Annotated in this window: 47 protein-coding genes and 2 pseudogenes (2 of these 49 running past the window's edge); 26 read left to right on the top strand and 23 right to left on the bottom strand. The window is 43.2% G+C overall.

Annotated features, from left to right (window positions below):
• Positions 1-692: the 3' portion of a Solitary outer membrane autotransporter beta-barrel domain gene (locus tag QWZ07_RS02125; RefSeq protein WP_029223372.1), read on the top strand. 319 nt of this gene lie to the left of the window's left edge; only the last 692 of its 1,011 coding nucleotides appear in the window; the start codon falls outside the window, past its left edge; the stop codon is at positions 690-692.
• 171 nt (positions 693-863) lie between these two features.
• Here QWZ07_RS02125 and QWZ07_RS02120 read toward each other — a convergent pair whose 3' ends face one another.
• Positions 864-2,105 (bottom strand): GGDEF domain-containing protein, encoded by a 1,242-nt coding sequence (locus tag QWZ07_RS02120; protein WP_192854511.1) that lies wholly within the window; start codon positions 2,103-2,105, stop codon positions 864-866.
• Between the two features lie 339 nt (positions 2,106-2,444).
• Between QWZ07_RS02120 and QWZ07_RS02115 the strand changes: the two genes are divergently transcribed.
• The 9 genes from QWZ07_RS02115 to QWZ07_RS02075 all read left to right on the top strand — a co-directional run bounded on the left by QWZ07_RS02115 (position 2,445) and on the right by QWZ07_RS02075 (position 11,114).
• Positions 2,445-2,813 (top strand): late competence development ComFB family protein, encoded by a 369-nt coding sequence (locus QWZ07_RS02115; RefSeq protein ID WP_065105775.1) that lies wholly within the window; start codon positions 2,445-2,447, stop codon positions 2,811-2,813.
• Between the two features lie 39 nt (positions 2,814-2,852).
• Complete coding sequence (locus QWZ07_RS02110; RefSeq protein WP_017107026.1) at positions 2,853-3,134, top strand: HlyU family transcriptional regulator; 282 nt, start codon at positions 2,853-2,855, stop codon at positions 3,132-3,134.
• Between the two features lie 299 nt (positions 3,135-3,433).
• On the top strand, positions 3,434-4,981 hold the full coding sequence (pntA, locus tag QWZ07_RS02105) for a Re/Si-specific NAD(P)(+) transhydrogenase subunit alpha (RefSeq protein WP_017107025.1): 1,548 nt from the start codon (positions 3,434-3,436) through the stop codon (positions 4,979-4,981).
• 10 nt (positions 4,982-4,991) lie between these two features.
• Positions 4,992-6,371, top strand: coding sequence for a Re/Si-specific NAD(P)(+) transhydrogenase subunit beta (gene pntB, locus QWZ07_RS02100; RefSeq protein WP_065105774.1), 1,380 nt, complete (start codon positions 4,992-4,994; stop codon positions 6,369-6,371).
• 377 nt (positions 6,372-6,748) lie between these two features.
• A complete protein-coding gene (vxrA, locus tag QWZ07_RS02095; RefSeq protein WP_029223373.1) occupies positions 6,749-8,200 on the top strand; it encodes a sensor histidine kinase VxrA in 1,452 nt (483 codons plus the stop codon).
• Positions 8,175-8,834, top strand: coding sequence for a response regulator transcription factor VxrB (vxrB, locus tag QWZ07_RS02090; RefSeq protein ID WP_017107022.1), 660 nt, complete (start codon positions 8,175-8,177; stop codon positions 8,832-8,834). Before vxrA ends, vxrB begins: the two co-directional genes overlap by 26 nt.
• Positions 8,834-9,721, top strand: coding sequence for a DUF2861 family protein (locus QWZ07_RS02085; RefSeq protein ID WP_017109617.1), 888 nt, complete (start codon positions 8,834-8,836; stop codon positions 9,719-9,721). The genes vxrB and QWZ07_RS02085 overlap by 1 nt, the downstream gene beginning before the upstream one ends.
• Before the next feature lie 50 nt (positions 9,722-9,771).
• Complete coding sequence (locus QWZ07_RS02080; RefSeq protein ID WP_102291791.1) at positions 9,772-10,920, top strand: conjugal transfer protein TraF; 1,149 nt, start codon at positions 9,772-9,774, stop codon at positions 10,918-10,920.
• A 41-nt stretch (positions 10,921-10,961) separates the two neighbouring features.
• A complete protein-coding gene (locus tag QWZ07_RS02075; protein WP_004731009.1) occupies positions 10,962-11,114 on the top strand; it encodes a YoaH family protein in 153 nt (50 codons plus the stop codon).
• Positions 11,115-11,901: 787 nt separating this feature from the next.
• On the opposite strand, the gene QWZ07_RS02070 is transcribed toward QWZ07_RS02075, so the two are convergent.
• Positions 11,902-13,209, bottom strand: a complete 1,308-nt coding sequence (locus QWZ07_RS02070; RefSeq protein ID WP_192854509.1) for a GGDEF domain-containing protein — start codon at positions 13,207-13,209, stop codon at positions 11,902-11,904.
• Positions 13,210-13,600: 391 nt separating this feature from the next.
• Here QWZ07_RS02070 and QWZ07_RS02065 point away from each other — a divergent pair.
• The 3 genes and pseudogenes from QWZ07_RS02065 to QWZ07_RS02055 all read left to right on the top strand — a co-directional run.
• Positions 13,601-13,792 (top strand): annotated as a pseudogene (locus QWZ07_RS02065) (hypothetical protein); the annotation flags it as partial.
• The gene (locus tag QWZ07_RS02060; RefSeq protein ID WP_171349888.1) at positions 13,792-13,986 is read left to right on the top strand and encodes a hypothetical protein; all 195 of its coding nucleotides are present in this window, start codon (positions 13,792-13,794) and stop codon (positions 13,984-13,986) included. The pseudogene QWZ07_RS02065 and the gene QWZ07_RS02060, both read left to right, overlap by 1 nt.
• 304 nt (positions 13,987-14,290) lie before the next feature.
• Positions 14,291-15,028: an HNH endonuclease signature motif containing protein gene (locus QWZ07_RS02055; protein WP_192854506.1), complete on the top strand. Its 738-nt coding sequence runs from the start codon at positions 14,291-14,293 to the stop codon at positions 15,026-15,028.
• A 398-nt stretch (positions 15,029-15,426) separates the two neighbouring features.
• On the opposite strand, the gene QWZ07_RS02045 is transcribed toward QWZ07_RS02055, so the two are convergent.
• Complete coding sequence (locus QWZ07_RS02045) at positions 15,427-16,452, bottom strand: IS110 family RNA-guided transposase (protein ID WP_102353495.1); 1,026 nt, start codon at positions 16,450-16,452, stop codon at positions 15,427-15,429.
• A 130-nt stretch (positions 16,453-16,582) separates the two neighbouring features.
• Here QWZ07_RS02045 and QWZ07_RS02040 point away from each other — a divergent pair, with 130 nt between their 5' ends.
• Positions 16,583-17,335 carry an SEL1-like repeat protein gene (locus QWZ07_RS02040; protein ID WP_192854762.1) on the top strand — a complete coding sequence of 251 codons (753 nt, stop codon included), beginning with the start codon at positions 16,583-16,585 and terminating at the stop codon, positions 17,333-17,335.
• 22 nt (positions 17,336-17,357) lie between these two features.
• Here the strand turns inward: QWZ07_RS02040 and QWZ07_RS02035 are convergent, their stop codons facing one another.
• The 3 genes from QWZ07_RS02035 to QWZ07_RS02025 form a co-directional block, all read right to left on the bottom strand.
• Entirely contained in the window at positions 17,358-18,314 is a 957-nt protein-coding gene (locus tag QWZ07_RS02035; protein ID WP_192854760.1) for an IS110 family RNA-guided transposase, read from the bottom strand.
• 1,331 nt (positions 18,315-19,645) lie between these two features.
• Entirely contained in the window at positions 19,646-19,957 is a 312-nt protein-coding gene (gene yciH / locus QWZ07_RS02030; RefSeq protein ID WP_017112012.1) for a stress response translation initiation inhibitor YciH, read from the bottom strand.
• A gap of 3 nt (positions 19,958-19,960) precedes the next feature.
• Positions 19,961-20,329 carry a DUF3319 domain-containing protein gene (locus QWZ07_RS02025; RefSeq protein ID WP_017108028.1) on the bottom strand — a complete coding sequence of 123 codons (369 nt, stop codon included), beginning with the start codon at positions 20,327-20,329 and terminating at the stop codon, positions 19,961-19,963.
• A gap of 100 nt (positions 20,330-20,429) precedes the next feature.
• Between QWZ07_RS02025 and QWZ07_RS02020 the strand changes: the two genes are divergently transcribed.
• Positions 20,430-21,398 (top strand): tyrosine-type recombinase/integrase, encoded by a 969-nt coding sequence (locus QWZ07_RS02020; protein WP_192852633.1) that lies wholly within the window; start codon positions 20,430-20,432, stop codon positions 21,396-21,398.
• A gap of 149 nt (positions 21,399-21,547) precedes the next feature.
• Here the strand turns inward: QWZ07_RS02020 and QWZ07_RS02015 are convergent, their stop codons facing one another.
• Both QWZ07_RS02015 and QWZ07_RS02010 read right to left on the bottom strand, forming a co-directional pair.
• Positions 21,548-22,543 (bottom strand): D-alanine--D-alanine ligase, encoded by a 996-nt coding sequence (locus QWZ07_RS02015; RefSeq protein WP_017112010.1) that lies wholly within the window; start codon positions 22,541-22,543, stop codon positions 21,548-21,550.
• 179 nt (positions 22,544-22,722) lie between these two features.
• A complete protein-coding gene (locus QWZ07_RS02010; protein WP_017108031.1) occupies positions 22,723-23,286 on the bottom strand; it encodes an SPOR domain-containing protein in 564 nt (187 codons plus the stop codon).
• Between the two features lie 216 nt (positions 23,287-23,502).
• Between QWZ07_RS02010 and QWZ07_RS02005 the strand changes: the two genes are divergently transcribed.
• On the top strand, positions 23,503-26,187 hold the full coding sequence (locus QWZ07_RS02005) for a bifunctional acetate--CoA ligase family protein/GNAT family N-acetyltransferase (protein WP_192852632.1): 2,685 nt from the start codon (positions 23,503-23,505) through the stop codon (positions 26,185-26,187).
• Here QWZ07_RS02005 and QWZ07_RS02000 read toward each other — a convergent pair.
• Entirely contained in the window at positions 26,176-27,063 is an 888-nt protein-coding gene (locus QWZ07_RS02000; RefSeq protein ID WP_065105739.1) for a LysR family transcriptional regulator, read from the bottom strand. The genes QWZ07_RS02005 and QWZ07_RS02000 overlap by 12 nt on opposite strands.
• A gap of 225 nt (positions 27,064-27,288) precedes the next feature.
• On the opposite strand from QWZ07_RS02000, the gene QWZ07_RS01995 reads away from it, so the two are divergent.
• Positions 27,289-29,436 (top strand): TonB-dependent hemoglobin/transferrin/lactoferrin family receptor, encoded by a 2,148-nt coding sequence (locus tag QWZ07_RS01995; protein ID WP_192852631.1) that lies wholly within the window; start codon positions 27,289-27,291, stop codon positions 29,434-29,436.
• Positions 29,437-29,797: 361 nt separating this feature from the next.
• Here QWZ07_RS01995 and galE read toward each other — a convergent pair whose 3' ends face one another.
• The 4 genes and pseudogenes from galE to QWZ07_RS01975 form a co-directional block, all read right to left on the bottom strand.
• On the bottom strand, positions 29,798-30,811 hold the full coding sequence (gene galE, locus QWZ07_RS01990; protein ID WP_017112006.1) for a UDP-glucose 4-epimerase GalE: 1,014 nt from the start codon (positions 30,809-30,811) through the stop codon (positions 29,798-29,800).
• A gap of 82 nt (positions 30,812-30,893) precedes the next feature.
• Positions 30,894-32,870, bottom strand: a pseudogene (locus QWZ07_RS01985) (diguanylate cyclase domain-containing protein).
• Positions 32,870-33,406 carry a YfiR family protein gene (locus QWZ07_RS01980; RefSeq protein WP_192852630.1) on the bottom strand — a complete coding sequence of 179 codons (537 nt, stop codon included), beginning with the start codon at positions 33,404-33,406 and terminating at the stop codon, positions 32,870-32,872. The pseudogene QWZ07_RS01985 and the gene QWZ07_RS01980 overlap by 1 nt, the downstream one beginning before the upstream one ends.
• Positions 33,396-35,459, bottom strand: coding sequence for a TonB-dependent receptor plug domain-containing protein (locus QWZ07_RS01975; protein ID WP_192852629.1), 2,064 nt, complete (start codon positions 35,457-35,459; stop codon positions 33,396-33,398). Before QWZ07_RS01975 ends, QWZ07_RS01980 begins: the two co-directional genes overlap by 11 nt.
• Positions 35,460-35,629: 170 nt before the next feature.
• Between QWZ07_RS01975 and QWZ07_RS01970 the strand changes: the two genes are divergently transcribed.
• From QWZ07_RS01970 to QWZ07_RS01960, 3 genes are all read left to right on the top strand, one after another.
• Positions 35,630-36,373, top strand: coding sequence for a 5-oxoprolinase subunit PxpA (locus QWZ07_RS01970; protein ID WP_102513921.1), 744 nt, complete (start codon positions 35,630-35,632; stop codon positions 36,371-36,373).
• A gap of 167 nt (positions 36,374-36,540) precedes the next feature.
• Positions 36,541-37,311, top strand: coding sequence for a 5-oxoprolinase subunit B family protein (locus QWZ07_RS01965; protein ID WP_192852628.1), 771 nt, complete (start codon positions 36,541-36,543; stop codon positions 37,309-37,311).
• On the top strand, positions 37,304-38,242 hold the full coding sequence (locus tag QWZ07_RS01960) for a 5-oxoprolinase subunit C family protein (protein WP_192852627.1): 939 nt from the start codon (positions 37,304-37,306) through the stop codon (positions 38,240-38,242). The genes QWZ07_RS01965 and QWZ07_RS01960 overlap by 8 nt, the downstream gene beginning before the upstream one ends.
• 155 nt (positions 38,243-38,397) lie before the next feature.
• Here QWZ07_RS01960 and QWZ07_RS01955 read toward each other — a convergent pair whose 3' ends face one another.
• The 3 genes from QWZ07_RS01955 to QWZ07_RS01945 form a co-directional block, all read right to left on the bottom strand.
• Entirely contained in the window at positions 38,398-39,852 is a 1,455-nt protein-coding gene (locus QWZ07_RS01955; RefSeq protein WP_192852626.1) for an FAD-dependent oxidoreductase, read from the bottom strand.
• 554 nt (positions 39,853-40,406) lie between these two features.
• Entirely contained in the window at positions 40,407-42,845 is a 2,439-nt protein-coding gene (locus QWZ07_RS01950; protein WP_192852625.1) for an ABC transporter permease, read from the bottom strand.
• Between the two features lies 1 nt (position 42,846).
• On the bottom strand, positions 42,847-43,521 hold the full coding sequence (locus QWZ07_RS01945) for an ABC transporter ATP-binding protein (protein WP_192852624.1): 675 nt from the start codon (positions 43,519-43,521) through the stop codon (positions 42,847-42,849).
• Between QWZ07_RS01945 and QWZ07_RS01940 the strand changes: the two genes are divergently transcribed.
• From QWZ07_RS01940 to mrdA, 5 genes are all read left to right on the top strand, one after another.
• Complete coding sequence (locus QWZ07_RS01940; protein ID WP_065105729.1) at positions 43,520-44,143, top strand: arylesterase; 624 nt, start codon at positions 43,520-43,522, stop codon at positions 44,141-44,143. The genes QWZ07_RS01945 and QWZ07_RS01940 overlap by 2 nt on opposite strands.
• Before the next feature lie 81 nt (positions 44,144-44,224).
• A complete protein-coding gene (gene fabV, locus QWZ07_RS01935) occupies positions 44,225-45,424 on the top strand; it encodes an enoyl-ACP reductase FabV (protein WP_192852623.1) in 1,200 nt (399 codons plus the stop codon).
• A 179-nt stretch (positions 45,425-45,603) separates the two neighbouring features.
• Entirely contained in the window at positions 45,604-47,511 is a 1,908-nt protein-coding gene (locus QWZ07_RS01930) for a sensor domain-containing phosphodiesterase (RefSeq protein ID WP_192852622.1), read from the top strand.
• A 119-nt stretch (positions 47,512-47,630) separates the two neighbouring features.
• Positions 47,631-49,292, top strand: coding sequence for an ABC-ATPase domain-containing protein (locus QWZ07_RS01925; RefSeq protein ID WP_192852621.1), 1,662 nt, complete (start codon positions 47,631-47,633; stop codon positions 49,290-49,292).
• Between the two features lie 237 nt (positions 49,293-49,529).
• Positions 49,530-51,428 carry a penicillin-binding protein 2 gene (mrdA, locus tag QWZ07_RS01920; RefSeq protein WP_192852639.1) on the top strand — a complete coding sequence of 633 codons (1,899 nt, stop codon included), beginning with the start codon at positions 49,530-49,532 and terminating at the stop codon, positions 51,426-51,428.
• Positions 51,429-51,537: 109 nt separating this feature from the next.
• Here mrdA and QWZ07_RS01915 read toward each other — a convergent pair whose 3' ends face one another.
• Both QWZ07_RS01915 and QWZ07_RS01910 read right to left on the bottom strand, forming a co-directional pair.
• Positions 51,538-52,173, bottom strand: a complete 636-nt coding sequence (locus tag QWZ07_RS01915; protein WP_029223687.1) for a DNA-J related domain-containing protein — start codon at positions 52,171-52,173, stop codon at positions 51,538-51,540.
• A gap of 176 nt (positions 52,174-52,349) precedes the next feature.
• On the bottom strand, positions 52,350-53,189 hold the full coding sequence (locus QWZ07_RS01910; RefSeq protein ID WP_192852620.1) for an isopenicillin N synthase family dioxygenase: 840 nt from the start codon (positions 53,187-53,189) through the stop codon (positions 52,350-52,352).
• Between the two features lie 200 nt (positions 53,190-53,389).
• On the opposite strand from QWZ07_RS01910, the gene QWZ07_RS01905 reads away from it, so the two are divergent.
• On the top strand, positions 53,390-53,998 hold the full coding sequence (locus QWZ07_RS01905) for a DUF2238 domain-containing protein (protein WP_102513928.1): 609 nt from the start codon (positions 53,390-53,392) through the stop codon (positions 53,996-53,998).
• An 80-nt stretch (positions 53,999-54,078) separates the two neighbouring features.
• On the opposite strand, the gene QWZ07_RS01900 is transcribed toward QWZ07_RS01905, so the two are convergent.
• From QWZ07_RS01900 to QWZ07_RS01880, 5 genes are all read right to left on the bottom strand, one after another.
• Positions 54,079-54,330 (bottom strand): hypothetical protein, encoded by a 252-nt coding sequence (locus QWZ07_RS01900; protein WP_017067298.1) that lies wholly within the window; start codon positions 54,328-54,330, stop codon positions 54,079-54,081.
• 21 nt (positions 54,331-54,351) lie between these two features.
• Entirely contained in the window at positions 54,352-55,260 is a 909-nt protein-coding gene (locus QWZ07_RS01895; RefSeq protein ID WP_192852619.1) for a DMT family transporter, read from the bottom strand.
• 30 nt (positions 55,261-55,290) lie between these two features.
• On the bottom strand, positions 55,291-56,982 hold the full coding sequence (locus QWZ07_RS01890; protein WP_192852618.1) for an SgrR family transcriptional regulator: 1,692 nt from the start codon (positions 56,980-56,982) through the stop codon (positions 55,291-55,293).
• 163 nt (positions 56,983-57,145) lie between these two features.
• Positions 57,146-57,379 (bottom strand): DUF3389 domain-containing protein, encoded by a 234-nt coding sequence (locus tag QWZ07_RS01885; protein ID WP_076678655.1) that lies wholly within the window; start codon positions 57,377-57,379, stop codon positions 57,146-57,148.
• 89 nt (positions 57,380-57,468) lie between these two features.
• Positions 57,469-57,671, bottom strand: the 3' end of a protein-coding gene (locus QWZ07_RS01880; RefSeq protein WP_004730936.1) for a hotdog fold thioesterase. It continues 223 nt past the right edge of the window; 203 of the gene's 426 nt are visible here — the last part of the coding sequence; its start codon lies off the right edge, out of view; its stop codon occupies positions 57,469-57,471.

Here is a 57,671-nt window from a genome sequence, read left to right as displayed (position 1 = left end):
ACAATCATCAAGAGGTGACGCTGCGCTTGTCTGCATTGCGGATCGAGAACGATGTTGAGTACGCGTCAACAATCAAAAGTGATTTTCAAAAAGAGTCGGTGGTTTCTGGGTACGTGGAATTCGCGAATGTGTCCCAGTTAGACGAATATTGGAGTTTTAGCTCAGCAATTGGTAACCACATCTCTTATTACCGTAATGACTATGAGTATCGTTCTTCACTGCTAAAGCCTATTCAAGATCAATTGGATGGTGTGTATTTCAATACTGATGCTTGGGCTTATATCATTGAGCCTAAAATCAAGCTGATGTACGAAGATAAGAATGACTGGGGCAAGTATAAACTGAGTACAAGTTGGCATTACTTTAATGGTGTCGGCTGGGGAGAAGCTAATAACGGCGATATTGGTCACCCTGAGGGGTGGTATATCGCGAATGAAGCCAAGGTTTTCTATGATCTAGTGAGTTGGGATAAGAACATTACATCGATGTACTCAAGTATAAGAAGAATTGATATTGGTGGCGATACTGTGGCATCTATGGGCACTACTTCTTACTACGAGGGCAGTGTTGGCTGGTTACTTAACCCAAACCTATTTAACGACTGGGTCGATAATGTGGGGATCGGGTTTACGATCAATTACGGTAGCAGCTTGAAAGGCGGGAGCTTGGTTATCTTCTTTAACCAAGACTAAGCTTCAACCAAGGTTTAGCTTCTATTTGGATATAAGATCTCTTCTAATGACTTGTTTTTCGCTATAGCGGCTAAAGCTCCTACTAAGATACAACGCTTCTTTCAGAGGCTCGTTTGTCGCTACAGCGATTAAGTCTCTAACTATAGCTCTTAAAGCTTCTAGCTATATCGCCTAGGTGTGAACGCACAGTTTATTTCGGCCAGTTTCTTTCGCTTTGTAAAGTGCATTATCAGCAAGCTTCAACACTTCTTCGGGCTGTTTGGTGGTTGTACTGTCAGACAGGCCAATACTCACCGTGACATTAACTATTTTAGTCGGCTTGCCATTCTTGCCGCGCTTTTGCATGCCCACTTCATGATCATCAGGGCGGTCGTGAGTATTACGAATGATCATATCGTAATTCTGGATCTCAGAAATTAGAACTTGAAGATGCTCTTTTACTTGCTCAGTGTTCTTACCTTTGAAAATGATTGTGAACTCTTCACCACCATAACGATAAGCTTTCGCGCCACCTGTCGTTTCTCTTAATATACGCGCTACTAGCTTTAACACATCGTCGCCAATGTCATGGCCATAGGTATCATTGAATTTTTTGAAGTGATCGATATCGACCATGGCCATCGAATATTTACGGCCTAGGTGCTTCATATCGACTTCTAATGCATGTCTGCCAGGGATGTTAGTCAGTTGGTCATTAAATGCCATGTCGTGGCTAGCGGACATTACATAGACGATAATCAATATGCCTGACAAAGAGAACATGGTGCTTGAGATGTATTGGATATCAAAGAATATGAAGGTACTCGAAGACAACAAAATCGCGCTGTAAACAACGACATCAATAGAGCGGTTATAGACTAAAACCAAAATCGACGTTAGGCCCAGTAAACAAAGGCTATAGAGCACCAGAATAAAAGGCAGTTTAGAAAAGTCTCTAACGGTAAAGAGAACTCCTTCACTCCATGATTCAAAACCTCCGGCATGGAAGTGAGACACAATCAGTTGCGCCCAAACCATGAATAGCACCACAACCAAGGCGTAAAGGAACATGGACTTTGAGTTAACCCCGTTATCGGGGAAGGCATACACCAATAAGCAAGTAACCGGCACTAAAGCAGCCAGAAGAGACAGCTCCAATAATGTGGTTCCAGTGTTTAATGGGGTTTGTAAGCGGACTTGGATAATAAAATAGGCAACGAGCATGGTGAGAGACACCATAGCCATACGACCTTGCCTGAATGTGTGACACAGCAAAACGGCAACGCTCAATAAAATATACGGAAGGTTGCTAGCAAACCCTAAGTTTGAATCGGTCACGAGAATGACGTTGTTCATACCTACGAGTAACATTGCTAATAGAAGTAAGGGAAAGCAAAATCGAAACATGCTCGACGTTACAAAAGAAGATGCCATTTATGTGGTGAGCCTAAGTGTACTGATGATCTTATAATTTAATTTTATACGTAGGATACGGTTAAACAAGCGATTGCCAAGCTTTTTGCGTAAATCAGAGCAAAAACATAGTCATAGGTCGCTATTGGTGCAACTCTTTTTATATGTATTTGAGTTGCTATTAACCATAGAACGAACTACATAGTATATATGAGAAATTAATTAGTCGTTATAGTTAGTTAACATGCAGTTAGTAAATCTGTAGTAATGAGTAGGGTATAGTAAGGTAACAATATGTAGACCGTTGCCAAATCAGGCTAGAACACGATCTGTCGTGATAGCTACAAATGGAGGTGTAGTATGCAAATCAGTGTGGATGTACACAATTATATGGAAACGCTTGTTGGTCATGTACTGGCTACCGAGGAGTATGTGTCGAGTTATACAAGCGAGCAGCTTGCTGATCTTGCTTGTCTTGCGTTGGGCCAACTGAAACCTATCTATATCCGTTTTGATATTGATTTTCTTTCGGCATTACCGGAAGACAAATTGGTGCTCTACAAAAGAAATAGTGAGATCGCAGTCAAAAATGCTGAAAGCATGATTATTGAGGATCGAAGACGAGATCGAACGGACAATGTGCCCGTTATATTTAGTCAACACAATTTTGACGATGACGTAGAATTGCAATGGTATGAAAAGCCATTGTTGAACACTAAACAGTCGTGATAGTTTAGTGTCAGTACGGTCATTTAAGGAGTAAAAAACGTGGGATTCTTTTCTAGATTATTTGGTGGCAAAGAAAAAACCGAACAAAAAGTAGAGATTGAGCCAGTGGAATACAAAGGCTTCAATATCTATCAAGACGCCATTGCAGAATCTGGTCAGTACCGTGTGGCTGGTCGTATCGAGAAAGAAATCGACGGTGAAATTAAAACTCATCGTTTTATTCGTTCTGATGTTGTTTCAAACAAACAAGACGCCGATGAATTGATGCTTAAAAAATCGCAAATGTTCATCGACCAAATGGGCGACAGTATATTTAGCTAACCAATTAGGGTTAGAGTTGATGTTGGTCATAATTTAGAGAGCTTTCAGTGTATATGCTGAAAGCTCTTTTTAGTTATAGGGATAAAGAACAGCTAGTAGGTTGTTATTAAAAGGATTATTGGGAAGTGGTTTGACCTCTTTATTCGAGAGGCCCGTCATTTATCTAAATTAAGTGCTCAAAATCCATCCAAATCGTTATAAGTAATAACTTTTCCTGTTCTTTGAACAAAACGCTTGAAGTATTAGTTGTCGTTAGATACAAACGAATAAGTCATTGTGCCAATAGTCAAGGAATCGCTATGCAAATTGGTGTACCAAGAGAAACACTCGCAGGTGAAACGCGAGTCGCTGCATCGCCGAAATCGGTAGAACAGCTTCTAAAATTAGGATTTGAAGTTTGTGTTGAATCACAAGCAGGTGCGTTAGCAAGTTTTGATGATACAGCTTATGAACAAGCTGGAGCAAAAGTTGTAACCGCAGATGAAGCTTGGAAATCCGATATTATCTTTAAAGTTAACGCTCCCATCGTTGACGAGTCTAAAAATGAAATCGAGTTACTTAAAGATGGCGCAACACTGGTCAGCTTTATTTGGCCTGCCCAAAATCCAGAATTAATGGAACAGCTTTCTAGCCGTAATATTAATGTGATGGCAATGGACTCGGTACCGCGTATTTCTCGAGCTCAAGCTCTGGATGCATTGAGTTCTATGGCAAACATTGCGGGTTACCGTGCTGTTGTTGAAGCTGCTCATGAGTTTGGTCGTTTCTTTACAGGTCAAATTACGGCTGCAGGTAAGGTTCCGCCAGCGAAAGTATTGGTTGCCGGTGCGGGTGTTGCTGGCCTTGCGGCTATCGGCGCTGCGGGTAGCTTAGGTGCGATTGTTCGTTCTTTCGATGTTCGTCCTGAAGTAAAAGAGCAAGTCGAGTCTATGGGCGCTGAATTCTTGGAAGTCGATTTCAAGGAAGATACCAGCGCTGGTGATGGCTACGCAAAAGAGATGTCTGACGCGTTCAACAAGAAAGCAGAAGAGCTTTACGCGGCTCAAGCGAAAGACGTTGATATCATCATTACGACGGCACTGATTCCAGGGCGTCCTGCGCCTAAGCTAATCACAAAAGAAATGGTAGATAGCATGAGCGCGGGTAGCGTGATTGTGGACCTTGCAGCGGCCAATGGTGGTAACTGTGAATATACCGTTGCTGATAAAGTTATCACGACCGCTAATGGCGTAAAAGTTGTGGGTTATACGGACATGGTAGGTCGCTTGCCGACTCAGTCGTCTCAACTGTACGCGACTAACTTGGTTAACTTGCTGAAACTGCTTTGCAAAGAGAAAGACGGCAATATCGACATTGACTTTGAAGATGTTGTTATTCGTGGTGTTACCGTGGTTAAAGCGGGTGAAGTCACCTGGCCAGCTCCACCGATTCAAGTTTCAGCGCAACCTCAACAAGCGAAACCTCAAGCTGTTAAGCCACAACCAAAAGTTCAAGAACCTGTCTCTCCTGTTAAGAAAGCGGCGGGTATGGCAGTGGCGGTTGGCGCCTTTGCTTGGATAGCTTCGGTTGCTCCTGCTGCGTTCTTATCTCACTTTACCGTTTTTGTTCTCGCTTGTGTGGTGGGTTATTACGTAGTTTGGAATGTCAGCCATTCTCTGCATACACCTCTGATGTCAGTAACAAACGCAATCTCAGGGATCATTGTTGTGGGCGCGTTGTTGCAAATAGGACAAGGAAGTGGCGTTGTCACGTTCTTATCATTTATCGCCGTATTAATTGCAAGTATCAATATCTTTGGTGGCTTTACCGTGACCAAACGTATGCTTGAAATGTTCCGTAAAGACTAAGGAGTAGCAGATGTCTGAAGGATTAGTACAAGCAGCTTATATCATTGCTGCTGTATTCTTTATAATGAGCTTAGCCGGACTATCGAAACAGGAATCTGCTCGCGCAGGTAACTATTACGGTATCACTGGTATGGCAATCGCATTGATCGCAACGATCTTTGGCCCTCACTCTGCAGGTATTGTGTGGATCATCATTGCTATGGTGATCGGTGGTGGTATTGGTATCCACTACGCGAAGAAAGTAGAAATGACAGAGATGCCTGAGCTGGTGGCAATTTTGCACAGCTTCGTAGGTATGGCTGCGGTACTTGTTGGTTACAACAGCTACATTGACGCACCGGAAGCGGCAACGCACGCAGAACACGTTATCCACCTTGTTGAAGTTTTCCTTGGCGTGTTTATCGGTGCGGTTACGTTCACTGGCTCTATTGTCGCGTTTGGTAAACTTCGTGGCACGATTTCATCGTCTGCATTGAACATCCCTCATAAGCACAAGTGGAACCTAGCGGCTATCGTTGCTTCTACATTGCTAATGATTATGTTCGTTAAAGCCGATGGCAGCATGTTTGCTCTTATGCTGATGACGCTTATCGCATTTGCTTTCGGTTACCACTTGGTGGCATCGATTGGTGGTGCAGATATGCCAGTGGTTGTATCAATGCTGAACTCTTACTCTGGTTGGGCAGCAGCGGCAGCAGGTTTCATGCTTGCAAACGACCTGTTGATCGTAACCGGTGCATTGGTTGGTTCGTCAGGTGCGATTCTATCTTACATCATGTGTAAGGCAATGAACCGCTCGTTCATTAGCGTTATTGCTGGTGGATTTGGCCAAGAAGTCGTTGTGTCTGATGGTGATGAAGAGCAGGGTGAACACCGCGAAACATCAGCTGAAGATGTGGCTGACATGTTGAAGAACTCTAAGTCAGTTATCATCACACCAGGATACGGCATGGCAGTAGCTCAAGCTCAATACCCAGTGCATGAAATTACTGAAAAATTAAGAGCTCAAGGCATTAACGTTAGATTTGGTATCCACCCAGTTGCTGGTCGATTACCGGGTCACATGAACGTACTGCTTGCTGAAGCGAAAGTGCCTTATGATGTCGTTCTTGAAATGGACGAAATCAATGATGACTTCAATGAGACAGATACTGTATTGGTTATTGGTGCGAATGACACCGTGAACCCTGCGGCATTGGAAGATCCAAACAGCCCAATCGCTGGTATGCCAGTACTTGAAGTTTGGAACGCTCAAAACGTTATCGTGTTCAAACGCTCTATGAATACAGGTTATGCTGGTGTGCAAAACCCATTGTTCTTTAAAGAGAATACTCAGATGTTGTTCGGTGATGCGAAGAAAAGCTGCTTAAGCATTCTAGAACATCTATAAACCGCAAATATTCTGCAGTAAAACTAAGGAGCTCATATGAGCTCCTTTTTTTGATTCTAGTGAACTAAGCTGTTTAGAATCTTAGAATCTTAGAATCTTAGAATCTTAGAATCTTAGAATCTTAGAATCTTAGAATCTTAGAATCTTAGAATCTTAGAATCTTAGAATCTTAGAACTTATTGTGCATGTAGGTGCATTTCTTGTATTAGCAATAAGAGCAGGGCATTCACGGGTAAATTGATTAGCGAAGCTGTTGATTAAGACGCGTAATCGTTTTCTCTTTAAATACACACCACTTTTCATGCGGTTAAAAATTTATCTTTGATAACGAATGGTATATATTTGATTGATCTGTATGAATTTGCGCTTGGTTTGTGATCATCAAAAGAATATATACTCTGTTCATCGCTTCGTTTGTCGTTTCAGCAAATGCGTTTGCTGATTCTTTGCCTGAGCGTATCGATCACTTTACTAAGTTGTTTGATCATCAAACGGCCATCGAGTCTTATGATATTCGATTGCTTCAGGCGGATTATCCAACTCGCCTGATTATGCCGTCTTCAATGCTGCCACAAACAGCAGAGTACCCATTAAAAGATATTCAACGCCTTTACCAACTATCTAAGACGTGTAGCGGAAAATTACCACTTAGCCCTTTAATTACCGAGCCTTTGGTGTTTACTCGCGCAATGTGTAAAGGCACCAAGCTTTCTGACCGTTGGTTTAGTCGTAGCGGGCTTATCCACCCAGGTGGTGGTTCTTATGCCGCGCGTTACGTAGAAAAGTACCCTGATAAGTTCGACTCCTTAAAGCGCTTTATGCACATTCAAGAGCGTCCAAACGTTGAGCATGATGAACTGTTATCTCGCTTGCAGGATATGGACAGTGAAGCGATTACTGCACTATTGGCTGGTGCTAGCATGTTTGTCGAGCTTGATGAAATGTGGGTTAAACGCGGCGACAGATACTATTTATACAAAGAACCGGTTTGGTCTGAAAACGCAACACAAGCGGGTTTATCACTCAGTTTATCTTCCGAAGGTAACAGCTGTTTCGTCCAACGCGGTAACGTGTGTTGGGAGATAGAGGATCACTCGGAACTTCTACAAGTCGCGATGTTCATACTGGTGTTTGCCAATATCATGCTTGTGGTGGGTTGGGCGATATACCGTTGGAACAGCAAGAAGCAAGAGATGAAAAGTCGAATGCTTGTCCTTCAGATATTAACTCACGAACTCAGAACACCGATCGCGAGTTTATCTCTAACGGTTGAAGGCTTTAGGCGTGAATTCGAACACTTACCAGAAACGGTATATGATGAATTCCGTCGACTTTGTGAAGACACACGTCGCTTAAGGCAGTTAGCTGAAGCGAGTAAAGATTACCTACAGTCGGATAATCAACCACTCGCTACTGAGTGGGTGCCGAGTGTACAAGAATGGCTTGAATATAAAGTCGAAGAAGATTTTGCTCCGGGTATCGAACTTCGAGTAAACAAAGACATTGCTGCAAAATTGAACGTATATTGGTTAGGTACGTGTATCGATAACCTGATCAGAAACGCCGTGAAATACGGCGTGGCTCCAGTGATACTAGAACTGAATACTTCTGACAAGAAGCTGACATTCAAAGTTATAGATAATGGAGACTTGTCCCGTAAAGATTGGGGGCAACTAAGAAAGCCATTTGTAAGTAAAAGTGGTCTAGGTTTAGGTCTGACGATAGTGGAATCTATGGTCGGAAAAATGGGCGGTCACATGACGCTGATAGGCCCCCCAACAACATTTATTTTGGAGATACCTTGTGAAACAGACATTGCTTCTCGTTGAAGATGATAAGAATTTAGCTGACGGTTTATTAGTTAGCCTTGAGCAAGCTGGATATGAATGTTTGCATGCAGAGTTAATCTCTGAAGTTGAAGGCTACTGGGAGCAAGCGGATTTAGTGATTCTAGATCGCCAACTGCCAGACGGTGACTCAGTAGATTCACTACCAGCTTGGAAGAAGAAGAAAGACATTCCTGTTATTTTGCTGACGGCACTTGTGACAGTAAAAGACAAAGTCGCGGGCCTAGATTCAGGTGCAAACGACTACCTAACGAAGCCTTTCGCAGAAGCGGAACTGTTCGCTCGAATCCGTGCGCAGTTACGTCTGCCAGACGCTGAAGAGCAAGACGCATCAAAAGTGATGGCTCAGAACCTTGTTATCGACAAAGCTACTCGCGAAGTGTTTTTTAACGAGCTTGAAGTCACGCTAACACGTACTGAATTTGATCTACTCTTGTTCTTGGCAAGCAACTTGGGTCGCGTATTCACACGTGATGAATTGCTTGACCACGTATGGGGTTACAACCATTTCCCAACAACACGTACCGTAGATACGCACGTTCTTCAACTAAGACAGAAATTACCAGGTCTTGAGATCGAAACGCTTCGTGGCGTTGGTTATAAGATGAAAGCGTAATGAAAAAAGCCTTACTTCCACTATTAGCGTTAGCAAGTGTCGTTAGCCCGGCACAAGCGGCCGATTGGTTTAAGAATAGTGATACTCTGACCCAAGTGCACAAACATCTGCTGGATAACGACTTATCTCAGATGTTTGATTCATTAGTGGAAGTTTGGCAAATTAATTCTTCTCAAGTAAGAGAAGATCACCTCAATGAATTATTTGACCAAGCGTTAAATAAGGATTGTGGAAAAACCCTCACCAAAAAGACCTTGCCGGAATGGATTAATTCGCTGGTCGTCAAAAGACACACCATTCAAAGCCCTGGACGAGATACATTTAGAGTTGTTATTGAAGTTGAGTCCGAAGAGAGTATCCAAGACATCACCTTCGAGAAATGGGTTGATAAAGTTGTCTCATCAGATAGCGAACTCACGAAAGATAAAGAAGTCGTGAATAACGCTTCAGTCATTCTTTATAAACAACGCTACAACCTACCTTCTCAATTGGACTCTGGTTTATACCGTTTAAATGTGAAAACCGAAGGCGGCGTAGCTTGGAGCACTTGGATCATTCTTGGTGAAATTACGATGCGACAACAAGTACGTTGGGCATCTAAAGACACCTGGAGAATCGATAAAAAAGAGCTTCTTAACCCATATTGTCCGTTACCAAAGTTAGACGTTGGTTTGTACGATTACATCGACGAACACTATGAGCAGGTATGGGGCAAAAGCTACGAGTCAGATTATCCCATCAGTTTGAGTGCTGAAGAAGTTCCTAACGATCGCTACGTTTTGGCAGTTTCGATGATACATTCGCGCTGGCAAGGCGACATAGCGATAGAACAAGCACAAACTATCAGTAAAACTTATGATATTTCTAGCGAAGAAGAGTTAAAGTAATTTAAAATTGTGCCGTTAACTATGTAAGGGATCTAACAAAGATAAACGGCATGAAAAAAACTACTAAACTACTCGCAACGTCAATTGCATTCGCCAGTCTTCCTCTTTCAGCAGCAAACTACGCCATTGAAGCGCGTGGTGATGCGATGGGTGGTGTTGGTGTTGTTTCTGCAAACTTCTTAACCGCTCCATTCTATAACCCAGCATTGGTTGCTATTTATCGTCGTAACGATGATATGGGAATGATCACGCCAAGTTTTGGTGGTAGCTATAACGACCCTAACGACATGAAGTCGAACATCGATAGTGTCGTTGATGCATCAAACACTGCAGACTTAGACGCCGCACTGAATAAACTGGATGGAAACCAAGCCAACGTTGAATTGGGTGGTGTTGTTGCGTTCGCACTTCCTAACCAGTTTGTTGCTGCAAACCTTTTCGCGAAAGCCTACACCGAATCATTTGCGACACCTAACGTTTACACAACAGGTTCAGATGAAGACAAAGTGGAACTGTCTACCGTTGAAGCTGTTTCTATCGGAGTCGCTGAGGTTGGACTTTCTCTAGCAAAATACCAAACCTTTATGGGTCAACACATCTCATTTGGTATCACACCTAAGATCCAACGCATTTATACATATAACTACGTTGCTTCAGTTAATGATTATGACTTATCTGACGTAAGAGAAAATAGTGATGGTGAAACAGCCTTCAACATGGATGCAGGTGCACTTTGGTTCTTCGGTCCATTCCGAGTCGGTGTTGCAGCAACGAACTTGATCTCTAGAGACATCGAAACCAAAGATACGACGAGAACGCTAACCAGCAGCACAAGTAGTGCGACACACCAAGTCGGCGGTAAATACACTTACCAACTTGAGCCGGTTTACACCGTTGGTGCAGGTATCGTGTCTGACTACTTTACGTTGAGTGTCGATTACGATTTGAATGAGACTGAAAAGTTTACTTCGTTCGAAGATAACGAACAGATGATTCGTGTTGGTACCGAAGTCGATCTTCTACGTCAGCTTAAGTTAAGGGGAGGGTACTACAAGAACCTGGCTTACTCTGATTCAGAAGGAACAGTCACAGCTGGTATTGGTATTTCGCCACTCAACTTGTTCCAGTTAGATCTAAGTGCTAACTACACGAACGAAAATGCAATGGGTGCTTCAATCAATTTCCTTGCTAGTTACTAACAGTCCTTATATAGTTCTGCTCCTAAATAAAGGAGCAGAGCATGCTAAACGACTTACCAACCCTTTCTCACGAAGAACAACAGAAAGCTGTTGAACGAATTCAAGAAATGATGACTCAGGGCATCAGCACAGCACAAGCTATCAAAATCGTTGCTGAGCAAATTCGTGAAGAAATGAGTAATAAAGAAGAGTAGGGCATCAGCCCTTCTTTTTTAACACCTTAATGCACTATAACTAAATACATTACCCTCTAGTATATTATCTCGTACATACCCGCTCTTTAGTTACCCTAAATTCCGACCTAACCAAAATCCTTAAATTGAGTTTATTCAGTAAGTTACAGCGGAGTAATCTACTTTATAGGCTTTTTTCGGTTTCTATTTGTAATTAAATTACAGCAAGATCTGAAAGTAAACCAATTGCCATTTAGGTGTCAGTATTTATAGCACCATGTCTAAGTGGTTCAATATAAGGCGTTTTTTAAGGCTGGTGACGTTGTGACTTCTGTTTTTAACGGATGCGAATGCAGAATGTTCAGAAGCAGACAAATGAGGATTTCATCTAAGAACAGTGCGAGATAAGTCGTGATGGTAATGTTCAAACCGATACCGCGAGAGGCTTACCACCGCTTAGAGCAAGCTTTACTCGCCAAATATGTGCATTTTAAAACAAGTGTTTAGAAGCTAGAGGCGTAAGGAAGAGCTGTTTATTGACCGATTCAGGTACGATACGTATCAACATGAGAATGCCATTGATGACGTTATTGAAGGTGGTGTTGTTACAGGTGATGCGAACGCGCTTAGAGATGTCCGAATCGATTAGAATTCTGAGGAGACAACAAAGCTTATGAGCTTATTTAGTCAGTGGTTAAAAATCTAACGACTGCTTAGTGGAGAGACGATATCGACAGGGTATTGATTGCGTGTTGATTGAGTATCGGCAGAGTGTTGAATGTATAACTGTAGTCCAGTCTAGCGAGCCTTAATAAAATGTAGCGACTTGGTTTCGTCCGTTGTCTTTCGCTTGGTAGAGTGCTTTGTCTGCACGTTTGATGGCAGTACGTATCGATTCATGCTCCTTAAGTTGCGTTACTCCGGTCGAAGCCGTGACTTTAAGCGCTTTAGGCCAAGGGCTTTGGTCCATTGCTAGGTAAAAATTATCGATAGATTCGTTACACTGTAGCGCGGTTTGTTCTAGGCAAACGAGTAGAAACTCCTCACCACCCCAGCGATAAAGCAAGTACTGCTCACCAAGGCTCTTGTTCGCCGTTGCGACAAACTGAATAAGTACTTTGTCACCTACTTCATGGCCATGTTGATCATTGATCTGCTTAAAATGGTCTAAATCAAACAACGCGATGTGAATGGTTTTTCCTTGTTGCACCAGCCATTCGAAATCATAGAAGGTATCTAAAGCCTCGGTTCGGTTCCTACATCCGGTCAACGGATCGGTTGTGGCCTTCACCTTTAGCTCTTTAATTTCTTGGGTTAAATAGCGTTGTTGCTCTGCTGCGAGCGTCTTGCTTCGCTGTGCGATATGTAATGCACAACCTATATAATAGATGGCATACGTCACCCATAATCCAACCAAAAGCTCACCTAACAAAGCTTTACTGATGATTTTACCGTGGAAAACAATACTCGAGATCTTAAGTGAGTGATGCCCATCAAGCGTGCTGGCACCAAGCCCAAGTTCAACTGACACCGCGTTTGTAATGTCTACCGCGCTATCAGAAACAGGGCGGTTATAATGATCAATCCACCAGAAAGGGACATTGAAGTAGCCCAAATCAATGTGGCTTGCATCTGGTAACGAGAAGTCTAAGCGATTGAACTTGTTCGACATAGCATCGCCTTTCACGCTGTAATTCTTGTCGTAATTACGAATGTAGAAGCGAAACCTTGGGTCTTCTTGGCCTTGGTAATCCATATTAATGGTGACCGAATCGAACGTAGAGAGATCGAGCCCTTTACCTTGTGTCGATATAACGAATTCAATTTCACAGAAGGGCAAGCTATAGGTTCGCTCAAAGTCACACTGTAACTCAATTCCATCTTCTGCCTTATGTAATGAGCCTACGGTGCCACCATCGTGGTCTCTGTCTGTGTTAACGAGTGTAGGGTATTTGTCTGGTGTAATAACGTAGCTCTTATTCATGAGCGTATTAAATGAGATCAACGACACTAGCGTGATTGCTAGGCAAAAAATCGAAAGGAATATGTTGAGTTTTCGGAATGCTTTGTCGCTCATGATACTAACCCGTACACGTGATTCGAATGTAATGCGCAATGCCTTAGAGTTGGCGCAATCGAAGATTAGAGTATTAGCATTGATAAAATAGCTATACCTAAAACTGACCCAGAATTGACGGTTATACAGGAAAGCGCACCATTAGACCAAATTCAAGTTTAAAAATTGAACGCAGACCCTTGATTCTGAATGTTATTTACTCAATAAGTGCGGTTTTTACGGGGTTAATAATTTAACTGTATATTTATACAGTTATATTTGAAGTGGCTCGGTTTGTTGTAATCAGAGTGGTGTGTACGAGTTTTATGGCTTGCTGTGATAACGAGTCACGAGGCCACTGTTACTGTTCATCAATTAAAGTGGAGGGTAATTATGTTGCAGTGTCACTTTTTAAGCCTAATTTTATCGAAACACTTTATTGTCTATGAGAGCGTTCGTACCAGTCATCTTGTCTTTCATTCCCAATTACGCGCCATATGTAGAACAAGGCTTCAATGCACTGCAGAACATCCCTAACCCTTATTGGTTTGTAGTCGGTGCCGTTGTTGTCGATACGCTAGGCATGCGTGCCATGGTGCGATACCTACTTGAATACTACACATCACGATGGAAAACGAAGTGATTGCGTATCTCGAAGCGTTAATCATTGCACTAATTACAGGTGGAGTCTCAAGCCTTGGCACGATTGCAGCCTTGAAAACGGACATCAACTGGATAAAACGAGTGCAACAAGACCAAGAGCAACGGATACGAAAACTGGAGATACCGAATGAAAGGACACAAGTGCAAAGGCCGCCGACCAAACGGCCAACTTAAGAAAGGTTACACGCTCAAGAACGGGCGAGTGGTTAGGGCGAATACCACACGAAAAAGCTATAAGAAACGACGCTAAACCTCACCAATAAAAGAGCCACTTTCTTATGAAAGTGGCTCTTTTTGCATCTCATCTATAAGTAATTGGACGCTTAGCATTTAGTTTGACAGCTAATGATTTAAATCACTGTTATAACTAGGGTTAATGGGTATAATCTTTTCCATAAATCAGACTAGACAGAAAAATTCTGTATTTAAATGCAGAATTTTTCTGTCTAATAAGCTGTTATGCATATAAGAGGAAATCATGGCTATTTCGGATAAGAATCGGAAAATTCTTTGGGGTAAATCTGGAAACAAATGTGCAATGTACAGGCACACCTTGGTTTTCGAAAAAACTGATCATGATTCTGAGTCGGTTGTCGGGGAAGAATGCCATATTATTTCTGGCGCGAAAAATGGTCCTAGAAGTGACGTAGACTTCCCAAGAGACAAAATAGATGATGTATCAAACTTAATCTTGCTTTGTAGGCTTCATCACAAACAAATAGATGATCAGGTTGAGACATATACAGCAGAGTTATTGCGAATTATCAAAACGAACCACGAAACGTGGGTAGAAGAAAAATTAAAAGACGCTCCTAGCATTCGAAATGTCAGAGTCGTTCGTGATAAGTCTCAGATTCCAAGTAAGTTAAATGTTGTCCATACTGGCAAAGAAATGTTTGAAATCATCACTGGTTGCCAAGCATTTTATATGGATTACACAGATAACCTTTCAGATGATGAACTTGAGCTCGTTGGTAACTTTCTACAGAATGTAAAGGATTGGTCTGAAATCGCGCAAGAATTAGAACCAATTCAAAAAATTAATGCCAGTAAAGATATCGGCTTGGAGCTAGCAGCTCTTCGTGATTGTAACCTATTCGCTTTTACTGCAGTAGAAATACAGAAAATGGTCGGTGGCATAAGTGGTGAGTTACCTTTCCCTGTTTTACACCTGACCGTCAATAAGGCAAGTGATCCTAATGTGGTTTCGAGTTAGTCGGAAAAATATGCATAACAAATTGTTCAAGAGTGATTCGGCACGCGTGGCATTTGTATTATGCGTCAGTTTTAGTGGTTAAGGTGCTATGCAGAGGCTGTTGTATTGCGCGCCTCACACCTTAACAAGGCTACATGGATTCCCCCCAGGTTGTCAAACACCCGCTAAACTTATGTTGATGGGTTTTGGTCTGCCGCTCTACATTCGGCCTACTTATCGACGATTCGCATACGTCGTGGCCCTGATGACTTGCGCGACTGCGGTGCCTTATTCGTTAGATGACATCTAGTGTGTCCGCCGCATTAACAGGCTCTCCGCAAGTGGTCTTAACCTATCTCCATCATTAGCGTCTGCAATGACCCGGTGGGTTTAACTCTTTATGCTGCTTAAGGTTTTACTTAAGCAGCATAGTTTTCATATTCTGTTTGATTGTGTAAAAGCGACCATATAATTCGTGCGTTCTTCGCGGCAAGTGCCACTATTGCTCGGTTCATTCCTCTTCGTTCCAGAACGCCTCTGCACCACTGACTTAACTTATCTTGTTTGTCGCCAAGGTTGGCAATCACGGTCCTTGCGCCGTGAACTAATAGTGTTCGTAAGTATTTGTCGCCGTGTTTGGTTATCCGACCTAACCGAGGTTTTCCTCCTGTGGAATATTGCTTTGGTACTAGTCCTAGCCAAGCAGAGAAATCACGGCTTTTATCAAATTGAGAACCATTGCCTATCGAAGCAAGTATAGCAGTAGCGGTTTGCGGCCCAATACCTCGAACTTTCATCACTCGTTGAACATTAGCGCTGACCTTAGCAAAAGAGTCAAAGACTTGCTCTGTATCGGCGATACGTTGATTCAATTCACCAAGGTGGTGATAAGCATCGGCAATGACTGTTCTTGCGAGGTGTGGCAGTTCATTTTCTGCATCTTCGAGCATTAAGGGAACGTGTTTCATTAACGAAGAGCGGCCAACAGGAATGATCAACCCGAATTCAGAGAGTAGGGCACGCATGCGATTCATAAGCGCGGTGCGTTCACGAACCCAATGCTCTCTCATTCTATGTACCGATAGGATGGCTTGTTGATCGGGGGATTTTATGGGCACAAAGCGAGTAGATGGACGCTGAACAGCTTCGCAGATAGCAACAGCATCATTAAGGTCGTTCTTCCCTTTAGTTCGATAAGGAACTACGTATTTAACGGCCATAATACGGGCGTCGTGACCGAGTTTATTGAGTGTTCTTGCCCAATAATGTGCACCACCACACGCTTCAACGCCTATACGCATGAGTGGCATATTTGCTATTGTAGTCAGTAGTTTAGAGCGAGTTACCGACTTATGAAGTATGACCTTACCATTTTGGTCTACGGCATGAAGACTAAAGTGGTTTTTAGCTAGGTCGATACCGCAGAAATAAGAATAATCAGACATGGTGCCTCCGATGCATTTAAGTACCACATAAGTGTGGCAGATTCTCGGTAGGGGGAATCCATGTCATTCGTTGTGTTTTCTATTTTATTTAGTATGCTATACTGCGTGAAATTTGGCGAGCGAGTTTATAATGTTTGATCTGTTTAAAAGTGCTAGTGAGCTATATGAAAAAGCTCTAGCTTATAAAGCTAATAACGAGTCTAAGTACCTATCTTATTTAGAAAAATCTTCTGATAAAGGCTATGCCAAGGCGACCGTTGAGTTAGGTTTATATTATTCTAATCAGGATTTAGGTAAGGCTATGGCATATTTTGAAAAAGCTTCTTGTGCGGGTGTGGCTATGGGTTTTCACAATATGGGCGTAGTTCATGCTTTGAATGGCAACGTTGATGCTGCCAAACATTGCTATCAAAAATCCGCAGAACTTAACGCAGCAATATCGCATAAAGAGCTAGCTGTAATCTACGCCAATGAACAAAATGATCTATATTCTCTAGCTCATGCGATATATGCAATAGCTTACGGAAACTCAAATGACGACTGGCTTCCAGGTTTGAAGAAGTCCGTAGAAAAGATAAAAACGGCTTTTGCTCACTCAGATTTATTCTATTCTGCGCAGGGTTTAGCTATTAGGTTTGCGGCACATGAATTCAACGAGTTAATTGGTGAGTTAAGATTAGATTTACAGCAACCGGGCATGGCCGAAAAAATCATTAGTGAAGTCAGTCATCAAACTCTATTGGGTGAGTCACGATTTTCATTGAAAACGGCAGCCTTTCTAAGAAAGCAGCAGCCTATTGCATCCAGATTCGATATCAGTGTACTGGACGTATATTTTTCTTGCGCAGCGTTAACAGGCTTACTTCAAAACCCGGAAACATAACAAACGACTATGGCGTCAATAGTTAATTTTTGGCGCTGTTTTCATCCCATAGAACACCATCTCTGAGCATTGAATTTAAGATCACAACCATCTTGCGCACGCATGCAATAATAGCGACTTTCTTTGGTTTACCAGCGCCTAAAAGTCGCTGATATGTCGCTTTAAAAACAGGATTACATTGCATGGCTGACATCATTGCCATATATAACACAGTGCGTACTTGCGCTCGACCTCCTTGGATCACGCGCTTACCTTTGTAGCGCCCACTTTCGCGTGTTATTGGAGCGACACCAATCAGTGATGCCGCTTGTTTATTCGTGATGTAACCAAGTTCAGGTACGTTGCTAATTATTGATGCGGCGGCAATGTTTCCTATTCCTGGGACGCTTTGCAATATTGTGTTTTTAGCCTGGTATTCAGGACTATCTTCAATGAGTTTAACGAGCTTTTCTTCTAACTTGGTGATTTGATTTTTTATCGTGGTTAGCATTGGTTTGATAGTCGGATGGAGAGAGGCGGGAAGTATCTGGATTCGGTTCTTTTCCATTGTTTGCATGGATAACAACTGGTTTCGGCGAATGACTAAGTCACTCATTAGGCGTATGTTTCTTGGCTTTATGACAGTAAGAGCTGGTTTGATTGCTTCTCCATAGTGAGCGATCAACTCTGCATCTAAACGATCATTTTTGGCTCTGCGGCCAATAGCACCAGCGAATCGTTTTATGTGGACAGGGTTTGCTCTGACAATTGGTAATTGAGCCTCTGCACATGCAAGAACAAAAGGCATTTCTAATCGGCCTGTAGCTTCAATAACGATTCGTTCAGGACTGTGACTTTTAATCGTTTTGAGTGCTTTTTTGATGCCTTTATCATTGTTCTCTACTGAGAAAAATAGATCTAGTGGCCTGATGTGGATGTCTAATTGTGTTTTGCCAGTATCAACTCCAACGTTGATGCTTTGATTGATTTTGGTATTCATAATAAGCTAACTCATGCTTGCGTAATGCGGGTTCGAGACCCAGTCGACTATTCGAGGTTTATGCTTGAAGTCCTATGTAGCGTTCATGTTTGTTATCGGTCTCTCGATAGAGGAGCCAGCATTTAAACGAACTGCTACATAGAAAGCTTTAGTTGCAGCTAAAGCCTGGGTCTCACATTACCCGATTGGAGTGCTTATTATCCATACAAACTATTTAAGAGTGAATCACAATAATGCCAGCGTATAAAAGTGGGATAGGAGAGTCATACCTTTTTCTCGGTACCTTACAATAGGAGTTCATTACCGTGATTTGGCATTTTAGGTTCTTATTATGCGGATGGTAATTCCCTAAGGTTTGCGTGAAGTGTTACTTGAATTTGATGGGCACCCAAGGCTTCGCCGGCATACGACGACCGCCACGAAATGGTAACGGATGCTCTTTAGGTGGGTAAAACTTTGGGGAATCAATTCGACCGTGGCGTTCGACGAGCTGACGATGTTCGTCGCACCAATACGCAAAACTGAGCAATTCTTTCGGATTAAACTAGCGTAATTCTGGCGTGACCAAGGTAGCACGGTCAAAGTGTATCTAAATCCATTCCAACGATGATCTAAGGCCAAGTAACCGCGAGCGTGGATGTTTGTGAGTTCAGTAAAGTGACTTAACCCATGTGAACATGGCTGTTCGTGACATTACGTAGATCTGAGGAACACACGTAGTAATCCAAAACTTAGAGCGAGCTGTAAGTTGGGTTTAAAAACTCAGCATAAAAACTTACAGACGAGCTCGTGCGAGAAAACTTAACTGGTTTAGTGGATAACACAAAATAGAATTCAACGCGTAGCCAACAAGAAACACGGTGGCGTGTGTGAAATCTGAAAAAGAAACGACAGCCAATGCCCACAAGGTTTACACACAGCGCGGTGAATCATTAGTACAAGAAGATGTAAGTCAGACAGACGGACGGAACAAATGTTCTCGTTAATCGACTTTGTGTAAACGAATCGCTGAATATCTTTTTCACTCATAGTAATAAGCATCCGGATAACTCCTAAGCAGACCAATATAGGTAAGCTTAGGAGGACATTTTAAAATGGCTCAAACCGGACATTACTAAATTGCTCTAACAATCCCACTGCGTATTATGTACGTTATGTTAAATTGGTTTTGGTGTTTATAAGGCAGGTATCTTTGTGTGATGCCCTGCCTTTATTCGGTGTCGATATTCTCTGATTTATACTGTGTATTTAACCATATTGGCTATTTACCATAAAATACCTAATATCCAGTGATAATAATCTTCGATTTTAACCCTGGTATTAGTTAGAGATTAACCGCCAGAGAATTTAACTTTGTAGCCTTTCTTTTCAAGGTGCGCTTTGATCTTGTCACGCGCGTCGCCTTGAATCTCGATGTTGCCATCTTTTACTGAGCCGCCACAGCCGCACACTTTTTTAAGTTCTGCCGCCATTAGTTTTAATGGAGCGTCATCTAGGTCTAAGCCAGTTACGACAGAAACGCCTTTGCCTTTACGGCCTTTGGTTTCTTTTTGGATTCGAACAATACCATCGCCTTTAGGACGTTGGACTTTCTCTTCTTCAGGTGTGATACGACCTGTTTCTGTTGAATATACTAGGCTCATAATTTACTTCTTTTGTTGCTCTGCTTTTTGTTTTGCGAGTAAGTAAGCTTCTATATGACGTTGGATTGCAATTTTGCCGCCTTTAATTAGGCGACCGTTAAACATGCAATACCACGCATTAGGCTCACCGGTGTCATTCTTGATTTGGTAGCCGTTGAAGTTTTCAGTCGAGCCACCAGTTCCTCTCGACTTATTTAAGGCAGTGAATTCTTTAGGATCAATAATCGATGCGGTTTCAATCCACCAATCAATACTCTTCTTAACGGCAGCTAAATTGCCCTGAATAACATTATTTTTTAACTTCGCACGCCAAACCGTGTTGGTCGCATCCGTCGATTGCAGATGGACGCTTCGATAAATTGAATTAGCCATATCTATTGATCATCTTTTTGTTTTCACTGCATTAATCATAAGTATACTTTTAATGATATCAAGCATAATATGGCAAAAACACCTGTTAAGGTACGGTAATTTGAGAAAAAAAGTCCCTATTTTATCTGACTCTGTGATAATTAATTCATTTGTTGAAAAATTGAACAGCAATGCGTCAATTGAAATTATAGATGAGTTAACAGGATACCAATATTCTCGCAATTCACTGTTGGGCATCTACAGTGATTGGAATCGCTACCACGCGTTCTGTGCAAAGAAACGCATTAACACTCTTCCAGCCTCTGTGACGGCAATTCGTCGTTTCTTAGAGACCGAATCCAACGACAGAAAATACGCGTCGTTAAAACGTTACACTGCAACGCTTAGTTTGTTGCACACTGTGCTCGGCTTCGCTAACCCTATAAAGCATCGGCAAGTTCGCTTTACCCTACTCCACTTACAAGCTCAAATGGCCGGTGATGCTAAGCAAACCAACGCCATGACGTCGGCACACCTGACTGAATTGAACACGTTGCTTTCGCATGACAAAGCTAACTTAAGAGAGATTCGTGATATCGCTATTTATAATGTGATGTTCGAGTGTGCTTTAAAGCGTTCAGAACTTAAGTTGTTATCTACCAGTGATGTTGGGAGTACCGACAGTGATTATCAAATAACGATTAAAGATTCTGTGTATCAGCTTTCACAAGTCGCGAGTCTTGCACTCGAGCGTTGGCTTGCATTTACTGGAACACAAGATGATTTACCGGTGTTTCGCGCGATAGATAAGCATGAAAACATCGGGCTTCAAACTTTGGATGATTCTTCCATCTATCGGATCTTGCGTAGAGCGAGCGACTTACTACAGCTAGCAGAAAGTCATCATTTCTCAGGGAACTCGATTCGTGTTGGCGCAGCACAAGAGTTGTCGAAACAAGGTCTTAAGGTGAGAGAGATTCAGGATTTTGGTCGTTGGCTCAGCCCTGCTATGCCAGCTCAATATGTTGGCAATTTTGATAATGCAGAGCGTGAAAAAATGAAGTTTAAAGCGATTCTTCCCTGGCAGTAACTACAAGTTTTTTAAATACCTGTTTTTAGAAAATAGACGTTTAAAAACGGCTAGGTAAAAAACAATAATGCCTTGGCAAAAAGCGCAAGGCATTAGTTTATCAGCGTCTCGTTGTTGGGTTCAGCTCTAACAGCGAGTGAATAGATGAACTAAGCAAGGCTCGTTCTAACGCAGTTCTCTAAGAACTGACTAAATTTAGGCCCATCATGTTCAACCATTTTAGGGAACATGGAAATCGGCGTCATACCCGGGAACGTATTCACTTCGTTCAGGTAGATCTCATTATCTTGTGTTAAGAAGAAGTCGATACGAGATAAATGACGAAGCTTCATTTGAGAGAAAACTTTGCGCGCGCTGTCTGCAATCAATTCACGTTGTTCATCAGTTAGATTACTTGCTTCCACTTCAGTAATTGAGTGGCTGTCTGCACTGTATTTCTCTTCATAAGAATAGAATGCGCCATTCGGTGCAATCACCTCGCCCGGCTTGCTAATGTAAAGCTTACCGTCAAGTTCATACGCAGCAACTTCCAGTTCTCTTGGAACGACTGACTTCTCGACAAGTACTTGATCTGAGAAGGTAAACGCTTTGTTGATTGCTTCGCTTAGATCTTCTACTTGGTTTACTTGATAACAGCCAACAGATGAACCTTGACGAGCCGCCTTCACAAATACTTTACCCCAATTTTCAAAGGCTTGAGTTGCTTGTGAGTGAGTTTGCTCTGTGTTGTCTGACAGGAACAGGTATGGCGTGTTTGGAATGCCCAGTGCGTCATACCAAAGCTTCGACGTGATCTTGTTGAAGCTGTTGTTACTTGCTTCAGAACCACAACCTAGATACGGAATTTTCGCCAGTTCAAACAGTGACTGGATGTCACCCGTTTCACCTGGGAACCCGTGAATACAAGGCACAATGAAATCTACTTTTGAATCGAGTTCATCGCCACGTAAAGCTTGATTGTTGATATCGAGATAAACCAATTCACCTGAATCAAGACACCAGCCTTCGTTTTTAATCTCAACTCTGACAACGTTAAAATCCGCAACGCTATTGAGTTGTTCAAAAAGGTAATTGGCTGAAACTAAAGACACTTCATGCTCTGAAGATCCACCGCCGCAAAGTAGAAGGATGTTTGTGGTGTTCATGGGTAAATTCGGTCCTTGAAACTAGGAATACTGACTTCAATGATAAACAAAAGTCGAAATAGGTACAGTGTTTTGAACGTTAAATTTGTGTCCGAAAGAACGAGCGATTAACTATTAAACAAAACTGTTCGTCTTGAAACAAAAGAAGGAGCATTTGCTCCCTCTTCATGAATTAAAACTTAGTTCAACTTGTTAAGCGTTGGGTATTCAGAGTTTTTGATGTCATCAATGCTCTTAACGAACGGCTTCAAGTTTTGGAAAGTGGTCGGCAGCGTTGAAATAGCCTTTTTAGCTTCTAAGCGTGTCGCGTAATCACCGTAAAGGACGGTGAACCACTTAGTGCCGTTAACCATTTTGTAGTTTTCCCAAACTGGTTGAGAAGTCGTTGGTAGCATTTTCACGAAAGAATCGACTTTAGTCTGGCTGCCAACAGCAACAACTTGAACTGTGTAACCAAAACGCTGGTTCATGTCTTGTTGTTTCTTGGTTGGGCCTGTTACTACTGCAACGGGTTTAGCCCTAGTCGTTTGAGTCACTTTCTGTTCAACAGGTTGGGTCTTGATAACGTTGACGACATTCTCTTCAACAACGCCTGTTTGCTCAGATTGAGATACAACTGGAGCTTCAACTTTGGCAGTTTTGTACTCTTCTTGATAGCTATCTGAAGTTACATTAGTCACGTAGTCGTCAGATACACATGCAGCCAAGAGCAGTGGCAAAGTCGCAATTGCAAATTTTTTCATGGAAAGCTCTATATCCTTAATAATAATTACTATAAATCATGCCGATACGTCGGTTTAGAATCAAGTTAACTTTGAGATTATACACCATTAGTGGGTGACCTATTTCACAAACTTTATGCAGTGTTTGCTTATTCATCTGAATTCGGTGAATTTGCCATCAACCTGTGAATCAAAAGTAAGTTACGATGAACTTACGTGCATTGCTAGGATATGTCTATGAATCATCTTGATCCCCTCCTTAAACCCCGCTCAATCGCAGTTGTTGGTGCTTCTCAACGAGAAACCCGTGCGGGATATATAGTTATGAACAATTTGTTGCACGGGGATTTTAAAGGTGCGGTGATGCCGGTTACGCCAAAATACGATTCAGTGGCGGGTGTGCTTTCTTACAAGAATATTTTGTCGTTACCTATCGTTCCAGATCTCGCGATTTTGTGTACAAACGCGACACGTAATGTCGGCATCTTTCAAGAGTTGGCCGAGAAAGGGATTGCGTCTGTGATTGTGCTTTCTTCCGACATGCACCAGCACAGCGACAACGGCGAGACGTTTGACTCAAGATGCCTAGCAATAGCCAAAAAGCACAACATCCGAGTGCTTGGCCCAAATAGCTTGGGGATTATCGTTCCTTGGCTCAATTTGAACGCCTCGTTCTCTCCAGTGACGGCACTACCCGGAAAAATCGCGTTTGTTTCTCAGTCTGCGGCGGTTTGTACCACGATCCTTGATTGGGCTAACGACAAAGAGATCGGCTTCTCTGCTTTTATCTCGATAGGTAATGGCAGTGACATCGAGTTTTCAGAGCTATTGGATTATTTGAGTACCGATTCGCACACTGAAGCAATCTTGCTTTATGTCGATAGTATTAGTGATGCGAGGCGCTTTATATCTGCGGCGCGTGCGGCTTCGCGTAACAGACGAATTCTGGTGTTAAAAGGCGGTCGAACAGCGAAAGGCAGAGCGGCAGCCATGGCACACACAGGCGGTGCCGACACATTAGACATCATTTACGATTCCGCAATCCGACGTAGCGGCATGCTGCGAGTTAAGAATTTACATGAACTGTTTGCCGCGGTAGAAACGTTGACTCACTCGGTGCCATTGCGTGGTGAACGACTCGCTATCGTCACCAATGGCGGTGGCCCTGCAATTATGGCCGTGGATACCCTGTTTGACCGTGGTGGTAAGCTTGCGGAACTATCTGAGCAAACTCTAGATAAGCTGAGTAATGTATTGCCATCGAGTTGGTCGCATAGCAACCCTATCGACATTGTCGGTGATGCCGGCGATCAGCGCTACATTGATACCATTAACACGCTGCTTGATGGGGATGAAGCCGATGCCATTCTTATCATGCACAGCCCTTCTGCTATCGCACATTCCGCCAAAACCGCTGAGCGAATTATTGAAGCGATTAAGAAGCACCCTCGTCATAAACGATTCAATATATTAACCAATTGGTCTGGTGAGCTGACAGCAAGGCCTGCAAGAAAGTTATTTACTGAAGCGGGTATTCCGACCTATCGAACACCGGAAAGTTCTGTGGTCGCCTTCATGCACTTGGTCGAGTACAGACGTAACCAACGCCAACTAATGGAAACACCAACGACAGCTGAAAAAGTTCATATTGAAGACTTGGCCGATGCGAAAAGTTGGATAGAACGCCAACTACTGGATAAAGATACAGTTAGTCTTGATACTCACCAAAACAGTCAGTTTTTTAAGCACTTCAACTTAGATGTTCTGCCAACTTGGATCGCTTCAGACCCAAGTGAAGCGGTACATATTGCTGAAACGATTGGTTATCCCGTCGCAGTAAAACTCCGTTCGCCAGATATTGCACATAAGTCTGACGTGCAAGGTGTGATGCTCAATTTACGAAACAGTAGTGAAGTCGCGAATGCAGCTCAAGCGATTCTCGATCGTTCTCAACTGTCGTTCCCTACCGCGCATATTCATGGCTTGTTGATTCAAGGAATGGCAAAGCTTGCGGGCGGGCAAGAGTTACGTGTGAAAGTCACAACAGATGAAACCTTTGGTCCTATCATTTTGCTTGGCCAAGGGGGCTCGGAGTGGGACGAATCGATTGATGCAGCCGCCGCCTTTCCACCGCTGAATATGACGCTGGCTCGTTACTTGATTATTCGAGCGATAAAGAGTGGCAAGATTCGCCTACAGAAATTACCTAACCCGATCGATATTGAAGGGCTCTCTGAGTTGCTGGTTCGTATATCTCAAATGGTGGTCGATTGCCCTGAAATACATGATTTGGATATCCATCCAGTACTGGCCAATGGTGACAAGTTCACGATATTGGATGCCGATATCATTTTGAAAGCTTATGAGGGAGACCCACAAGAAAGGCTCGCGATTCGCCCATACCCAGTCGAGTTGGAAGAAACAATACAGTTAAAAGATGGTACTGAGGTGCTGTTGCGCCCTATCCTTCCAGAAGATGAACCGCTTCACGCTGACTTTATTAACCGAGTCTCTAAAGAGGATCTGTATAAGCGTTTCTTTAGTGATGTTGGTGAATTCAATCATGAAGCATTAGCGAACTTTACTCAGATCGATTTCGATAGAGAGATTGCTTTTGTCGTCGTTCGTAAGGAACAAGGTGTGCCAGCGATCATCGGTGTTTCAAGAGCATTGATTAACCCTGAGAACACGGATGCAGAGTTTGCGATACTGATACGATCTGATCTGAAAGGTGTGGGTTTGGGTCGTATTCTTATGACTAAGGTTATCGATTACTGTCGCGCTAAACAGACCAAGCAAATGTCGGGAATGACGATGCCAACGAATAGAGGGATGCTGACACTAGCTCAAAAGCTTGGTTTTAAGCTAGATATCAGTTTTGAAGATGGTACTGCTGATATGGTGTTACCGCTATTTGAGTGACCATGTCTTTTTAAGGTGTTGAATACACCAAGATTTGGCGTCGCCCATTTTGTTGCGTCGCCAAGCCATCACGATATCGATAGGTTGCGGCTCTGTTCCCGAAATCTGCTGTAGAACACCAGATTCGATCAGTGGTTTAGCAATAACATTCGGTAAGGTGCCAATCCCTAACCCCGTCGTCAGAGCTTCTACTTTTGCAGGAAAGCTCGTTACCGTTAAACGTGGTTGTTTCTCTAGAATATTACGACTTAAAGCGGGTTGATCGCGCGCGGTATCCGCAATTGCAATCACCCTGTAACTTTCTCTCGCCTTCTGATCGAATTCACCAGAACGCTTGTGAACATAGTGGCTTGATGCCGCGACCCACACCATCTCCATTTTACCAATTACGTCACTTTTCATATCGTTGGGAATTGTATCGAGCTTAGGACATACCAATAAGTCAGCACGACCATCTGTTAGAGATTCCCAACAACCCGCTAAGATTTCCTCTTGCAAACGAACACGTGTCTTACTGATCTTCCCTAGCTCATCGACTAGCGGGAAGAAATTAGCAATCGGAATAATGCCATCAAAGGCGATGGTCAAATCCAACTCCCAGCCATTTGCAAGAATACTCGCATCATTAACGAGTTGTTCAGTGGCACCAAGAATGATCCTACCTTGCTCTAATATTAACTGCCCCGCCTCTGTGAAATTTGCACGGTGGCCTGAGCGGTCGAAAATCATGATATCCAAGTCTTGTTCTAACTTCTGGATTTGATAACTCAACGAAGAAGGTGCTCGGTCCATTTCATTAGCTGCGGCCGCAAAACTCCCACGACGATCGATGGCATCCAGTATATGTAGTGCTTCAAGTGTTATTGGGCTATGCATCAGTATCCAACTTTAAAAATGAGAGGTTAATCACAAAAATTGAAGTATTCACCAGCTAAATGGAACGTTTAAAGCTTTTAAAATACAACGAGTTATACGGTTAAAACAGGTTTAGACTGACGAAATTGAAAATAAATTCAAATGCAAATAATAGTAATTATCATTTAGATCCAATATTATCTTTCGCAAATCAAGATAATACTATGGAATTAAGGTAACTATCAGATGTATAAGCAATCCCTACTCTCTGCTTCAATCGTTTTAGCGCTTTCATCAACCTCAGCCTTTGCTGAAGATTATGCCCTATTTGACGAGGTTGTTGTATCTTCGACTCGTACGAATCAAACACTTATCAATACTGCGGCTTCTGTGACTGTCATCTCTGACGAGCAAATCGAAGAGAACATGGCAAAAGATGTTAACGAAATCTTCGAATACACTCCGGGTGTCACGATGAACTCGAGCTCTCGCCAAGGCGCACAGACTATCAACATTCGTGGAATGGAAGGCAAACGCGTTAAGATTTTGGTTGATGGTTCATCGCAACCAGGTTCATTTGATGGTGGTCCATATGCATTTATTAACTCTAGCGGTATTTCAATCGATCCCGACATGTTAAAAAGCGTTGAAATCATCAAAGGTGCAGCTTCAAGTTTACACGGAAGTGACGCTATTGGCGGCGTTGTTGCTTTCGAAACTAAAGACCCTTCTGATTTCTTAAAGGATGGTGAAGATTTTGGTGGTCAAGCTAAACTGTCTTACTCTTCAGAAGACAATTCTTTTAGTGAACATGTTGCGCTAGCGAATCGATTTGGCGATTTAGAAACATTGGTAGCCTACACTCGTCGAGATGGCGAAGAGTTGCAAAACTTCCGTAACCCTAACGACTTAGAAAACTACGCTGTTGAAGGTCAAGATACCTCAGCAGATAATCTTTTAGTTAAGTTGCAATACCAATTAAACGAAAGTCATCGTATCGAGTTTTTAGCTGAGCTAATCAAAGATACTTCGGACTCTGATATCTATCACTCAAGCTACGATAGCTATACTGGGGCTGATGACACAACGCAAAATCGATTCGCTATTAAACACATTTGGTTCGCTGATGGCGCGATTGCCGATACCGTGACGAGCAAAGTATCGTACATTTCTAAAGAAGAAAATGGTGTAACGAAGCGCTTTAAACCTGCAGGTCCAGGTATGCCGCCTTGGGTTCCAGCTAACAACGACAACTTACAAACAAAAGACTACGAATACACCGAAGATAAGCTTGAGATCGAGACGCAGCTAGACAAAGAGATTAACAACCATTACCTAGTATATGGTGCGACTTATACACATAGTGATATTAGTAACACCAATATGGAGTACAACTCTGACCCAGCTACTGCCGATCAGCTTTATGTATACACTCCTGATGCTAAAGAGCAAAAATTCGGTCTGTTTGTTCAAGACGAAATTAGCCTAATGAATGACAAGCTGGTTGTTACTCCTGGTGTTCGTTTTGATTACTTCTCAACGGACCCAGGTAACAACACTACCGAATCGTTAACTGATTTCTCTGATTCCGCAGTAACAGGTCGTTTAGGTTCAACATACAAACTGACAGATACAGGTACTATTTTTGGCCAAATAAGCCAAGGCTTTAGAGCCCCTTCTTTCGATGAACTGTACTACACGTATGACAACCCTGGACACGGCTACGTAAATGATCCAAACCCAGATCTGAAGTCAGAAACCAGTATCTCTTACGAGTTGGGCTACCGTCATAATACTCAAGCTTCATCATCTGAAATTGCGGCTTACTACAGTGACTACGATGATTTTATCGAGACAGTAGTTACGAAAAAGGTTGGCAGAACAACGCACTATTCTAACGTTAACTTAGATTCGGCCACGATTAAGGGGATTGAGTTCTCAAACACGTTACTTTGGGATGTTTTGGTAGGCGCGCCTGAAGGCATTTCGACACACTTCGTTGCATCATACACTGAAGGTGAAGACGGAAACGGAAATGCACTAAATAGTGTGAATCCTTGGAATGCTGTTTTAGGCCTTAACTACGACGCTCCAAACCAAAACTGGGGTACTAGCCTTAAGTTAAACTACACGGCTGACAAGTCTGGTTCAGACATCAACTTCGATGACGAAAGTGGCGGTAACGCTGGTCAAGCTGAGCTTCCAAGTGCTACGGTTGTTGACTTGACGGCTTACTACAAGCCAATCAAAGATCTGACTATTCGTGGTGGCGTGTTTAACTTAACGAATGAAGAGTACTACCGTTGGAACGACATCCGCGGCGATGATGAGCTTTACAAAGAGAACTCTCAAGCGGAAAGAAACTACGGTATTTCAGCTAAATACGAATTCTAATTCGTTAAATAACTGATACAGAAAAACTAATGTAGCAGAAACTAAAAAGCCAGCTTAATGCTGGCTTTTATCTATTTCACTAAAAATTGTATCAAAAAGGAATAAGTGAAATTACGTCTTACTTCTCTGCCATTTCTTTCTTAACCATTACTGCGGCAGCAATGATGAAAGTGATGATTAGGCCTAGTTCCATGATTAACTCCAAAGAAAATTAACATTAAACATATAATTCGCGAGCATAGTAACACAACGAATACAGAATGATACTTTTTAACCACTAATTTACTTTTTATTCGATTTAGATCAAAAAAGATGCCCTAAAGCATCTTTTTGTACGTTAACTATTCATGAAACGGCTAGATCAACCAGGGAAACCATCAGGGTTCGTTGACTGCCAGCGCCATGTATCTTCGGTCATGTCAGTCAGTGTACGTGTTGCATTCCAGCCCAATTCTTTCTGAGCTTTAGCCGGATCTGCCCAGCATTCTGCGATATCACCTGGGCGACGATCGACCAGTTGATAAGGGACTTGTTTGCCGCTCGCTTTCTCAAACGCCTTAACCATATCTAATACACTTGAACCGTTGCCTGTACCAAGATTGTAGATATGAAGACCGTCTTTACGCCCTACTTTCTCAAGTGCCGCGATATGACCGTCAGACAGATCCATGACGTGGATGTAATCACGTACGCCAGTGCCGTCCTTTGTTGGGTAGTCGCTACCAAATACGGATAAGAATTCACGGCGGCCTACGGCTACTTGAGATACGAATGGCATTAGGTTATTTGGGATACCTTGTGGGTCTTCACCTAACTCACCACTTGGATGAGAACCGACTGGGTTGAAGTAACGCAGCAGTGTAATACTCCAATCTGGATTCGCTTGTTGGAAATCTGTTAAGCACTCTTCAACCATTAGCTTACTACGGCCATAAGGGTTGGTTGCACTTGTCGGGAAATCTTCAGTAATTGGAACACTGGCTGGATCGCCGTATACCGTTGCTGATGAACTAAATACTAGTGTTTTCACACCAGCTTCACGCATTGCATCAACAAGAACTAGCGAACCATTTACATTGTTGTCGTAGTATTCAAGAGGCTTAGCAACGGATTCACCAACCGCTTTCAAACCAGCAAAGTGGATAACAGCTTCGATGTTATGTTGCTTCATGGTTTCAATCAGTAGTGCTTTATCGCGAATGTCGCCTTCAATAAAATCAGGACGAACGCCAGACACTTTCTCGATACGTTCTAATACGCTCGGCTTGCTGTTATACAAATTATCAAAAAGAACAGGCGTCATACCTGCATTGATCATTTGGATACTTGTGTGACTGCCGATGTAGCCCATGCCACCTGTAACTAAAACATTCATGTTTAGCAGACCTTTTAATTAAAATTATTCAACCTATCACTTATGATACAACAACTTAGGGTGGGCTCACAAACACCGGAGCCTATTTACCCTCACGAGCGAACACAAACTGGCCTTTTCCTTTGCGTTTCGCTTGGTACATAGCCTCATCAGCAACTTTTAGAATCACGTCAATATCACGCTCTGAGCCATCAACTAAATGGATACCTAAGCTCGCACCCACATGAAGTGAACGCTGTTTATAGTTAACTTCTTGCCCGATCAGATCCAACAATCGCTCGGCTAACTTAGCTAACAAGACCTTGTTTGTCTGTTTAATAATAAGAACAAATTCATCACCCGACAAACGTGCAACCAAATCCCCCGCCCTTACCTGAGATAACAACCGGTTTGATACTTCTTTAAGGATCTCGTCACCTGCATCGTGTCCATAGCTGTCATTCACTTCTTTGAAACCATCCAAATCCAAGTAGACAACCGCGAAATGCTGATTTGAATAGTGGCTCGACGTGACAACATCATCCATAACCTTATACAGCTGCGCTCTATTCGCTAACCCGGTTAATGCATCGTGATGAGCCAAGTGTTCGAGTCTTTCCATCTCTTTAACGTTGGACAAATCAGACAGCGTTAATACCATATCAAACTCGTCTTTCTCATTGTCTGAGGCAACTCTATTCACTTTGACAAACATTGGAACTAACGTACCAGACGCACTCTTCTCCCACACTTCGCCTTGCCATTGACCATAGTTCTCTAACGAACTGCGAATTGTCGGCATTAGTGATGAAAACTGCTGCCACGAAAATACTTCAAATGGTGTTTTGCCCACCAGCAGATCAGAGTGATAACCGAGAAGTTGTGTGATCGCCGGGTTAACCATAGTTATCACATTGGACGAGTTCAGCACGATCAAACCGTCTTTACTGTTTTCGAAAACACCCGCTGCAATACGTTGGCGGCTCATGGCCGTTTCTATATCTGTGACATCTTGGATTGCGTAAAGAATACGACCGTGTTTTGTCAAAGAACGGCTACTCACACGAAGCCAGCGTTTTGATTGAAAGAGATCGGTGGTTTCCAGCAATTCATCATTGAGTTCAATATTGGCATCAGTAACAACTTGTAAGTAGCCCGTTTGCTTGGTCGCGATCAACTCTTGGATCAACAAGTTCTCAAGAAAGGCTTCCGAGCATTTAAAAATATCCCGAGTAGCTGCGTTCGCATGAAGGATGAGTCCTTTTTCATCCACCACCAACAACGAGTGCTGAACGGTTTCAATGACCTCATTTGCGAACGATTTTTCTTCTTGTAACTTGTCTAACGTAAAATTGATTTGGTTGTCGCGATGGTGAAGCCTTTCTAACATGGTATTGAAAGCTCGAACCAGATCACCGATTTCATCGCGGTTCGTTGCGACCAATTTCGGCTGCTTTGAACGACGCTCAACGAAGGCTTGCATCGCCTCATTGAGGTCAAACATCGGTTCGATGATCAAGCGTTGAACCAATTTGACCAGTACTCCGCCTTAGATCACCAGAAACAACAGGTAGACGACCGCAACCTTGAAAATATTCGTTAAGATCGCATTAAACGTCTCTTTCGATATTGTCACTCTCAAGTTCGCGATCACTGCGCCATCCAGCGTCACTGGAACGAGTAAAAATATGAAATGCTCAGAGATGGCAAATTGATGATCTGCGATATCGTCTAATTCATCTGTATTTGGCCTTGGAACCAAAGTGTTACTCACCTGATAGCTTGCAAAAAGCTGCTCGTTAATGTCATAGAGCTTGACTCTAACAATATCTCTATCTGCTACGAAAGCTGACAAAATTTCCTGAGCCGATGACCTGTCTTCAAATAGAATCGCGGCTTGTAGGTTATAAGCAACACCTTGTGCTAGCACTTTAACACGCTGGATAAGACTCTCTTTTTCTCTTTCAAACGTGACAGTGTAATTTACTGATTGAATCGTGACAAAAGTGACTGCGATGAAGATGATGATGGGTAATATCAGCTTGTTTTTAATCGATATGTTATTAATGAAAGACAACATTATTGGCCCTCCACTATAGCGATTCGTAACAGATTTGAGCCAATGACGTAGTCACCGCGCCTTGCATTCTCTAAATTGATCTTAGGTTTGAGCTTATTATCAATGTGAGTGAGCTCAATGACTCCACCTAAGTCCGTAAAGTTAGTGATATCACTGATTGTCACAGTATGTGGGGAGTGCTCTTGACTAAGGAATTGGTCATTTTTACGGTCAGACAAATACGTAATATCACACTTAGAAGTAATCGACTGTTGAACTTGGATAGCGAGCGAACGAATAGATTTCCCCTCTGTAATTGACGATAGCACTTGGCTTACCTTTTCATCGCCAATCACACAAAAGTTCACAGCGTTCATTGAGCTTTCATCATTCCAACGTATAAAATTCGCAATTCTAAAAAGGTACACCGCTTTCACTTCATAAGGTTTGAAGCTAGCTGCCGAGGTATTCAAAGGCATAATAAGCATCGTTAAAGCGGCAAGGCCTAATTTAAAGAAACCGAGCTTAATGCGGTGCTTAAGCCATTTAGAATTCATGAGAGATCCTCACATACACCGATTCTTGATTGACGCTTTTCTGAGATGTGAATTCAGCTTGATAGCCGTCACTCTTACCTATGTTTTCAACAACCACTTCAACTAAAGGCGCTGCGGACGTCTTTTTCCATGCGAGACGCGCATCAAAGGTTATTTCATGTGGGTAAGACTGCCATTCATATTGAGTGCCATCGCCTGCTACCCAATAGTCTGGATAATTCACATTAATGTACTGGCCAATCACATCGAATTGCCAACTTTCTGTGATATTCCACATCAACTGTGCCGTGGCTAAATGTTCATTATCAATATCGTAATAAACACTCGTTTGAAGACTAGATTTAGGGTCATCACCTTTATTCTTACCTTCTAACGTCGCATAGGCGTAGCTCAGGTAACTGGCTAGATCTGCGGTGAGTTGGTAACTCGCGCCTAACTCTAAGCCATAAGTTTTTGCTTTATAATCATCAGACAACGCCCCGACATAGACATGGTTAGCGGGGATATCGTTTGGGTCATAACTGTGGAAGCGAAGGTTGTCATGTTCACTCAGGTAAATCGTTACATCGAGTTCAAAGTTTGAATTGTTTGAGTAGCGATAACCCATTTCCGCCGTTACGACGTTCTCTGTTTCAAGATTCGAGCTTGATTTATATACATCTAAGTAGCTGTTGTTTGAATCAGTATTGTAACTATTGAAATAATAGGTGGAATTGGAATCCATATAAGATGGTGCAACAACTGCACGGCTAAGCCCCGCCCATATGGAGTGACGTTGAGTTACCTTATATAAACCACTCAGTTGAGGTGAAAGCTCAGTTGAATCATTCTGTGTAAAGTGTTCAACCTTGGCACCAAGAGTAATAGACAGCGCTTCCGTCATTTGAATTTGAGATTGTATAAAAGCGTTCGCAATATAATCGTTGGCAGATTGGATATTGTAGGCTCGACCATAGTAATCAGGGTTGTACCAATCAACGTCCGAAACTTGGCTTGAGGAGAAATCAAGGTACATATATCGCAGGCCACCACCGAGTGTTAGCTGATGGTTTGCCGACAGCTGGTTGATATATGTAGAGTCAAAATCGAGGGTCGAGTAGCTTCCTGGAGCGTCTGGCGCGTTATCCTCATTATATTCACCCCACAACGAATATGAGAGTGTCGAACTTTCATCAAAATGGCGAGAATCGTTGAACTGGACGTAAACCGATTGGCTCTTATTATCAAAATCGTTGGCTTGTGATCCGACAAACGATCCTGAATTATCATATTGGAACGTATACAACTCCGACTCATAAAAGCTTTTCTCACCACCAATACGTAATGACCAACTTTCTTCAGCATTACTTGGCTGAAACACCATCCCTGCCGTTTGTGCTTTCCATTTTTCAGATTCGTTTGTGCGATATGTGGGCTCTTCTCGGTACTTATAAAAGGCACGAGCATTCACACTGTCGTTTAGGCTTAATCCCTGACGAACACTAAATTCATAGTTATCAGTATTAGAAGCGACACCTGAGAGATAAGTCCCCTGCGTATCATTGGCAGACTTAGTAATGATATTGACAACACCATTAACCGCGTTGCCTCCCCAAATTGTTCCACCGGGGCCTTTTAGTACTTCGATGCGATCGATGTCGGCAAGTACATAATCAACGTCGCTCCAATACGTACCGCCATAGACTGGGCTAAACAAGCTTCGTCCATCCATCATCACGAGCATCTTGTTATATAGGCCATCATGAAAGCCGCGTGTCGAAACAAACCATGAGGTTTCGTTGAATTTGGTGACTTTGAGTCCAGGTACAAGTGTTAGGACCTCTGCAATGGTTTTCGCGCCACTGCGCTGAATTCTCTCATTAGAAAGCACATACACCGACGAGGGGATGTCAGTGAGTTTTTGTGTCACTTTCGAAGCCGTTTCCATTTCGACATCTAACATAGACAACTCTTCAAGGCTCATCGACATGAGTTGATCTAGAGAGTTTTCTTGAGCAGAGACAAAAACAGGTGTCGTTAATGCTAGTCCTAAGCAAACCTGGCGCGATATCATGTGCTCACCTAATATACAGATAGATATTAATCCTTTAATCGATAGTTTAACTATATATGAAATGCCATACTGGTAAATTTCCGATATCGAAAGTTTGAGTCAGGTCACTGTTTATTTTTGGCATTTATAAGACCGTCGTTACTTACCTCAACGTAAAGGATTAGCACCACGTGACAACGAAGATTTTGCTTAATTGCGACATGGGAGAAAGTTTCGGCAATTGGAAGATGGGCGATGATGAGTCGGTCATGGAATGGGTCGACATGGCAAACATTGCCTGTGGGTTTCATGCGTCCGATCCTCACGTGATGTCTAAAACCATTAAGCTTGCCGAACACTACCATACTCAGATAGGTGCTCATCCTGGCTATCAAGATCTTGTTGGCTTTGGGCGACGTTCAATCCCTCACACTATGGACGAGATCAGCGAATTAGTTTGCTATCAAGTGGGCGCATTGCAAGCCCTATGTCGTTATCACCATACTACGGTTGGGTATGTGAAACCTCATGGCGCCCTTTATAACGATATGATGGCAAACACCGATGTGTTTAACGCAGTCGCTCAAGCGGTTGCTGAGTTCAACATCCCTTTAATGATCCTCTCTTCTTCTGATAATCAACAGTATTTAGACATCGCTGATGATCATGATTTGCCTCTACTCTTTGAAGCGTTCGCAGACAGAGCTTATTTAAACAGTGGACAGCTCGCGCCGAGAACTTTAAAAGGTTCGGTTTATGTCAATCAAGATGATATCTATAACCAAGTCATGCAGATCGTCAATTACGGCTCAGTTACAACGCTCGAAGGTGAACGACTCCCTATTGAAGCCGACACGATTTGCGTCCATGGCGATAATCCACAATCGATCGCATTGATAAAGAAAATCAGACAAGACCTCAACGCTTTTAATTAATACTGCGAAAGCTATAAAGCTGTAAGCTTCGAAGCGGTTAGTTAAAAAGAAAGCGATAAGATAAGACCACAAAACAAGAAACCATGGCCAATTACCAAAGCTCATTATGCTGTGATTGGCACGAATGTACTTTAAAGCGTATTTCTTCGTATCAGTATGGAAGCGAAATGAAGATGAACAAGATTGAATTCAATATCGACCCTGTCGCAGAGTGCAGTGTTCTCGTTACATTAAAGCCGGTTTGCTCTTCAAGCGTGACGCAAGGTGCAGAGCACAGTTCAAGTGCGGATGATTCTCGATACATGGCTCATTTTTCTGAAGCCATTCGACAACATTTCGCGTCAGTATTAATGAACGTGACACCGGCTTATCACACAATATTGGTGGATTACCTCCCTTACCGAATATCTGAACAACAATTGGTTGAACAACTTAACACCCTACTCACTCAATCCTTGTCGACACTTGCAAAAAAACATTCCCAATCAAATGTTGTTGAACTGCCCGCCTATTATTCTAAAGAGACCGCACTCGATTTAGAACGATACCAAGACAAAGGGCTATCGTTAGATTCTGTTATTGCTTATCACACCTCTCAGACATACCACGTCAGCGCAATTGGCTTTATTCCTGGCTTTGCCTTTATGTCTGATGTGCCTGATGAGCTGGTATTGCCGCGCCATGCGACTCCGCGTTTAAGTGTGCCTAAAGGCAGTATTGCTATTGCAGGTTCAAAAACGGCTGTTTATCCATCTGACTCACCGGGTGGATGGAATATTATAGGTAACTGCCCTCTATCTCTGTTCGACTATGGCCAATTAACCAACGCAGACATGGCCTCGCAAGGTCTCTCATTATTGAATGTTGGCGATAGCGTGCAATTTAAAGCCATTACTAAAGAAGAATTCATTGAACTAGGAGGCGTGCTTCATGGTTAAGCCAACACTGACAGTACTTAAGCCGGGTCCTATGAGTTTGATTCAAGATTTCGGACGATTTGGTGTCGCACACCTCGGTTTAACACAAGGCGGCCCGGTCGATGATTACTCTTACAGTTGGGCTAATCACCTATTACAAAATCCCGTAAACTTAGCCGCGTTAGAAATTACCCTAGGACAATGCGCTTTCAAGATCGATCATGATTGTGAAATGTCGATATGTGGCGGAGACTTGCAGGCGGCTTTGGATGGCCAGAAGCTTGATAACTGGAGTACTTTCCAAGCTCGAGCTGGGCAGATTTTATCTTTTGGATTACCGAAGAATGGCCTTCGAGCCTATTTGGCGATTAAGGGAGGGTTTGATGTTCCCGTGACTCTAAATAGTCGTTCTACGGTTACACGAGAAAAGATTGGCGGTCTTACCCAAAATGGTGAGTCTTGCCAACAAGGTCAGAAGATAGCATTCTCGACACATCCTCTCACTCAACCTTTCAAGCCAGTGAGCGTCACGTTCAGATATAAGCCGAACTATAATTTGCCTTTGAATTTACGCATTATTGAAGGTTATCAATGCAATCTGTTTTCTGAACCTGCGAAGGAAACGCTCTATAGCTCCAACTATCGTGTTGACCAGAATTCGAACCGTATGGGTTATCGACTCAGTGGTGAGCCGGTCGCTTCTCCTGATGTTTCTTTGTTATCTGAGGGAATTGCACTTGGGGCAATTCAAATCCCACAAGACGGGCAACCTATCGTGCTATTGAACGACCGACAAACCATTGGTGGATATCCGAAGATTGGGTGTATCGCTCGAATTGACTTACCGAGGTTAGCTCAAGCAAAACCGGGCCATGAAATATCGTTTAGTAAAGGCGATCGTTTGGGCTTACAAGATGTGTGGTGTCAGTGGGCGCAGTTCTTCGGTTATTGATGCTTTTGCTCTCGATGCATAACATTCGCTTAAGATAGATTAACCAGACGCTTAAATAGAAAAATCCAGCTTACTGTTTGCAGCAAGCTGGATTTTGTATTTGGTTATCATGGTTTAAGGTCAAGATATAAGGTTCTAAGAGAATTAGACCAGCTTTAGCCGTGATCTTGCCCTGATACCTTCGCAAGCGCATCTGGATAACCGCGCTCTTGAGTTAATCCTATCGCTCTGTTTTCAATATCATTTAGATTAAGTGACATTGTCACTGAGTGCGTATCTTCAATCGATATCGATTCAGTTATATCAAACCATTGCTTAGCAACTTTTTGTGCCGCCTCTAAAGTGGAAGACGCTTTGACGACTTCAAGTCGAGCATAGCGGTCACCGCAGAAAGACACGTCTGAAGCTCTCAAGCTTGGGTCCGTTCCCGGAATTTGCTGCGCACCGAAAAGCGGCTTGCCGCCAACTTCAGCAGAAGCAAAGCTTGGAATGAACTGAGACATATGAGTAATCGCCGCTCGCGTTCTTAACTCAAGTTGCTCTTCACTCCAACCAGATACGATTTTCTTAAGCAGCTTAGAAGGTAACTGAGGTTGCGATGAATCCGTTGAAGATGAAACCAATCCGCCCTCAAACAGCGTAATCCCTTCTGTCATACCATGAAGCTGGAACACACCATCGGCATACGGCGTTAATTGCGCCATGCCTTGCGGAGTACCTCTTGGGCCATGAAAGATAACCTCTGGCCACTCTTCCTTACATTCTTGCGAATATGGCCACTCAGTAACGTAGGCGGCTTTAAATTCGACCAACCTTTGCTGTTTAGAGCCAACAAAGTCATCGACAATGCCGGTCTCGAAACCACTCGCATTAATCAAGTAATCTGCCGTCAGTTTACGGCTTTGATTTTCACGGTCAGTGTAAGTTAAAGACCAGCCTTCATGAGTCGATTCAACAGACTGTAAGCGGCTATTGGTTAACACAGTGCAATTCGATTGTTTATCAAGGGATAACTGAGCTGTCGCGGACAATCGGAATACACTCCAACCATACTCTTGAACCATCGCAACAGGGTATTTGAGCGTGTCTAAATCAGTGTGTTTAGCAAAAGGAATACACCAGTCATCGAGAGATGTAGGCTTCAGAGGCTGCGTTTTTTCAGAAAGTGCTAACAAATCCTCTTTGTTATACAGCTTGTAATACTCTTCCGGGTCGCCAAGCACTTGATTGCTTTTATCTTGTTTAACAAGGTCAGCATAGGCTTGTTTGATGAGCTTAAGGCGAGGAAGTAAATCCGTCGGCTCGCCGCCATCACTATGTGGCACAGCGATGATTGTCGGTCGAATATTGATCGTGTGAGGGAATAGTCGGACAGTATCAATCGACTGCGTGAGCAATTGGAGACACTGCTCTACAGAAATATCTCGATACAAATTGCCGCCAGCGTGCAAGTGGCAAATGGGTGGCCCATTAACCAAACTTGGCCCTTTTTCCAAGATAATGACCTTAAAACCCAGCTCACTAAAATGAATAGCGCTTGTGGTTCCGGCAATACCGCCGCCAACAATGGCAATAGAAGGTTGATTTGTATCCGTTTTGTTGTGGTTCATCGTGTTCTGTAGAATTAGATTAACTGCCTCTATTCTACTTTTGTTCGGCGATGAATTAAATCACATTTTTATCAAGGTCTTAGCATTCTGCTTCTTAATATCCATAAAAAAAACAAAAATAATTTCTTGACTTAATAACTCTAGATTACGATTTCAAGGTTATCTAACAGTCAGATTTGTCCTAAGTGACGCCACATAAAGGCTGTCTCAACACTCGTAAAACATCGATGTTAACTTATCCCTAAAGTTATCCACCGTTTTTGTGGATAACTGTTGATAACGTTCTTGCTAAGTTGCGCAAACCCTTTGTTTACAGGGACTAACCGATGTTCATAAAATCGGCGATATTGAACAATGAGTTTTAATTAATGCTGAGAAATGTCTATTTTAAGGTGAGATATATCTTGTGAGTCACACCAGTTGGTTAAATAAAAAGCGGCCTATCGCGAGTGACCTAAAAGATGCAAATAGGTATTCGCTGCTAGACCGCTTTAAAAAATGTGGGTGACGTAAGTGAGTCACCCGCTTTTACTTAACCAATCTCGTTTTAGTGACTATCCAAAGTCTTTGTTTACTGGCGCCAATAAACGTTTAATCAAACTGTTAACTACCGCCGCTAAAGTGATGAAAGTCAGAACCGGAAGAACAATCCACAACATTGGATGAAGTGATGGTTCTAACTCGAAGCCGAAGTTCATCACGCCGGCGACGCTGAGTTCTGAACCCAAAGCTGCAATCGAGCCCGCCACCAGTGCCATCAATCCATATTCACACCAAATGGTATTAAGAATGCGCTTCTTACTCGCCCCTAGGGTTCTATATAAACGAATCTCTTGCTGTCGTTGAGATAGGCTCAATCTTAACAGTGTGAAGATTAACAACAGCCCCGCTACCACGCCAAGTGCCGCGAGCACGGTGATTGACCAGACGATTTGTTTAAGCAGCTCTTGTATCTTGCTGCCCATCTTTCGAATGTCCATCAAACTTACAGTCGGGTGATTACGTGACAGATCGTTGAGCATTTGATTGTGCTGCTCTTCTAATCTGAAGCTCACCAACCAAGTAGAAGGAATCGAACTCAATACATCCGGTGTAAAGATGAAGTAGAAGTTTGGCTTCATTTCACGCCACTCTACCTTCCTGATACTATTCACGTTGGCCACAACACTCTGGCTGTTTATCGTGAAGGTTAGCTCATCACCAATCTCCAAGCCTAGCTGTTCAGCCACTTCAGATTCGACGGACACACCTTTCTCTTGAGTCCAAGCGCCTTCAAGCACTTCGTTATAGACTGGTAGAGCGTCTCCCCACGTAAAGTTAATCTCTCGGCTTAGTGCATCTGTACCTTCCGATGTATCACTGTACTCGTTCGCTTCGACTCCGTTTATTGTGGTTAAGCGGCCACGAATAATTGGGAACGCCTGAGTACGCTCTACATTGTTGGCATCAATGGTCGCGAGATAATCGTATTTCTCATAGCTCGCAATGTTCAGTGCAAACGCATTGGGCGCGTTTTTAGGTAAGGTTTGTTGCCAATCTGACAACAAATCACTTCTCACTAACCAGATAATCGATAGCAACATCAAAGACAACGCTAAAGACCCGAACTGAATACCAGTAGCAAAAGGTGTGCGATTGATTCGACTTAACGCCAAACGCATCGAGGTTGATGTCGGTAATTTGCCAAACAAGCGCAATACCACATTACTGACGACCGCTAATACTAAGAACAGACAAGCGATACCGGCTAAGACAATCCACACCAACAAGTTATCGCCGTACATCAACATCATTGGAATAATAGGCACAAGCAACAACAGGTACTTTTTATAACTTTCACGTAACTGGTGATTTGATTGAATAACGCTAATGGCCGATGTATTGACCAAACCTATTAGTGGGATACCTAACGCAGGCACGCCAATCAAGATGCTTGATACGATAGCCAGTATTGCAGGTTCAGCGCCATAACTAGGAAGTGGTGTTGGCAGTAGGTCACCCAGTGGAATTCGCAATAGAAACTCTAGGCCGATACCAATGGTAATACCCAGTACAGCACCAATAACGACTAACAGAGATACCTGTACAGATAGCCATTTAATAATCCACTGCTTACTCGCACCTAAACTTTTAAGCATCGCAATGGTTTTTCGACGACTCGCCACATAGTGTTGGCAAGTCAGAACTAAAGTAGTCGCAGCCATGATCACTACGATAGCTACCGTCAGCGATAAGTATTGAGTGGTACTTTCGAACATGTCGTTGGTACGACTGGCTGAATCTTGTGTACGCCAGCGATCACTTGGTGTCAGTTCGATACTGTCTTGTGCGGCTTTGAGTTTCGATTCATCACCATTTAAAAACAATCTAAAGCTAACGCGGCTACCTGGTTGGATAGCGCCTGTCGCTTCAACATCGTTATTGTGAATCAGAACAGCAGGCATTTGTTGGAAAGGGTTAAAACTCAAGCCCGGCTCTTGCGCGATACGCCCTGTGATTGTTAAATCGGCATCGCCTATCGTGACATTGTCACCTATCTCAACTTCTAGCTGAGCAAATATACGCTCATCAAGCCACAATTCACCCGGTTCAACATGATTGCTTGCCGCATTATCTGCGCCTTCTAGTATCATTTCACCGCGTAAAGGGTAATTGCTCTCTACCGCTTTAACGGTAACCAATTGCATCGAGTTATCACTGAATGCCATCGTTGAGAAGCGAGTTAACTGAGAGCTTTCTAACTGTTCAACCTGAGTCAGGTCTAATAAAGGTTGTGGGATTGGGTTTGCCGATACAAATACACTGTCGGCGGTTAACGCATCTTTGCCTTGCTTTACGATCACTTGTTCCATACGCTCAGCCAAAGCTGAAAGCGCAAACACACAAGCAATGATGAGTGTTAAAGCGATGGATACCGGCCATAGCTGACCATGTCGAATTTCTTCGATGCTCCATGAAAACAGTCGTTTGTTCAGTCCGTGTGATGAATTCAATTTACACTTCCTCTATGTGACCGACGTGCATTTTCAAGGTTCGTTGGCAACGCTGTGCGAGTTTAGGGTCGTGCGTCACGAGAACAAGCGTGGTGCCGTGCAATGAATTGAGTTCAAACAACAACTCGACGATTTTCGCTGCCGTTTGTTGATCTAGGTTGCCCGTTGGTTCATCGGCAAACAAAATTTTAGGCTTAATCATAAACGCACGAGCCAATGCGACCCTTTGTTGTTCACCAACTGATAGTTGAGATGGCAAGTGATCAAGCCTGTCTTTCAAGCCCACAGATTCAAGCAGAGCCGTCGCGCGTTCGATGTCTTCGTCTTCACCTTTCAATAAACAAGGTAGCGTGACGTTTTGCAGCGCAGAAAGGCTTGGGATCAATAAGAAGCTTTGGAAAACAAACCCAACGGATTCACTGCGAATTTTGGCTCTCGCTTCGTCATCTAGCTGTGATAGAGGTTGGCCTAACAAACTGATTTCGCCAGAAGTTGGAACGTCGAGCCCTGCAAGCAGTGTCATTAACGTGGATTTACCCGCGCCGGAAGTACCGACAATCGCAACCGTTTCACCCTCACGAATATCGATATCAACATGCTCTAAGATTGTTAAATGTTCTTGATTAGTAGACACTGTCTTGGAAACAGCTTCTGCTTTTATGATGGATGTATGCATGACTCGACTAATTTCCTTTTTATTTTTTATTTTATTTTCAACCGCTTCGTTAGCTCAAGGCCCTACGTCAGCTCAAGTTTCCAAGTTATTGGTACTTGGCGATAGCTTGAGTGCGGGTTACAACATGGATATCAAGCAAAGCTGGCCAAGTTTGTTGCCAGACGCATTGGAAAAACATGATAAAACCGTGAACGTGGTCAACGGCAGTATTTCTGGTGACACAACGGGCAATGGCCTAGCGCGTTTACCGCAACTGCTTGAAGAACACGCCCCAGACACCGTTCTTATTGAACTTGGCGCGAATGATGGACTGCGTGGCTTCCCTCCTAAGCTTATGTCTGCAAATCTGGACCAGATCATCGAGCAAGTAAAAGCTGCGGGCGCAAAACCAATTATGATGCAGATTAAAATCCCACCTAACTACGGCAAACGTTACAACGAACAATTCGAGTACGTTTTTACATCGCTGTCTGATCAACAAGACGTGCCACTTTTGCCCTTTTTCCTTGAGCACATCATCCTCAAACCTGAGTGGATGATGAACGATGGACTGCATCCAAAACCAGAAGCTCAACCTTGGATCGCTGAATTCGTCGCCGAAGAATTATATCAGTATCTTTAAGTTTTAATGGTCTAGCTCAATAAATTTTACACAGCTTTACGTTAGCCTGAGTGCATATCACCGTTAACTGTAAGGTTATTTATGCTGATCGAACCTATTATCAAGGGTGTGGTAGCCAAAAGCGCTCACCCTCTTGGCTGTAAAGAAGCCGTCAAACAACAGATCAAATTTGTTAAGAGTGCGCCGCAAATCAAAGATGGCCCTAAACGAGTCCTGATCATCGGCGCATCCTCTGGCTTCGGGCTTGCCGCTCGTATCGCCCTTACCTTTGGCGGTGCTAAAGCTGACACCATCGGCGTCTCATTCGAGCGCGGTCCTAATGAAAAATCCTTAGGCACTGCAGGTTGGTACAACAATATCTACTTCAGAAAAGAAGCCGAACGAGAGCAGCGTACTGCGATCAACATCGTTGGCGATGCCTTTTCACAAGAGACACGCTCCCAAGTTGTCGAAGCCATCGAAACTTACTTCGAAGGTGAAGTGGATCTGATTATCTACAGCCTAGCCGCTGGCGTTAGACCGAAACCAAATTCCGAAGACTTCTGGCGCTCTGCGATCAAGCCAATCGGTGAAAGCGTCACTGGCGCGACGATATCTCTTGAACACGATCATTGGGTAACCAACACGCTTGAAGCAGCAACCGAAGAAGAAGCCGAAAGCACACTCAAAGTCATGGGTGGCGAAGACTGGGAAAACTGGATAGATGAGCTGATCAATGCTGAATCTATCGCCCCAGGCTGTAAAACCATCGCATTTTCTTACGTTGGTCCAGAAGTCACGCACCCTATCTACTTGGACGGTACTTTGGGCCGCGCTAAAATAGACCTTCATCAAACCAGCCACGCACTTAACCTTGAACTAGCAAACTTTGGCGGTAATGCTTACGCGACCGTGTGTAAGGCATTAGTCACCAAAGCGAGCGTATTCATTCCGGGTTTAAGCCCCTACTTGCTTGCTTTATATAAAGTGATGAAAGAGAAAGAAACCCACGAAGGTTGTATCGAACAGATGCAGCGCTTGTTTAGTAGCAAACTGTATGGTCAGGAAAAAGTGCCACTTGATGGTGAACGACTAGTGCGAATGGATGAATGGGAACTCGATCCAGAAACCCAAGCTCATGTGACAGAGTTACTTGAAGCCATGGATGAAAACAACTTCCAATCAATCGGTGACTATCAAGGTTTTAAAGAAGAGTTTTTACAGTTGAACGGTTTTGCTCAACCATCGGTAGACTATAAACAGAAACTTAACACTGAAGATTTTATAAAGTTAAAGCCTTAATCGAAACTTATCTCATTACTGAGACCCAGATTCATATTTGAAAACCTCTGCAAAATTGCAGAGGTTTTTTTCTGCAACTTTTCTTATACTTAATTAACGTAATGTTCACAGGCTATTTGGTTTCATCATAATTAACACAGGATGTGTTGATGCATTAAGCATAATTGACTCGGAGTCATATGAAGAAAATTAAAACTCTAGATTTAGACATCCCAGACGACATGAAATCCGGTTGGCAAAATATTGTCGACTTGCTGGCTCAGATCACTGAGGTTCCAGCGGCTCTCATCATGCGTGTCCACAGCAACTCCATCGAAGTTTTTTCAACCAGCCGTAGCGAAAATAACCCCTATACCCAAGGCGACTCAGAAACATTAGGCAATGGCTTGTACTGCGAAAAGGTAATGGAATCTCAGCAAAACCTTGTCGTTCCTAACGCCTTGGCTGACCATGAGTGGGAAAACAACCCCGACATCAAACTTGGTTTGGTGTCTTATTGTGGTATTCCGTTACTTTGGCCGAATGGCGAGCTGTTCGGTACGATCTGCATCTTAGATTCTAAAGAAAACCACTACACACCTACCTATATCAAGTTACTAGAAAGCTTTCGTACTTCAATCGAATCTCAACTCAAGACATTGTTTCAGCACGCGAAACTGACTCAGATGAATGAAGAGTTAAAAAACCGCGTTTACACTCGAACTAAAGATTTAGCGAGCCTGAACTACTCACTCAACCAAGAGATTGATAAGCGCAAAGCGGCTGAACAAAAAATCAATTTCCAGAAGAACCACGATCTTGGTACCGGATTTTTGAACCGCAACGCATTTGAATCTCGCTTAAACCAAAGGTTGTCTACACAGAATAGACTGACCGATTGTTCTTACGCTGTCATTCATATCGGCTTTACCAATGGTCGACGTATCCAAGCTCGTTACGGTTATAACGCATTAGACCAAGTGTTGGTTGAATACCGTCAACGAATCGAAAGCATCTCCGATGTTGAAGTTTTCACGGCGCGCCCTACTTCTGTTGACCTCGTATTGGCGTTCAGCGTTAAGGATTTACAGCATCGCCTCGAAGAACTGTGCAAGAGTTTGGTTAATGTTGGCCATTCAGAATTCGCCATAGATAATGACAAGGTTCATTTGCATGCTTTTATTGGCATTGCGATAACTGACAACGAAGACGATGCTGAAAGTGTGCTGCAAAAGTCGTCAGAAGCGATGCTTGCCTGCAAAGACTCGGGGCAAAAGTTTGCTTATTACTCTCAGTCACATACCGAAGAACAAAGTCACCTTAATAAGATCGAAGGTTATTTGTTACACGCCGTTCGTAATGACGACTTGATGCTCTATTTCCAGCCGAAAGTCTGCCCGCTCACTCATCGCTGGGTTGGCGCAGAAGCACTGTTACGGTGGAGGCACCCTGTTCTTGGTGACATCTCAAACGAAACCTTGATTCACATGGCGGAGCAAAACGGTTTGATCTTCGAGGTTGGTAGTTTTGTGTTGCGTAACGCGATTGAAAAAGCCAAAGAGTGGTCACAATACGTCGATGATTTCAAAATGGCCGTCAATGTGTCTGCCGTTCAACTTAAAAACGTGCATTTCGCCGAGCAAGTTATTCACCTCTTAGAAACTTATCACCTTGAACCGCATTTTTTAGAACTCGAAGTCACTGAAAGCGGCCTGATCGCGGATGAAGTGGTGGCAAAGAACACCTTGGAATCTTTGCATGATATCGGTGTTACATTGTCACTTGATGATTTCGGTACAGGCTATGCCTCATTCAGTTACCTCAAAAAGTTCCCATTCGACGCAATCAAGATCGATAAGAGCTTTGTCGACCAAATGTTGAACTCAAGTGAAGACAAAGAGATTGTTCGTTCTATTGTTCAAATTGCCAAAAAACTCGACTTGAAAGTCACCATCGAAGGCATTGAGTCAGAAGTTCAGGAGCAATTCATCGTTGAAGAAGGCTGCGATGTTGGACAAGGTTACCTCTATGGAAAGCCGATGCCCGGGCAAGAATTCGAACATAGCTTAGTCAATCAAAACTATTTGGGGTCAACTCGTTACGCTTAAAGCGAAAAAGAGCAGTTTGTTTTGGATTTAGGCTTACTTTCTCTTTACTCTAAAGGTGGTGATTTTTATAATCGCCGCCTTTCTGTTTTTATCTTCCCTTTATATAGGCATTCCTCGTTATGGATCAGTTGACTGCAAAGCTTAAAAAGCTCGAAAAACAAAACTTCCGCGCATATCAACAAATTAAAGGTCAATACGACTTTGCTGATTTCGAATTACACATCGACCACGTTCAAGGTGACCCGTACGCATCTTCTTCACGTTTTCGCGCAACACGCGCTTGGTCGTTAACAGGGTTAGGTTGGCTGAAAGAAAAGTCTTACGAATACCAAGTAGCAGCGCGTGACTTTATTGCACGTAGCTTCTCTGAGTTTGCTAAGCAAGAAGCGACCGTGTCTATAGCATTAACGGGTCAAACTGTTTTGGATAACACATCAGTGGTTTTCACCGAGCACGGTATCGAAATCCGTTTTCGTATCAACCTACCTGCTGATGGTCGTAGTATTCTTGCAAAGAAAGCAATCAACATCATTACGTTCTATTTGCCTAAGTTTATTCGTCGCGCAACGCTTGAACGCGAACTCAACATCGAAGCGATGATTAAGCATTGTGAAGCTGTTGAAGACCAAGACGCATTGCGCGCTCAATTGGAAGAAAACAACCTAGCGGCATTCGTAGCAAATGGCAGCGTATTGCCTCGTATCGCAGGTAACTGTGATTTACCAATGAAAGGCGCGGTTCCTTTCCTAGCACCAGAGTCTTTGAGTGTTACCTTAAACACACCAAACCAAGGTGATGTGACCGGTTTAGGCATTCCTAAAGGCATCACACTGATCGTTGGTGGTGGTTTCCATGGTAAATCTACACTATTGAACGCCGTTGAACGTTCTATCTATAACCATATTCCAGGTGATGGTCGTGAAGGCATCGTGACGGCGACTGATACGATGAAGATCCGTGCAGAAGATGGCCGATGTGTACATAACTTGAATCTTTCAAACTACATCAACCATTTACCAATGCAGAAAGACACGTCTGATTTCAGCACACAAGATGCGTCTGGCTCGACTTCGCAAGCAGCTTGGCTACAAGAATCAATTGAAGCGGGTGTACAAACGCTCCTTATCGATGAAGATACTTCAGCGACTAACTTCATGATTCGTGACGAGCGTATGCAAGCGCTAGTATCAAAAGGGGCTGAGCCTATCACTCCACTTGTTGACCGTATTGGCCAACTTCGCGAAGAGATGGACATCTCAACTATCGTGGTAATGGGTGGTTCTGGTGATTACTTAGATGTGGCTGACACTGTGATTCAAATGCACGACTACCAAGCGGTAGACGTAACTGAAAGAGCACAAGAAGTGATCGCTCAACACCCTACTCAGCGAACTAACGAATGTGAGACAGCATTAGAAACGTTTGTTCCTCGCTCCTTAAACCGTGCTGCACTGATGAACATTCTTACTGACGGTAAATTCCGTGTTAACGCGAAAGGCAAAGAGTCACTGCGTTTTGGTAAGGAATTTGCTGACCTTTCTGCATTAGAGCAGTTAGAGTCAACTTCAGAAGTGAACGCGATTGGTTGGGCATGGTTCCAGTTTGCACAAACTCCAGGTTGGTCAAACAATCCTGCTAAAGAGTTTAGCGCTATCTTAAGCGATGAGTGGCACGTGAATATGCCAAACTACGGTGACTTAGCGAAACCAAGAGTTTTGGATGTAATGGCCGCTCTAAACAGAATGCGTAAATCTCAGTTCAAACCTTCGAACTCGAACTAACACCTCGCGTTAAGTTAATCTTTATTGTTACGGCTCTCATTTATGAGGGCCGTTTTTTTGCGTTCAATTCCTATATTTCTATCTGATTCACTCACTCTTTACGTGGCTACATTGTTAGTCAGCACTTTAATCATAGAAATCCAAAAAATCATGACACAGTTTTTACAAATCTATAGTGATATTCAGATAAAGTCCCGATTCGATAAGTGTAACTAAATGTAACGGGCTTGGATTTTGATTAACCATAAACGCGTAAAAATGCGTGATCACAAAGGTGAAGTAAGGCTCTTTAGAAACCGAGTCATCATTGCATTCATCGGTATTCTACTTTTCACTCTCGTCTTAGTCGGTAACCTATACCGACTCCAAGTTCAAAACTTTGAAAACTACCAAACTCGCGCGAATGGCAATCGAATCAAGGTTCTCCCTATCCCTCCCGTCCGTGGGCTTATCTTTGACCGTAACGGTAAGCCGTTGGCAGAAAATAAACTGGTCTATAACTTAACAATGGTACCTGAGAAGTCTGGTGATATAGAGCCATTATTAGAACAGTTAAATGAATCTATTCCATTAAGCCAAGAAAAAATCGATAAGTTTAAAGAACGTTACAAACACACCCGCCGCTTCAAAACCGTTACGATTATAGAAAACTTAACTGAAGAAGAAATAGCAAGATTTTCGGTGCATCAGTATCAGTTTCCTGGTGTGGCTGTTGATACTAACCTAACCCGATTTTACCCGAACGGTGAAGTGCTTACGCACGTGTTGGGTTATGTTGCACATATTAACGATGGCGATTTACGAAAACTGGAAGAGCTCGGCAAGAGAGACAATTATCAAGCAACGACCATTATCGGAAAGTTGGGGGTCGAGCGTTATTACGAAGACTTATTGCATGGCCAAAAGGGCTACCAAGAAGTCGAGGTTAATAGTCGTGGACGTGTGGTCCGTACTATTAAGTACGTGCCGCCAGTGGCAGGCAAAGATATCGTGCTAAACATCGACTTGGACTTACAAAAGTATGTATTTGAACAACTCAAAGGCCACACAGGCAGTGCGGTCGTGCTAGACCCTGGCGATAACAGCGTTTTAGCGATGGCTTCAAGCCCTAGCTATGACCCTAACCTTTTTGTTGATGGTATATCGAGTAAGAATTACCAGCGGCTTCTGCACGACCCAGCTCACCCTCTAGTTAATAGATCGACTCTAGGTGTCTATCCACCTGGATCGACAATCAAACCCTTTATGGCGGTTGCAGGACTAGAAGAGCACATTATCTCGAAGAACACGGTAAGAAACGATCACGGCTCTTGGCGCATTCCTGGTTCTAAACCTAATTCCAAATCTTGGCGTGACTGGAAGCGTTGGGGACATGGTCCCGTCGATGTTACTCAAGCAATCGAAGAGTCTGTTGATTCCTTTTTCTATCAAATTGCGTTTGATTTGGGTATTGATCGCATATCTAAGTGGATGAATCGCTTCGGGTTTGGTGAACCGACTGGCATCGATATCTATGAAGAAAGCAACGCTAATATGCCAACTCGCGAATGGAAAATGATGCGCTATCGTACGCCTTGGTATCAAGGTGACACGGTACCTATCGGGATTGGTCAAGGTTACTGGACATCCACCCCTTTGCAATTGGCAAAAGCGACCTCTGTACTGGTCAATCACGGAAAAGTAATAGCACCACACCTTCTTCGAGCAACACTCGATCACGGTGAAGACTTAGAGACACAAACCTTAATTCAACCTGAAAAAATGAAGTCTATTGACGAGGTACCAGATAGCCTGTGGGAAGTTCCAATTAATGCGATGAGACTCGTTAACCACGGCAGTCGTGGTAGTGGTAGAAAAGCGTTTAAAGGCAGTGAGTATACAAGTGGTGGTAAATCAGGTACATCACAGGTTTTCGGCTTGGCAAAAGATCAGGTGTACAACTCAAAAGAGTTAGAAAGGCACTTGCTTGACCACGCACTCTACACAGCTTTTGCACCATACGAGAATCCTGATTATGTGGCTACTGTAGTTATAGAACACGGTAACGGGGGCTCAAAAGTGGCAGCTCCATACATTCGTAAGGTACTCGATTACGCATTTGAGCATAAGAGCGGAGTGAGTAAAGACCATTCCTAGCTTCGTCATTTGCAATAAACACAAAGCCCTACTAATGACATGTGGGGCTTTTTTGTGTTCTCTGTTTTCTAGGATCTTAGTAGATCAAGTCGGCCAAGCTTGAACTGTTTTAGCTGCGCAATATATGCCATGCTTCGCACAATGTCTGAAACTTAGCCGTGTTGCCCTCGTCCCTATCTGGATGCCAACGTAGTGCGAGGCGTCGCCACCTTTTACGAATCTCTTGTTGAGTCGCGTCTAATGGCAACTCAAACAAACTGAGTGCATGGCTTCTGTCCATATCCGTTTCACTGCCACCAACAAACCTTTTGTATCGAGTCCAAAACTCATTCAACAACCTTTTGACTTCACCCTCATTCGCCTCATAGTTAAGCCAGTTGATGTAATAGTCACGCAATGGGTCTTGAAGATCGATGGTATGAGTACTGCCATGATAACGGCCGCTCATCAGTTCAATGTCCATGGCTTGAACCTGCAACCAACTATCTGGGTACAATGTCTCTTGCAATTGATAGAGGGCATTCATAATTAAGAAGTTTTTCTTAAACAGCTCTTTTTCAGGTACGGGATCTAACACTGGTACCAAACCAAGATCTTTGAGGTGTGCCGCCAAGGTATGCACTTTCCATCCACTAGGCTTTTGCTTAAGCACTTCCATAATTGGCCAAAGCAACGGGTTTTCCATATGTGCTTGGAAATTAGGGCTAATATCCTGATGACTTGGTGAATCTGGATTGTCTAACATAATAAAGTGAGCCGTTGCCATATGCATTTGAGTGTCTTATTAATTGAAAGCGATTTACGACAGTTTGTCGAGTTTCAAATCAAATAAACATCAATCCGTTGCACCAGATATACAAAAGGCCAGCATTACGCTGGCCCTCAGGAATATACAGTTTAACTTATGTGAGGTTGAACTGATTAGATAACGCCAAGCTCTCTTAGACGTTCCATTAGGTATTCATTTGCCGTGTACTTATCTGACAGAACCACTTCTGGTTTCGGGTGAAGGAAAAGAGGCAAAGAAATGCGAGACTTTTCTTGGCGAGCACCTGATGGGTTGATTACACGGTGAGTCGTTGATGGGAAGTAACCACCAGACGCTTCTTGCAGCATGTCACCGATATTGATGATCATGTTACCGAAATCACATGGCACATCAATCCACTCATCATTCTGAGCTTTAACTTGAAGACCAGGCTCGTTTGCAGCAGGAAGAACAGTCAGTAAGTTGATGTCCTCGTGTGCTGCTGCGCGGATAGCACCTGGTTCTTCATCACCTTGCATTGGTGGATAGTGAAGAACGCGAAGCAGCGTTTGTTCGCTACCATTAATCATTTCAGAAAGCGCGATTGAGAACTTCTCTTGTACTTCTTGAGGTGCATGTGCTTCAACCCAACCTAATAGCTCTTGAGCAAAAGCATTAGCACGTTGGTAGTAATCTAGAATCTGTTCTTTTAGCTGTTCAGGAATCTGACCCCAAGGGTATACGTGAAAGTACTCTTTGATGTCTTTTACAGTGTGGCCCTTAGCAACTTCAGACACTGAAGGTGGAAAATATCCATCTTGTGTTTCAACATTAAAGTGGAAGTTCTCTTTCTCTTCAGAAATGAAGAATTGGTACCAGTTCTCGTAAATTGACTCAACAAGCTCTTTTGGGATCGGGTGATTCTTAAGAACACCAAAACCCGTTTCACGTAGAGAGCGAACAAATTGTTCTGCTGCGTCGTCAGCAAGGTAATCGACAGTTTCCAGTTTCATGACTTTTCTTTCTTGTTATGTAGTGATGCAACGATTTTAAGGATCGCTTTGTTGTAAATCAAACTTTTGTGAAACTCTCGCAACCGTTTGTCTAGATACTGGGCGATAACGCTAGTTTTCAACAAATATGGTGATTAGAGCACAATTGAACACTGTTCATTATTGTGTAACTATACATGAAACTTATACAGGATCTGATGATGACAATTACGCCACTTGCTCAAAATAGACCTCTACTCTCACTAACTGCAGTCTATCTTGTTATCTTTCTCTTTTCAGCCTTTGCTCCGTCTTCAAGAGCCGTTTGGATCGCTGAGATTGTCCCTGCTCTCGGTATTCTTGTCGGGATATGGTGGTTATCCACCAAGCTTACCTTTTCAAAGACGGCTTACGTCCTGATGTTCATCTGGTTGGTTCTGCATACGATTGGGGCTAAGTATACCTTCGCTGAAGTACCATTTGATTGGTTTAATAACTTGATTGGATCTGAACGTAATAACTTCGACCGCGTGGCGCACTTTTCGATTGGTCTTTACGCTTATCCGCTCGCTGAATATTTGATTCGTAAGAAACTGGCTCAAGCGGTATTGGCGTGCTTCTTTGCTCTGTTTGCCATCATGAGTGTTGCAGCAGGTTATGAGATTATTGAGTGGTGGTACGCGGAGATTGCAGGTGGTGATGAAGGTATCGCATTCCTTGGTTCACAAGGTGATATTTGGGACGCGCAGAAAGACATGCTTTGCGACACCACCGGAGCGATAGTCTCGCTATTGATTCTTAAGCTTCAAGGTCGAGTCAGAACTTATTAATACTAGCCTTTAAACCTGAACTTCAATACCAAATTTGAAATGCCACACACATTATATGCTGTGGCATTTATTCTTCTCTATTACTTCATTGTTACCTTGCCACCCACAAACTTGTAGGCTGGCGTACCTCGAACCAAGGTATCTCGCGCAAATTCAATCCCGCATTCAGGGCATACGCATGGCTCTGTCGTGAAATCTTCGACGATGCGTTCCTTAAAGCACTTTACGAGCGCTCCTTTGCCGCCTTTTCGATACTTGAAAAGTTGCGTCTTACATTTAGCGCAGAATATCTGAACCGTTTTGGTCGGTTGTTTCTTGTTTGGTTTAGCCATAGAAGTTAATGATTGAACTCTTTATTTCTTAAGTTTAGGTGCGACAAGAACCAAGCTTATCCCGAGTAAAATAACGGTTGATGAGATAACAAATTGCATGGTAACAGGTTCAGATAACAACAAGACGCCACCGAGTGTCGCGATAACCGGCACAGAAAGCTGAGCAATAGATGCGACCACTGTATTAAGCTTTTTCACCACGTAATACCACAAACTATAACCGACACCAGAAGCCACTGAGCCCGACAATATTGCGTAAATCAAACCTTGTTCAGTGATGGATATTTGCGATGCCACACTAGGGATAACAAGTAACAGGCTTACTAACAGAAGGATCGCTAACGAGCTAAATCCAAAGTTGGCTGTCGTAGATTGCAACGCGTTTGTGGATTTCTTACCCGCCAGTGTATAAATGCCCCACCCAATTCCAGCGAGAGTCATCAATATGATAGAGGTTATATCTGGCGAACTTGTCGATTCCGTCGGCATGAGTAAGTAAACGAGCCCAGAGACTGACAACAAACAACCACACCACTCTAACAATGACATTCTGTTGCCTGCTAACAGGTGTGCGGCAATCATCGTGAATTGAACCGCGACAAACAGGACCAAAGCACCAAGCCCCGCCCCTAGTGTTAAATAGGCAAACGAGAAGCCGAACATGTAAACAAGTAACGCCACTATTGCTGTTAGATCAAACTGAGAACCAACCTTGGTATACGTCGATGTGTTGTTGACCGCTTTATCTTGCTTGCGCTTAGCGCTAGAAGATAAGGTTAATAAAATCAACAGGGTAAACGCACCTGATATGATACGCATGATCGAGAAACTCAAAGGATCAATCGTTTGATCCATCAAAGCCCAACGACACAATACTGAATTGGCAGCAAATGCCACCAGCGTAATAAATGTGATAATCACCGTTTGCATCGTGTTGTCCTAATCAAGTTATCTCTGGTTTCAATCAACGTCAGGCTTTACCCAAACTTGGCTAAAGTCGAACCAACCGAGTGCATTACACTTTGCGTTCTGCAGCGTACCGCATTGGTCTTTATTTACACCTAGCCAACAGTGGAACATCGGGATCAACTGATTGCTTTGCACAAGTTGCTTACCTAGTTGTCTTGCTGGGAATTGCTCAAACTCGCCCGATCGCCAACGATCAATCATGTGACACCATTGGTCAAAATCTTCTGCTGGGCTAGATTCATCGAGAAAGCTGTAATCCATTAACCAACCGGCCAGCGCATCATCTCTATTGTTGGCAATCCCCATTGGGTTAATCCAAATATCAACATTGTCGGCGTGTGGAGGATCAGTTTCGTAACCGAAAAGCTCGACATCAACATTATATTGCTTCAACACGGTGACGATGGCTTTAGCGAGTGTAGGAAACATTGGATGTTGGCATTGATACGCCAATCTCACGCTTGGTTTAGCGCTTGCTGGTGGACAAACTGGCGTTTTTAACTTGATGTCATACCAACCGGGTTTGATTCCGTAAGCATGCAGCACGCCCAAGTCGATAACCGTCTCTTTTGGAATATGCACAAACAGATCTGAAGCATTCAAAGCATTCGATAAGAACTCAGCCCACGCAGGATCTTGTGCGATGCCCTTCTTTCTATTGAGTAGTAAATACGTACAACCCGGATCAAGTTCAACTTCATCGCTGTCACCACGGTCTGCCATTACTGGTTTAGAAAGGCTTGGGTAAACCATTGAAGAATAAGCCTCATCGACCACCCAAACTTCAACGCGATCAACCAGCGGCCTAAAACCAAAGTATCCGTTGAAAGCCGTTAGCACGAGTTGCTTCTCATCGTTCTTTTCAATGCGATAAGGGCCAGTGCCAATCGGTCGAATATCGTAGTCTTCACCACGTAAAATCATCGGTAAGGTCACCTTAGCGACCGATTCGGTAAGTGCGAGTGGGAAGTACTTATCTGGACGCGTCAGAAAGACATCAACCACGCAATTGGCCGGTGATGAGACATCTTTAATATGAGAGAACATATTGAGCGGCTCGAGCAAAAGAAGCGTATCCACAACGTGGCTTGTTAACAGCGGTTCTCCATTATGAAAACGAACGCCCGGCCTTAGAAAGAATCGCCATTGGTAATCGTTAATCTTTTGCCATGAATGAGCAAGATCAGGCTGTAGTTGATCGTTCTCATCGAGGCGCGTTAACCCACTGAACACCTGACACGTGATGTGTTGTTCAGATCGTCGCATAGATTTAGTTGGGTTAAGCATGGAAAGTGGACGGTAGTAAGGCAAACGAATAACTTGTTCACCTTCTTGATACTGTACGCCCAAGTAATTTTGAATCACTTGAGTAAGCTTGGCTGCATTGTGGTCAAGCACCGACAGTGCTTGACCAATTTTACCTTCTTCTAAGTAGCGGCGTGCTAGGTTTTCGCTTACATCACAGCGATTCTGCTTAAAGATAAGCTGAGAGAGCTTGCCTCGACCTGCTGCGGGTAACCACTCTACCCAACCCTCTTCTTCGAGTTTATTAAGCACCATTCTGGCATTACGACGGGTACAACAGAGAACATCTGTTATGTCGTCGAGCTGAACATCAGAATCTTTACCATCGAAATATTCGAACAGGGTTTCAAATTGAACGCGAAGTCTTGGGCTACTCATAAAGAGGAAAACTTATTCAAAGGATATTGAATTCAGTTTCCCTATTTTATGAGTCAAAATCAATCGAACTTATCAGTTTTTACGAAGAGATTACGAATGTGACTTGATTAAGTGGACTTAATAGAAAGTCAAAAACCGAATTAAATTCAGTTATAACGTATGGTTACATTACATCGCAGCCGATTTCAGTGGCGATGTCACGGAGCTGTTGTTCATTGTCTAATTTAATCGACCATTTACATTCTGAACCGTTGGCAGAAATAACGTTTGCCCCTTTTCCGATCAGTTGAATCGCATCAACTTGCGCTTGCAGTGTGACTCTATGCTCACCATCTAAACGAACAACCAACTCATGTGCCGTAGCAATGACTTTTCCACTTTTAAACGTTATGACCATGGATTTCTCTAACTAAAATAAACAGTTTGTATATGAGGTTAATAAGCTGAGGGTGGAATGATTCCTACCCCCCAGCCTTTGTTATCGAATTAGCGTTTGTGCTTCTTCACTGCAATGGTTAAACGGCTTGTACATACCAAGCGTTGACGCTCATCAGTAATGTTTATCTGCCATACTTGGGTAGATACACCAAGGTGAATAGGCTCGGCAGTGCCAATAACATGTCCTTCACGCATCGATCGAACGTGGTTTGCGTTAATATCCAGACCAACGCAATAGTAGCCTTCTGGTA

The organism is Vibrio lentus, from assembly GCF_030409755.1.
Taxonomy (GTDB): Bacteria; Pseudomonadota; Gammaproteobacteria; order Enterobacterales; family Vibrionaceae; genus Vibrio; species Vibrio lentus.
This window is presented reverse-complemented; position numbering and strand designations above follow the sequence as displayed.

Excerpts from the sequence above, each read along its gene's own strand:
- QWZ07_RS02120 (WP_192854511.1), bottom strand. The coding sequence starts at position 2,105 with ATGGCATCTTCTTTTGTAACGTCGAGCATGTTTCGATTTTGCTTTCCC.
- QWZ07_RS02115 (WP_065105775.1), top strand. The coding sequence starts at position 2,445 with ATGCAAATCAGTGTGGATGTACACAATTATATGGAAACGCTTGTTGGT.
- pntA (WP_017107025.1), top strand. The coding sequence starts at position 3,434 with ATGCAAATTGGTGTACCAAGAGAAACACTCGCAGGTGAAACGCGAGTC.
- pntB (WP_065105774.1), top strand. The coding sequence starts at position 4,992 with ATGTCTGAAGGATTAGTACAAGCAGCTTATATCATTGCTGCTGTATTC.
- QWZ07_RS02085 (WP_017109617.1), top strand. The coding sequence starts at position 8,834 with ATGAAAAAAGCCTTACTTCCACTATTAGCGTTAGCAAGTGTCGTTAGC.
- QWZ07_RS02080 (WP_102291791.1), top strand. The coding sequence starts at position 9,772 with ATGAAAAAAACTACTAAACTACTCGCAACGTCAATTGCATTCGCCAGT.
- QWZ07_RS02075 (WP_004731009.1), top strand. The coding sequence starts at position 10,962 with ATGCTAAACGACTTACCAACCCTTTCTCACGAAGAACAACAGAAAGCT.
- QWZ07_RS02055 (WP_192854506.1), top strand. The coding sequence starts at position 14,291 with ATGGCTATTTCGGATAAGAATCGGAAAATTCTTTGGGGTAAATCTGGA.
- QWZ07_RS02045 (WP_102353495.1), bottom strand. The coding sequence starts at position 16,452 with ATGTCTGATTATTCTTATTTCTGCGGTATCGACCTAGCTAAAAACCAC.
- QWZ07_RS02040 (WP_192854762.1), top strand. The coding sequence starts at position 16,583 with ATGTTTGATCTGTTTAAAAGTGCTAGTGAGCTATATGAAAAAGCTCTA.
- QWZ07_RS02035 (WP_192854760.1), bottom strand. The coding sequence starts at position 18,314 with ATGAATACCAAAATCAATCAAAGCATCAACGTTGGAGTTGATACTGGC.
- yciH (WP_017112012.1), bottom strand. The coding sequence starts at position 19,957 with ATGAGCCTAGTATATTCAACAGAAACAGGTCGTATCACACCTGAAGAA.
- QWZ07_RS02025 (WP_017108028.1), bottom strand. The coding sequence starts at position 20,329 with ATGGCTAATTCAATTTATCGAAGCGTCCATCTGCAATCGACGGATGCG.
- QWZ07_RS02015 (WP_017112010.1), bottom strand. The coding sequence starts at position 22,543 with ATGAACACCACAAACATCCTTCTACTTTGCGGCGGTGGATCTTCAGAG.
- QWZ07_RS02010 (WP_017108031.1), bottom strand. The coding sequence starts at position 23,286 with ATGAAAAAATTTGCAATTGCGACTTTGCCACTGCTCTTGGCTGCATGT.
- QWZ07_RS02005 (WP_192852632.1), top strand. The coding sequence starts at position 23,503 with ATGAATCATCTTGATCCCCTCCTTAAACCCCGCTCAATCGCAGTTGTT.
- QWZ07_RS02000 (WP_065105739.1), bottom strand. The coding sequence starts at position 27,063 with ATGCATAGCCCAATAACACTTGAAGCACTACATATACTGGATGCCATC.
- QWZ07_RS01995 (WP_192852631.1), top strand. The coding sequence starts at position 27,289 with ATGTATAAGCAATCCCTACTCTCTGCTTCAATCGTTTTAGCGCTTTCA.
- galE (WP_017112006.1), bottom strand. The coding sequence starts at position 30,811 with ATGAATGTTTTAGTTACAGGTGGCATGGGCTACATCGGCAGTCACACA.
- QWZ07_RS01980 (WP_192852630.1), bottom strand. The coding sequence starts at position 33,406 with ATGAATTCTAAATGGCTTAAGCACCGCATTAAGCTCGGTTTCTTTAAA.
- QWZ07_RS01975 (WP_192852629.1), bottom strand. The coding sequence starts at position 35,459 with ATGATATCGCGCCAGGTTTGCTTAGGACTAGCATTAACGACACCTGTT.
- QWZ07_RS01965 (WP_192852628.1), top strand. The coding sequence starts at position 36,541 with ATGAAGATGAACAAGATTGAATTCAATATCGACCCTGTCGCAGAGTGC.
- QWZ07_RS01960 (WP_192852627.1), top strand. The coding sequence starts at position 37,304 with ATGGTTAAGCCAACACTGACAGTACTTAAGCCGGGTCCTATGAGTTTG.
- QWZ07_RS01955 (WP_192852626.1), bottom strand. The coding sequence starts at position 39,852 with ATGAACCACAACAAAACGGATACAAATCAACCTTCTATTGCCATTGTT.
- QWZ07_RS01940 (WP_065105729.1), top strand. The coding sequence starts at position 43,520 with ATGACTCGACTAATTTCCTTTTTATTTTTTATTTTATTTTCAACCGCT.
- QWZ07_RS01945 (WP_192852624.1), bottom strand. The coding sequence starts at position 43,521 with ATGCATACATCCATCATAAAAGCAGAAGCTGTTTCCAAGACAGTGTCT.
- fabV (WP_192852623.1), top strand. The coding sequence starts at position 44,225 with ATGCTGATCGAACCTATTATCAAGGGTGTGGTAGCCAAAAGCGCTCAC.
- QWZ07_RS01930 (WP_192852622.1), top strand. The coding sequence starts at position 45,604 with ATGAAGAAAATTAAAACTCTAGATTTAGACATCCCAGACGACATGAAA.
- QWZ07_RS01925 (WP_192852621.1), top strand. The coding sequence starts at position 47,631 with ATGGATCAGTTGACTGCAAAGCTTAAAAAGCTCGAAAAACAAAACTTC.
- QWZ07_RS01915 (WP_029223687.1), bottom strand. The coding sequence starts at position 52,173 with ATGTTAGACAATCCAGATTCACCAAGTCATCAGGATATTAGCCCTAAT.
- QWZ07_RS01910 (WP_192852620.1), bottom strand. The coding sequence starts at position 53,189 with ATGAAACTGGAAACTGTCGATTACCTTGCTGACGACGCAGCAGAACAA.
- QWZ07_RS01905 (WP_102513928.1), top strand. The coding sequence starts at position 53,390 with ATGACAATTACGCCACTTGCTCAAAATAGACCTCTACTCTCACTAACT.
- QWZ07_RS01900 (WP_017067298.1), bottom strand. The coding sequence starts at position 54,330 with ATGGCTAAACCAAACAAGAAACAACCGACCAAAACGGTTCAGATATTC.
- QWZ07_RS01895 (WP_192852619.1), bottom strand. The coding sequence starts at position 55,260 with ATGCAAACGGTGATTATCACATTTATTACGCTGGTGGCATTTGCTGCC.
- QWZ07_RS01890 (WP_192852618.1), bottom strand. The coding sequence starts at position 56,982 with ATGAGTAGCCCAAGACTTCGCGTTCAATTTGAAACCCTGTTCGAATAT.
- QWZ07_RS01885 (WP_076678655.1), bottom strand. The coding sequence starts at position 57,379 with ATGGTCATAACGTTTAAAAGTGGAAAAGTCATTGCTACGGCACATGAG.